The organism is Streptomyces sp. NBC_01384 (assembly GCF_045040035.1).
Lineage (GTDB): Bacteria > Actinomycetota > Actinomycetes > Streptomycetales > Streptomycetaceae > Streptomyces.
In genome coordinates this window covers 1,831,293-1,887,829 of sequence record NZ_CP109559.1, presented here as the reverse complement: position 1 = coordinate 1,887,829, position 56,537 = coordinate 1,831,293, and the positions used below count along the sequence as shown (strand labels likewise).

General features: G+C 71.3%; 51 protein-coding genes and 1 pseudogene (2 of these 52 cut by a window edge). 35 read left to right on the top strand and 17 right to left on the bottom strand.

The window, feature by feature from the left end; translation table 11 throughout:
- From OG747_RS08470 to OG747_RS08445, 6 genes are all read left to right on the top strand, one after another.
- Window positions 1–253, top strand: partial view of a hypothetical protein gene (locus OG747_RS08470; RefSeq protein ID WP_405885481.1) — the 3' portion only. Its footprint begins 26 nt before the window's first position; only the last 253 of its 279 coding nucleotides appear in the window; its start codon lies off the left edge, out of view; it ends in the stop codon at window positions 251–253.
- 20 nt (window positions 254–273) lie between these two features.
- On the top strand, window positions 274–447 hold the full coding sequence (locus tag OG747_RS08465) for a hypothetical protein (RefSeq protein WP_405878658.1): 174 nt from the start codon (window positions 274–276) through the stop codon (window positions 445–447).
- A 231-nt stretch (window positions 448–678) separates the two neighbouring features.
- On the top strand, window positions 679–975 hold the full coding sequence (gene tatA, locus OG747_RS08460) for a Sec-independent protein translocase subunit TatA (RefSeq protein ID WP_405878657.1): 297 nt from the start codon (window positions 679–681) through the stop codon (window positions 973–975).
- Window positions 976–1,021: 46 nt separating this feature from the next.
- On the top strand, window positions 1,022–1,966 hold the full coding sequence (gene tatC, locus OG747_RS08455; protein ID WP_405878656.1) for a twin-arginine translocase subunit TatC: 945 nt from the start codon (window positions 1,022–1,024) through the stop codon (window positions 1,964–1,966).
- A gap of 31 nt (window positions 1,967–1,997) precedes the next feature.
- The gene (locus OG747_RS08450; RefSeq protein ID WP_405878655.1) at window positions 1,998–2,888 is read left to right on the top strand and encodes a diacylglycerol kinase; all 891 of its coding nucleotides are present in this window, start codon (window positions 1,998–2,000) and stop codon (window positions 2,886–2,888) included.
- A 40-nt stretch (window positions 2,889–2,928) separates the two neighbouring features.
- Window positions 2,929–5,790: a DEAD/DEAH box helicase gene (locus OG747_RS08445; protein ID WP_405878654.1), complete on the top strand. Its 2,862-nt coding sequence runs from the start codon at window positions 2,929–2,931 to the stop codon at window positions 5,788–5,790.
- Between the two features lie 261 nt (window positions 5,791–6,051).
- Here the strand turns inward: OG747_RS08445 and atzF are convergent, their stop codons facing one another.
- The 4 genes from atzF to OG747_RS08425 are packed head-to-tail and all read right to left on the bottom strand — an operon-like array spanning window position 6,052 to window position 12,703.
- Complete coding sequence (gene atzF, locus OG747_RS08440; RefSeq protein WP_405878653.1) at window positions 6,052–7,710, bottom strand: allophanate hydrolase; 1,659 nt, start codon at window positions 7,708–7,710, stop codon at window positions 6,052–6,054.
- 42 nt (window positions 7,711–7,752) lie between these two features.
- On the bottom strand, window positions 7,753–11,268 hold the full coding sequence (locus OG747_RS08435) for a 5-oxoprolinase/urea amidolyase family protein (RefSeq protein WP_405878652.1): 3,516 nt from the start codon (window positions 11,266–11,268) through the stop codon (window positions 7,753–7,755).
- Window positions 11,265–11,882, bottom strand: a complete 618-nt coding sequence (locus OG747_RS08430; RefSeq protein ID WP_405878651.1) for an urea amidolyase associated protein UAAP2 — start codon at window positions 11,880–11,882, stop codon at window positions 11,265–11,267. Before OG747_RS08430 ends, OG747_RS08435 begins: the two co-directional genes overlap by 4 nt.
- Window positions 11,879–12,703, bottom strand: a complete 825-nt coding sequence (locus tag OG747_RS08425; RefSeq protein ID WP_405878650.1) for an urea amidolyase associated protein UAAP1 — start codon at window positions 12,701–12,703, stop codon at window positions 11,879–11,881. The genes OG747_RS08430 and OG747_RS08425 overlap by 4 nt, the downstream gene beginning before the upstream one ends.
- Window positions 12,704–13,016: 313 nt before the next feature.
- Between OG747_RS08425 and OG747_RS08420 the strand changes: the two genes are divergently transcribed.
- The 6 genes from OG747_RS08420 (at window position 13,017) to OG747_RS08395 (ending at window position 18,584) form a co-directional block, all read left to right on the top strand.
- On the top strand, window positions 13,017–13,643 hold the full coding sequence (locus tag OG747_RS08420; protein WP_405878649.1) for a TetR/AcrR family transcriptional regulator: 627 nt from the start codon (window positions 13,017–13,019) through the stop codon (window positions 13,641–13,643).
- Between the two features lie 294 nt (window positions 13,644–13,937).
- A complete protein-coding gene (locus tag OG747_RS08415) occupies window positions 13,938–15,524 on the top strand; it encodes an ATP-binding protein (protein ID WP_405878648.1) in 1,587 nt (528 codons plus the stop codon).
- The gene (locus OG747_RS08410) at window positions 15,521–15,928 is read left to right on the top strand and encodes a roadblock/LC7 domain-containing protein (RefSeq protein ID WP_405878647.1); all 408 of its coding nucleotides are present in this window, start codon (window positions 15,521–15,523) and stop codon (window positions 15,926–15,928) included. Before OG747_RS08415 ends, OG747_RS08410 begins: the two co-directional genes overlap by 4 nt.
- On the top strand, window positions 15,925–16,362 hold the full coding sequence (locus OG747_RS08405) for a DUF742 domain-containing protein (protein WP_405878646.1): 438 nt from the start codon (window positions 15,925–15,927) through the stop codon (window positions 16,360–16,362). The genes OG747_RS08410 and OG747_RS08405 overlap by 4 nt, the downstream gene beginning before the upstream one ends.
- On the top strand, window positions 16,343–16,963 hold the full coding sequence (locus tag OG747_RS08400; RefSeq protein ID WP_405878645.1) for a GTP-binding protein: 621 nt from the start codon (window positions 16,343–16,345) through the stop codon (window positions 16,961–16,963). Before OG747_RS08405 ends, OG747_RS08400 begins: the two co-directional genes overlap by 20 nt.
- 142 nt (window positions 16,964–17,105) lie before the next feature.
- On the top strand, window positions 17,106–18,584 hold the full coding sequence (locus OG747_RS08395; protein ID WP_405878644.1) for a cytochrome P450: 1,479 nt from the start codon (window positions 17,106–17,108) through the stop codon (window positions 18,582–18,584).
- On the opposite strand, the gene OG747_RS08390 is transcribed toward OG747_RS08395, so the two are convergent.
- Complete coding sequence (locus OG747_RS08390) at window positions 18,578–19,519, bottom strand: RluA family pseudouridine synthase (RefSeq protein ID WP_405878643.1); 942 nt, start codon at window positions 19,517–19,519, stop codon at window positions 18,578–18,580. The two genes, OG747_RS08395 and OG747_RS08390, sit on opposite strands and share 7 nt — an antisense overlap.
- A gap of 4 nt (window positions 19,520–19,523) precedes the next feature.
- Window positions 19,524–21,074: an amino acid permease gene (locus tag OG747_RS08385; protein ID WP_405878642.1), complete on the bottom strand. Its 1,551-nt coding sequence runs from the start codon at window positions 21,072–21,074 to the stop codon at window positions 19,524–19,526.
- A 239-nt stretch (window positions 21,075–21,313) separates the two neighbouring features.
- Between OG747_RS08385 and OG747_RS08380 the strand changes: the two genes are divergently transcribed.
- From OG747_RS08380 to OG747_RS08370, 3 genes are all read left to right on the top strand, one after another.
- A complete protein-coding gene (locus OG747_RS08380; protein WP_405878641.1) occupies window positions 21,314–21,979 on the top strand; it encodes a PadR family transcriptional regulator in 666 nt (221 codons plus the stop codon).
- 190 nt (window positions 21,980–22,169) lie between these two features.
- A complete protein-coding gene (locus OG747_RS08375; protein WP_405878640.1) occupies window positions 22,170–23,192 on the top strand; it encodes an ATP-binding cassette domain-containing protein in 1,023 nt (340 codons plus the stop codon).
- Window positions 23,189–23,965, top strand: a complete 777-nt coding sequence (locus tag OG747_RS08370; protein ID WP_405878639.1) for an ABC transporter permease — start codon at window positions 23,189–23,191, stop codon at window positions 23,963–23,965. The genes OG747_RS08375 and OG747_RS08370 overlap by 4 nt, the downstream gene beginning before the upstream one ends.
- Window positions 23,966–24,066: 101 nt before the next feature.
- Here OG747_RS08370 and OG747_RS08365 read toward each other — a convergent pair whose 3' ends face one another.
- A complete protein-coding gene (locus tag OG747_RS08365) occupies window positions 24,067–24,915 on the bottom strand; it encodes a siderophore-interacting protein (RefSeq protein WP_405878638.1) in 849 nt (282 codons plus the stop codon).
- A gap of 263 nt (window positions 24,916–25,178) precedes the next feature.
- A complete protein-coding gene (locus OG747_RS08360) occupies window positions 25,179–26,111 on the bottom strand; it encodes a 5'-3' exonuclease H3TH domain-containing protein (RefSeq protein ID WP_405885480.1) in 933 nt (310 codons plus the stop codon).
- Window positions 26,112–26,342: 231 nt separating this feature from the next.
- Between OG747_RS08360 and OG747_RS08355 the strand changes: the two genes are divergently transcribed.
- The 4 genes from OG747_RS08355 (at window position 26,343) to OG747_RS08340 (ending at window position 28,941) form a co-directional block, all read left to right on the top strand.
- A complete protein-coding gene (locus tag OG747_RS08355) occupies window positions 26,343–27,065 on the top strand; it encodes a hypothetical protein (protein ID WP_405878637.1) in 723 nt (240 codons plus the stop codon).
- Window positions 27,062–27,316 (top strand): hypothetical protein, encoded by a 255-nt coding sequence (locus OG747_RS08350; RefSeq protein ID WP_405878636.1) that lies wholly within the window; start codon window positions 27,062–27,064, stop codon window positions 27,314–27,316. Before OG747_RS08355 ends, OG747_RS08350 begins: the two co-directional genes overlap by 4 nt.
- 178 nt (window positions 27,317–27,494) lie before the next feature.
- Window positions 27,495–28,076, top strand: a complete 582-nt coding sequence (locus OG747_RS08345; RefSeq protein WP_405878635.1) for a helix-turn-helix domain-containing protein — start codon at window positions 27,495–27,497, stop codon at window positions 28,074–28,076.
- 73 nt (window positions 28,077–28,149) lie between these two features.
- The gene (locus OG747_RS08340; protein ID WP_405878634.1) at window positions 28,150–28,941 is read left to right on the top strand and encodes a helical backbone metal receptor; all 792 of its coding nucleotides are present in this window, start codon (window positions 28,150–28,152) and stop codon (window positions 28,939–28,941) included.
- A gap of 265 nt (window positions 28,942–29,206) precedes the next feature.
- Here the strand turns inward: OG747_RS08340 and OG747_RS08335 are convergent, their stop codons facing one another.
- The 4 genes and pseudogenes from OG747_RS08335 to OG747_RS08320 all read right to left on the bottom strand — a co-directional run bounded on the left by OG747_RS08335 (window position 29,207) and on the right by OG747_RS08320 (window position 33,139).
- Window positions 29,207–30,199 carry an aldo/keto reductase gene (locus OG747_RS08335; protein ID WP_405878633.1) on the bottom strand — a complete coding sequence of 331 codons (993 nt, stop codon included), beginning with the start codon at window positions 30,197–30,199 and terminating at the stop codon, window positions 29,207–29,209.
- A gap of 111 nt (window positions 30,200–30,310) precedes the next feature.
- Window positions 30,311–31,420, bottom strand: a complete 1,110-nt coding sequence (locus tag OG747_RS08330) for a PP2C family protein-serine/threonine phosphatase (RefSeq protein ID WP_405878632.1) — start codon at window positions 31,418–31,420, stop codon at window positions 30,311–30,313.
- A 194-nt stretch (window positions 31,421–31,614) separates the two neighbouring features.
- Window positions 31,615–31,740, bottom strand: a pseudogene (locus OG747_RS08325) (FMN reductase); the annotation flags it as partial.
- A 262-nt stretch (window positions 31,741–32,002) separates the two neighbouring features.
- Entirely contained in the window at window positions 32,003–33,139 is a 1,137-nt protein-coding gene (locus tag OG747_RS08320) for a TDT family transporter (RefSeq protein WP_405878631.1), read from the bottom strand.
- A 70-nt stretch (window positions 33,140–33,209) separates the two neighbouring features.
- Between OG747_RS08320 and OG747_RS08315 the strand changes: the two genes are divergently transcribed.
- On the top strand, window positions 33,210–34,202 hold the full coding sequence (locus tag OG747_RS08315) for a LysR family transcriptional regulator (RefSeq protein ID WP_405878630.1): 993 nt from the start codon (window positions 33,210–33,212) through the stop codon (window positions 34,200–34,202).
- A 216-nt stretch (window positions 34,203–34,418) separates the two neighbouring features.
- Here OG747_RS08315 and OG747_RS08310 read toward each other — a convergent pair whose 3' ends face one another.
- Together OG747_RS08310 and OG747_RS08305 are read right to left on the bottom strand one after the other, a co-directional pair.
- Window positions 34,419–35,099 carry a gamma-glutamyl-gamma-aminobutyrate hydrolase family protein gene (locus OG747_RS08310; RefSeq protein ID WP_405885479.1) on the bottom strand — a complete coding sequence of 227 codons (681 nt, stop codon included), beginning with the start codon at window positions 35,097–35,099 and terminating at the stop codon, window positions 34,419–34,421.
- A gap of 102 nt (window positions 35,100–35,201) precedes the next feature.
- Window positions 35,202–35,939 carry a FadR/GntR family transcriptional regulator gene (locus tag OG747_RS08305; RefSeq protein WP_405878629.1) on the bottom strand — a complete coding sequence of 246 codons (738 nt, stop codon included), beginning with the start codon at window positions 35,937–35,939 and terminating at the stop codon, window positions 35,202–35,204.
- A 77-nt stretch (window positions 35,940–36,016) separates the two neighbouring features.
- Here OG747_RS08305 and OG747_RS08300 point away from each other — a divergent pair, with 77 nt between their 5' ends.
- From OG747_RS08300 to OG747_RS08285, 4 genes are all read left to right on the top strand, one after another.
- The gene (locus OG747_RS08300) at window positions 36,017–37,387 is read left to right on the top strand and encodes a glutamine synthetase family protein (RefSeq protein ID WP_405878628.1); all 1,371 of its coding nucleotides are present in this window, start codon (window positions 36,017–36,019) and stop codon (window positions 37,385–37,387) included.
- 8 nt (window positions 37,388–37,395) lie between these two features.
- The gene (locus tag OG747_RS08295) at window positions 37,396–38,775 is read left to right on the top strand and encodes an aldehyde dehydrogenase family protein (protein WP_405878627.1); all 1,380 of its coding nucleotides are present in this window, start codon (window positions 37,396–37,398) and stop codon (window positions 38,773–38,775) included.
- Window positions 38,772–39,590 carry a 3-oxoacyl-ACP reductase gene (locus OG747_RS08290; protein ID WP_405878626.1) on the top strand — a complete coding sequence of 273 codons (819 nt, stop codon included), beginning with the start codon at window positions 38,772–38,774 and terminating at the stop codon, window positions 39,588–39,590. The genes OG747_RS08295 and OG747_RS08290 overlap by 4 nt, the downstream gene beginning before the upstream one ends.
- Before the next feature lie 242 nt (window positions 39,591–39,832).
- Window positions 39,833–40,681, top strand: coding sequence for a DUF2510 domain-containing protein (locus OG747_RS08285; protein WP_405878625.1), 849 nt, complete (start codon window positions 39,833–39,835; stop codon window positions 40,679–40,681).
- 13 nt (window positions 40,682–40,694) lie between these two features.
- Here the strand turns inward: OG747_RS08285 and OG747_RS08280 are convergent, their stop codons facing one another.
- Window positions 40,695–41,897: an amino acid deaminase/aldolase gene (locus OG747_RS08280; protein WP_405878624.1), complete on the bottom strand. Its 1,203-nt coding sequence runs from the start codon at window positions 41,895–41,897 to the stop codon at window positions 40,695–40,697.
- Between the two features lie 799 nt (window positions 41,898–42,696).
- Here OG747_RS08280 and OG747_RS08275 point away from each other — a divergent pair.
- Both OG747_RS08275 and mycP read left to right on the top strand, forming a co-directional pair.
- Window positions 42,697–44,109, top strand: coding sequence for a hypothetical protein (locus OG747_RS08275; RefSeq protein ID WP_405878623.1), 1,413 nt, complete (start codon window positions 42,697–42,699; stop codon window positions 44,107–44,109).
- Window positions 44,106–45,323, top strand: coding sequence for a type VII secretion-associated serine protease mycosin (mycP, locus tag OG747_RS08270; protein WP_405878622.1), 1,218 nt, complete (start codon window positions 44,106–44,108; stop codon window positions 45,321–45,323). The genes OG747_RS08275 and mycP overlap by 4 nt, the downstream gene beginning before the upstream one ends.
- Before the next feature lie 131 nt (window positions 45,324–45,454).
- On the opposite strand, the gene OG747_RS08265 is transcribed toward mycP, so the two are convergent.
- Window positions 45,455–46,402: a serine hydrolase gene (locus OG747_RS08265; RefSeq protein WP_405878621.1), complete on the bottom strand. Its 948-nt coding sequence runs from the start codon at window positions 46,400–46,402 to the stop codon at window positions 45,455–45,457.
- A gap of 149 nt (window positions 46,403–46,551) precedes the next feature.
- Here OG747_RS08265 and OG747_RS08260 point away from each other — a divergent pair, with 149 nt between their 5' ends.
- On the top strand, window positions 46,552–47,283 hold the full coding sequence (locus OG747_RS08260; protein ID WP_405878620.1) for an SseB family protein: 732 nt from the start codon (window positions 46,552–46,554) through the stop codon (window positions 47,281–47,283).
- Window positions 47,284–47,302: 19 nt separating this feature from the next.
- On the opposite strand, the gene OG747_RS08255 is transcribed toward OG747_RS08260, so the two are convergent.
- A complete protein-coding gene (locus OG747_RS08255) occupies window positions 47,303–47,659 on the bottom strand; it encodes a DUF1844 domain-containing protein (RefSeq protein ID WP_054236133.1) in 357 nt (118 codons plus the stop codon).
- A 382-nt stretch (window positions 47,660–48,041) separates the two neighbouring features.
- On the opposite strand from OG747_RS08255, the gene infC reads away from it, so the two are divergent.
- The 8 genes from infC to OG747_RS08215 form a co-directional block, all read left to right on the top strand.
- Window positions 48,042–48,791 carry a translation initiation factor IF-3 gene (gene infC / locus OG747_RS08250; RefSeq protein WP_405885478.1) on the top strand — a complete coding sequence of 250 codons (750 nt, stop codon included), beginning with the start codon at window positions 48,042–48,044 and terminating at the stop codon, window positions 48,789–48,791.
- Window positions 48,792–48,946: 155 nt separating this feature from the next.
- Window positions 48,947–49,141: a 50S ribosomal protein L35 gene (gene rpmI / locus OG747_RS08245; protein WP_007829094.1), complete on the top strand. Its 195-nt coding sequence runs from the start codon at window positions 48,947–48,949 to the stop codon at window positions 49,139–49,141.
- A 96-nt stretch (window positions 49,142–49,237) separates the two neighbouring features.
- A complete protein-coding gene (gene rplT, locus OG747_RS08240) occupies window positions 49,238–49,621 on the top strand; it encodes a 50S ribosomal protein L20 (protein ID WP_018549117.1) in 384 nt (127 codons plus the stop codon).
- A gap of 383 nt (window positions 49,622–50,004) precedes the next feature.
- Window positions 50,005–50,862 carry a TrmH family RNA methyltransferase gene (locus tag OG747_RS08235; protein ID WP_405878619.1) on the top strand — a complete coding sequence of 286 codons (858 nt, stop codon included), beginning with the start codon at window positions 50,005–50,007 and terminating at the stop codon, window positions 50,860–50,862.
- A gap of 53 nt (window positions 50,863–50,915) precedes the next feature.
- Complete coding sequence (locus tag OG747_RS08230; protein ID WP_405878618.1) at window positions 50,916–52,124, top strand: ATP-binding protein; 1,209 nt, start codon at window positions 50,916–50,918, stop codon at window positions 52,122–52,124.
- Window positions 52,125–52,312: 188 nt separating this feature from the next.
- Entirely contained in the window at window positions 52,313–53,437 is a 1,125-nt protein-coding gene (pheS, locus tag OG747_RS08225; RefSeq protein ID WP_405878617.1) for a phenylalanine--tRNA ligase subunit alpha, read from the top strand.
- Window positions 53,437–55,941: a phenylalanine--tRNA ligase subunit beta gene (pheT, locus tag OG747_RS08220; protein WP_405878616.1), complete on the top strand. Its 2,505-nt coding sequence runs from the start codon at window positions 53,437–53,439 to the stop codon at window positions 55,939–55,941. The genes pheS and pheT overlap by 1 nt, the downstream gene beginning before the upstream one ends.
- A 470-nt stretch (window positions 55,942–56,411) precedes the next feature.
- Window positions 56,412–56,537, top strand: partial view of a PP2C family protein-serine/threonine phosphatase gene (locus OG747_RS08215; protein WP_405878615.1) — the start only. The gene runs 831 nt beyond the window's last position; only the first 126 of its 957 coding nucleotides appear in the window; it begins with the start codon at window positions 56,412–56,414; the stop codon falls past the right edge of the window.

Genomic DNA, 56,537 nt, shown 5'->3' with positions numbered 1-56,537 from the left:
CGCGGCAGCGTTCACGGGGATGAAGAGAGTGGTCCCTGTGGTGTTCCGGGCCGGCTGCCCGGACTGCCGGGGCCGCTTCGAACTCTCCGCGAGCGCCCTGCGGCTCGCCATCGGCGCCACCAGCCGTACGACCTTCTACTCCTTCACCTGCCCGGACTGCGGGGGCACCGTCCGCAAGCCCGCGGGTGAACGCATCGTCGAGCTGCTGATCGGGGGCGGGGTCAGGACGCTGAGGCTGCACTCCACGGTTTGACTGGGGCTAGGCTCGGCGTCATGTACTGGCCGATGTTCGCGGTAGCTGTGGGTTTCGTGGGTCTCGCCGTCCTCGGTGTGCTCGCCGTCCGGATCTTCCTGGAGGCGCGGCGCCTGGGAGCGCAGGTCGCGGACTCGGCGCGCCGTATCAACAGGGCGGCCGAGGATCTGGAACGGGCGGTGGACACCCTGTGAGTTTCCTCTGTGATGCGCTTTGGGCCACTTCGCCCTGTCACCTTGCCAGTGGGGGCAGGTACGCTGCTGATCGCGGCCCGGAGAACGAGGCGCGGTCCGCAGAGCAGGAAATACGCACCGGGCTTGTCCCACGTTCATCTCGGGGCGTTACGATCGCTGCACGACGGTCAAACGCATGTCCGACCGTCCGAACATGCCCAGCCGCCCGCCTCGGTGAGAAGGTGAGAACTTATGTTCCGCAACGGACTTGAGCCGTGGCACCTGCTGCTCTTCGTTCTGGTGATCCTCCTCGTGTTCGGTTCCAAGAAGCTCCCGGACATGGCGCGCTCGCTCGGCAAATCTGCTCGCATCCTGAAGAGCGAGGCGAAGGCGATGAAGGACGACGGCAAGCAGTCCGCCGACACCGACACCGCCACCGCCCAGTCCACCGAGGAGCCCGCTCCGGCTCAGCGCACGATCCAGGCCGCCCCAGGCGACGTGACCAGCTCCCGCCCGGTCAACGAGCCGACGGACACCACCCAGCGCTGACGCAAGGCCGGACGCCCCGGCCTGCCGCACGAGATGAGGATGTGGGTTGCTCGAGTCTGCCCGCAAGAAGGAGAGGGATCCCGAGGGGCGGATGCCGCTCGCGGATCACTTGCGTGAGCTGCGTAACCGGCTCGCGAAGGGTGTTCTGGCGATCCTTGCCGTCACGATTGTCGCGGCCTTCTTCTACAGGGACATCATCAACTTCGTCACCCAGCCGATGCTCGACGAGATCGGCTGCCGCCAGTCCTTCGGGGAGCTGGCCAAGGCCAAGAACGCCCACTGCGCGCACATCACCGTCAGTGGCCTGCTGGCGCCGTTCACCCTGGCCCTGAAGGTCGCTTTGATGGCCGGTGTCGTGCTTGCGGCGCCGGTCTGGCTCTACCAGTTGTGGGCGTTCGTCGCGCCGGGCCTGCACCGCAACGAGAAGAAGTACGCCTACGCCTTCGTCGGCTTCGGCTTCCCGCTCTTTCTCGGCGGCGGCTACCTCGCGTTCCACGTGCTGCCCACCACGGCGAAGGTGATGATCGGCCTCACACCCAGCGGTGCTGAGAACCTGTTGCCTCTGGACGACCTGCTCGACCTGGTCACCCGCATGGTCGTCGTTTTCGGCCTCGCCTTCGAGATGCCGTTGCTGCTGGTCATGCTCAACCTCACCGGCATTCTGTCCGGACGGCGCATGCTGGGCTGGTGGCGCGGCATGGTCGTCGGTATCACCGCCTTCGCGGCCGTGGCCACGCCGAGTCCCGACCCGATGACGATGCTGGCGCTGGCGGCGCCGATCTGGGGGCTCTACTTCATCGGCGTGGCCATCGCGTTGCTCAACGACCGGCGCAAGCGGCGCCGCGAGACCGAGGGGCCGGCTGACGACGAGGCCTCCGACCTGGACCTCACGCCTGAGGACATCGGCGAGGTCGAGAGCGTGTCGGCGCACCGCGCGCTGCCCGAGCAGTCGGGCACGGACCGGGTCAACGGTTATGACGACGTGACCTGACGAAGCCCGGAGATCTCGTAGGGTCAGGGCCGTGACCAGCGAGATCACCCTCTTCGTCAACCCCACCGCGGGACGCGGCCGGGGCGCCCACGCGGCGCAGCCGGCCGCTTTCGCATTGCGGCAGGCGGGATTCTCCGTCCGTACGGTCCTCGGGGAGAACGCCGAGGACGCCCTCACGCGCGCGCGTGCGGCCGTCGAGGGCGGCACCGGCGCGCTGATAGCCGTCGGGGGCGACGGCATGGCGAACCTCGCCCTCCAGGCCGTCGCCGGCACCCGCACCCCGCTCGGCCTGGTCGCCGCCGGTACCGGGAACGACTTCGCCCGCACCCTCGGACTTCCGGTGCGTGACCCGGCGGCCGCGGGACGGCTGATCGCCGAGGCCCTCAAGGGGGCGCGGCTGCGCGACGTCGACCTGGGCCGGGTGAACGGCACCTGGTTCGGCGGCGTCCTCGCCTCCGGCTTCGACTCCCGGGTCAATGATCGCGGCAATCGTATGCGGTGGCCGGTCGGCCGTTTCAAGTACGACCTCGCCATGCTCGCCGAACTGGCCGCTCTCGAGCCCCTCCCGTACCGGATGACCCTGGACGACGGCGAGGTCCGGGAGATCGGCGCGACCCTCGTCGCGGTCGGCAACGGATCGTCGTACGGCGGCGGGATGAGGATCTGCGCGGGCGCCGACCTGGGGGACGGGCTGTTCGACGTCACGGTCGTCGGGGAGTGCAGCCGTACGACGCTGCTCAAGGTGTTCCCCAAGGTCTACCGGGGCACCCACCTCGACCACTCCGTGGTCACCGTGTACCGGGCCGCCAAGGTCGAGCTCGTCGCCGAGGGTGTCACCGGGTACGCGGACGGGGAGCCGCTCGGGCCGCTGCCGCTCACCGCGGAGTGCGTGCCCGCGGCGGTGCGCGTGGCAATTCCCTGAGCTGCGGGGATCCGGGGTTTGAGACAAACAGATCCGGATATTGATCGTCATGTTGTCAGTGGCTGCCGGTAGTCTCGAAAGCACGATGACAGAGGACCTCTCACCGGCCGAGCGGTATGCGGCAGCACGGAAGCGCGCTGTCGAGCAGGCCACCGCGCTCGCCTCCTTCCGCGAGATGTACGACTTCGGCCTCGACCCCTACCAGATCGAGGCCTGCCAGGCGCTCGAGGCGGGCAAGGGTGTGCTCGTGGCCGCGCCCACCGGCTCGGGCAAGACGGTCGTCGGCGAGTTCGCCGTCCACCTCGCCCTCCAGCAGGGCAAGAAGTGTTTCTACACCACGCCGATCAAGGCGCTCTCGAACCAGAAGTACGCCGATCTGTGCCGCCGCTACGGCGCGGACAAGGTCGGCCTGCTCACCGGCGACAACAGCGTCAACTCCGAGGCCCCGGTGGTCGTCATGACCACCGAGGTGCTGCGCAACATGCTCTACGCGGGCTCCCAGACCCTCCTCGGCCTCGGCCATGTGGTCATGGACGAGGTGCACTACCTCTCCGACCGCTTCCGCGGCGCCGTCTGGGAGGAAGTGATCATCCACCTCCCCGAGTCGGTGACGCTGGTGTCACTCTCGGCGACCGTGTCGAACGCGGAGGAGTTCGGCGACTGGCTGGACACCGTGCGCGGCGACACCGAGGTGATCGTCTCCGAGCACCGGCCCGTGCCGCTGTTCCAGCACGTGCTGGCCGGGCGCCGGATGTACGACCTCTTCGAGGAGGGCGAGGGCAACAAGAAGGCGGTCAACCCCGACCTCACGCGCCTGGCCCGCATGGAGGCCAGCCGCCCCTCGTTCCAGGACCGCAGACGCGGCCGCGCCCTGCGCGAGGCCGACCGGGAGCGCGAGCGCCGACAGCGCTCGCGGATCTGGACGCCGGGCCGGCCCGAGGTCATCGAACGCCTCGACGCCGAGGGCCTGCTGCCCGCCATCACGTTCATTTTCAGCCGTGCCGCCTGCGAGGCCGCCGTCCAGCAGTGCCTGTACGCGGGGCTGAGGCTGAACGACGACGAGGCGCGCGTGAAGGTCCGCGAGATCGTCGAGGAGCGCACGGCCTCCATCCCGTCCGAGGACCTGCACGTCCTGGGCTACTACGAGTGGCTGGAGGGCCTGGAGCGCGGCATCGCGGCCCACCACGCGGGCATGCTGCCGACGTTCAAGGAGGTCGTCGAGGAGCTCTTCGTACGCGGCCTGGTGAAGGCCGTGTTCGCCACCGAGACCCTGGCGCTCGGCATCAACATGCCCGCCCGCTCGGTGGTGTTGGAGAAGCTCGTCAAGTGGAACGGCGAGCAGCACGCCGACATCACACCCGGCGAGTACACCCAGCTCACCGGTCGTGCGGGGCGCCGCGGCATCGACGTCGAAGGCCATGCCGTCGTGCTGTGGCAGCGTGGCTTCAGCCCCGACCATCTGGCGGGACTCGCGGGCACACGCACCTACCCGCTGCGCTCCAGCTTCAAGCCGTCGTACAACATGGCGGTCAACCTGGTCGAGCAGTTCGGCCGGCACCGCTCGCGCGAGCTCCTGGAGACCTCCTTCGCGCAGTTCCAGGCCGACAAGTCGGTCGTCGGGATCTCCCGGCAGGTGCAGCGCAACGAGGAGGGGCTCGAGGGCTACAAGGAGTCCATGACCTGCCACCTCGGGGACTTCGAGGAGTACGCGCGGCTGCGCCGCGAACTCAAGGACCGCGAGACCGACCTCGCCAAGCAGGGTGCGGCGCAGCGGCGCGCCGAGGCGGCCGTCGCGCTGGAGAAGCTCAAGCCCGGCGACATCATCCATGTCCCGACCGGCAAGTTCGCGGGCCTGGCGCTGGTCCTCGACCCGGGGCTGCCCGCGGGCCGGTCCAACGGCCACCGCGGCTTCGAGCACCACGACGGCCCGCGCCCGCTGGTCCTCACCGCCGAGCGCCAGGTGAAGCGGCTGGCCTCGATGGACTTCCCGGTGCCGGTCGAGGCGCTGGAGCGGATGCGTATCCCGAAGTCCTTCAACCCGCGCTCCCCGCAGTCCCGTCGCGACCTCGCCTCCGCCCTGCGTACCAAGGCCGGGCACATCGTCCCCGACCGGCTGCGCAAGAGGCGGTCCGAGGCGGCCGACGACCGCGAGATCGCCCGGTTGCGCACCGCGATCCGCGCCCACCCCTGTCACGGGTGCAACGACCGTGAGGACCACGCCCGTTGGGCCGAGCGCTACCACCGGCTGCTGCGTGACACCCGGCAGCTGGAGAACCGCATCGAGGGCCGGACGAACACCATCGCCCGCACCTTCGACCGGATCGTCGCCCTCCTCACGGAGTTGGACTATCTGCGCGGTGACGAGGCCACCGAGCACGGCAGACGGCTCGCCCGGCTGTACGGCGAACTCGATCTGCTGGCCAGCGAATGCCTGCGCGCCGGAGTCTGGGAAGGACTCGACCCGGCCGAACTCGCCGCCTGTGTCTCGGCGTTGGTGTACGAGTCCCGGGTCGGCGACGACGCCATGGCGCCGAAGCTGCCGTCCGGAAAGGCCAAGGCCGCGCTCGGCGAGATGGTCCGCATCTGGGGCCGCCTCGACGCCCTGGAGGAGGACTTCCGGATCACCCAGACCGAGGGCGTCGGCCAGCGTGAGCCGGACCTCGGCTTCGCCTGGGCGGCCTACGAGTGGGCGTCCGGCAAGGGCCTCGACGAGGTGCTGCGCGAGGCGGAGATGCCGGCCGGTGACTTCGTCCGCTGGTGCAAGCAGGTCATCGACGTCCTGGGCCAGATCTCGGCCGCCGCGCCCGTCTCCGGAGGCGGGGGCTCGACGGTCGCGAAGAACGCGCGCAAGGCGGTCGAGGGCTTGCTGCGCGGGGTGGTCGCCTACTCGTCGGTGGGCTGAGCCGAGCCCGGTCGTTCGTGGTGCGCCGCCTCCCTGCCGGGGGGCGGCGCACCGCCGCCCGCGTATCCGCGGCTCGGCGCGGTGCCGGAGGTGAACCCGGGACCGTGCTCGGGTTCGATCTCGCCGGGGTCGTGGTGCGCTCCGCCGCGCGCGGTGGCGCGGTGGCGTGGTGGGGGAGCGGGCCGCCGTGTTTCATCCCGGGCGCCCACCAGGTGGTGGCCGGCCTGGACGGCGTCACGGAACCCGTGAACCCGGTCGGGCTCAGGCGTGTGCCTGGAGGTAGCCGCGCCAGCCGCCGTACTCCGTGATGTCCTCGGTGCCTTCGAGGGCGCCGGGCTCGCACAGGAAGCCGGGTACGTGGGTGCCGTCGGCCAGTGCGATCCGGCCCAGTGCCATCGGCCGGGGCAGCTCGGCGAGCAGGCGTCCGAGGCCTTCGGCGGGCAGCCGCCACACCTCCGTCTCGACGGCGGCACCGCCCGCGTCCGTGTGGACGAGGCCCGGCTTGGGCGGAGTGGTGGAGAGTGCGTGCAGCCGGTAGGTGGGTGCCGTCGTGGTCGTACGTTCCCACTCGGCGCCCAGGGACAGGAGCTGGTGGTTCAGCGGCTGGCCGGACAGGTGGGCGCCGACCACGGCGATGCTCAGCCACGGCCGGAGCAGCGCGGCGATGCGGGCGAGGCGTTCGTCGGTGAACGCCGGGCCGATGAGCATGACGCCGAAGGGGAGACCGGCGGGGGTGAGGCCGGCGGGGACGGCGACGGCCGCCAGGTCGAAGAGGTTCGTGGAGTTGGTGAAGCGGCCCAGGCGGGCATTGGCGCCCAGCGGGTCGGCGGCGACCTCCGCGAGCGTGGGGTGGCCGGGCGCGGTCGGCAGCAACAGGGCGTCCGTGTCGCCGAGTTCGGCGAGCGCCCGGGTGCGCAGGGCGGCCAGGCGGTCCTGGTCGGCGAAGAGCTGGTGGGCCGGGATGTCCCGGGCGCGGGTGATGATCCCGGCGACGGTCGGGTCGAGACCCGCACCTCCTTCGGCGATCAACTTGTCGACGAAACTCCCCACCGCCGTGTAGCGCTCGGCGACGAACGCACCCTCGTAGAGCATGGCCGCCGCCTCGGTGAACGGGGCGAGGTCGAGGGTGCGTACCTCGGCCCCGGCCGTGACGAGTTGGGCCACGGCGGCCTCGTACGCCTCCGCCCAGCCCTCGTCCAGTTCGCCGAGCTGTGCCGTCGGGGGGACGGCGACGCGCCACGGGCCGGGGGCGCGCTGGGGGAGTGCGGGGAGTTCGCGTCCGGACGGGGACGCCATGTACGCGAGGGCCTGCTCGGCCTCCGGGAGCGTACGGGCGAAGACGGTCACGCAGTCGAGCGAGGCGCAGGCGGGGACGACACCGGTGGTCGGGACCAGGCCGCGGGTGGGCTTCAGGCCGACGATGCCGTTGAAGGCGGCGGGGACGCGGCCGGAGCCGGCCGTGTCGGTGCCGAGGGCGAGGTCGACGAGGCCGAGGGCTACGGCCACGGCCGATCCCGAACTGGAGCCGCCGCTGATTCTGGCCGGGTCCAGGGCGTTCCGTACGGCGCCGTGCGGGGAGCGGGTGCCGACCAGGCCCGTGGCGAACTGGTCCAGGTTCGTGGTGCCGAGGAGCAGTGCGCCGGCCGCGCGGAGGCGGGCGACCGCGGGGGCGTCGTCCTTGGGGGTGTAGGCGTAGGCCGGGCAGCCGGCGGTGGTCCGGAGGCCCCCCACGTCGATGTTGCCCTTCGCGGCGAGGAGCTTGCCGGCGAGGGGGAGGTGTTCGCCTGCGGCGACTCGTGCGTCGATGGCCTGGGCTTCCTTCTCGGCCTCTGCCTGGGGGCGCAGGTCGATCCAGATCTCGGGGCGGTCGACTGCCTCGATGCGGGCGTAGGCCATGCGGACTCGGGTCAGGACGGACATGGGTTGCTCCTGGTTCTTCGGGCACGGACCACACGCTTGCTTTCAGGTGGCGGGTGCGAGGACCACCAGTGCCGTGCCCGCTTCCACCTGGGCGCCCGGCTTGGTGAGGATCTCTGCCACCACTCCGTCCATCGGAGCGGGTACGCGGGACTCCATCTTCATCGCCTCCAACGCCAGCAGGGGCTGGCCGGTCGTCACCCGGTCGCCCGGTTCGACGTTCAGCTGCCACACGGAAGCCGCGAACTCGGCCTCGATCAGACGGCCGCCCGCGGGGACCGTCACCTCGGCGGCGGGAGCCGCGGGCGCGGAGGCGGCGTCCGCGCGAGCGAACTCGCCCGCCGCTTCCCAGGCATCCCGCTCGGCGGAGAACGCGGCGCGCTGCCGGGCCCGGAACTCCGCGATGGACTCGGAGTCGGCGGCGAGGAAGGCCTTGTACTCGGCGAGCGAGAAGACGCCCTCCTCGATCCGGGGGACGAAACGGCCCGAGACGATGTCGGCGCGCAGGTCGAGGAGCTCGTCGGGCTCGACGGCGTACCACTTGATGCGGTCGAAGAAGCGCAGCAGCCAGGGCGAGCCCGGTTCGAACGCGCCGCGCTGTTGCCACCCGGACCACACCTGGGTCGTACGGCCGACGAACTGGTAGCCGCCGGGGCCCTCCATGCCGTAGATGCAGAGGTAGGCGCCGCCGATGCCGACCGAGTTCTCGGCGGTCCAGGTGCGTGCCGGGTTGTACTTGGTGGTCACCAGGCGGTGGCGCGGGTCCAGCGGTGTCGCCACCGGTGCGCCCAGGTAGACGTCGCCCAGGCCCAGGACGAGGTACTCCGCATCGAACACCGTGCGGTACACGTCGTCCACCGAGTCCAGGCCGTTCACGCGGCGGATGAACTCGATGTTCCACGGGCACCAGGGCGCGTCGTCGCGGACGCCCGCCATGTAGCGGGCGATCGCCTCGCGGGTCGCCGGGTCGTCCCAGGAGAGGGGGAGGTGGACCGTGCGGGAGGGGACCACCAGTTGGTCGCTGGGCGGGAGGGTTCGGGTTATCTCCCGCACCATGGTGAGGAGTTCGCGCTGCGGGAGCCTGCGCGGGTCCGTCTGGATCTGCAGCGAACGGATGCCGGGGGTCAGGTCCGTGACGCCGTCGAGGCCCGCCTCGGCCACGGCCTCCATCAGCGCGTGGACGCGCATGCGCAGGGCCAGGTCCAGTTGCATGGGACCGAACTCGACCAGCAGGTTGTCGTCGCCGCTGCGGCGGTACGTCACGTCGCCGTCCCGTGCGAGTACCCCGCCGTCGACGATCGCGGGCCGCTCGGAGCCGTCGTCGGCGAGCGGGGCGAAGCGCACGGTGTCACCGGGGCGGAACTGGCCGAGTTTCCAGCGCTCCGTGCTGACGACCGTCGCCGGGCAGACGAAACCGCCGAGCGAGGGACCGTCCGGACCGAGCAGCACCGGCATGTCGCCGGTGTAGTCGACGGCGCCGACCGAGTACGGCGTGTCGTGGATGTTGGACGGGTGCAGGCCCGCCTCGCCGCCGTCGGTGCGCGCCCAGCGGGGCTTCGGGCCGACCAGCCGTACACCCGTGCGCGCCGAGTTGAAGTGCACCTTCCAGTCGGCGGCGTAGAAGTCGTGGATGTCGTCCTCGGTGAAGAACTCCGGCGCGGCGTGCGGGCCTTCGAGCGCGCCGACCTGCCATGTGGACGCGAACGCGGGGCGGTCGCCGAAGGGCACCGGCGCCCCGTGATCCGTGGCCGAGCCGCCGCGCAGTACGTCGCCCGTGCGCAGCGTCCGGCCGCCGTGGCCGCCGAACCGGCCCAGCGTGAAGGTGGACGCGCTGCCGAGGAACGCCGGTACGTCCAGGCCCCCGCCCGCGAACAGTACGTAGGTGCGCAAGCCGTGTGCGGTGGGCGCGCCGACCTCCAGTACGGCCCCCGCGGGCACCGTCACCGGCTCCCACTGAGCGACCGCCGTGCCGTCCACGGTGACCGGTGCCGGAGCGCCCGTGACGCAGACCGTCGTGGCGTGTGTGAAGCGCAGGGTCGGCCCCTGGAGGGTGCACTCCAGACCCGGTGCCCCCTCGTGGTTGCCGAGGGCGTGGTTGCCGAGCCGGAAGGACAGGTCGTCCATCGGGCCGCACGGCGGCACACCCACCTGCCAGTAGCCGGTGCGGCCCGGCCAGTCCTGGACCGTGGTGAGCGTCCCGCCGGACACGACCTCGATGCGCCGGGTGGGATCGGTGACGCCGGCCAGCGTCGCCGTCGAGTGCGTCGCCCGCCGGAAGGACGGTTCGGCGAGCGCGGCCCGCACCAGCCCGAGGTTCGTCTCGATGCCGTCCACGCGGGTCCTGGCCAGTGCCTCGTCGAGGCGCTCCAGTGCGTGCGCCCGGTCCGGGCCGTACGCGATGACCTTCGCGAGCATCGGGTCGTACGACGTGGTCACCTCGGTGCCCGTCTCCACCCAGCCGTCCACGCGGACGCCGCCGGGGAACTCGACCCGTGTCAGCAGTCCCGCGCTGGGCCGGTGGTCGCGCGAGGGGTCCTCGGCGTAGACGCGGGCCTCGACGGCGTGACCGCGCGGCGCCCCCGGGTCCCGTACGACCTCCGACTCCCCACGGGCGAGCCGCAGCATCCAGGCGACGAGGTCGACGCCGTAGATCTCCTCGGTGACCGGATGCTCCACCTGGAGGCGGGTGTTGACCTCCAGGAAGTACGCCTCCTCGCGCGCGGCGTCGTACACGAACTCGACCGTGCCGGCCGAGCGGTATCCGACGCTGGCGCACAAGTCGCGTGCACAGGCGGCGAGTCGAGCGCGGACGGCGGACGGCAGGCCCGGTGCCGGGGCCTCCTCCAGCACCTTCTGGTTGCGGCGCTGGAGCGAGCAGTCGCGGTCGCCGAAGGTGACGACACGGCCGCGGCCGTCGCCGAAGACCTGCACCTCGACATGACGGGCGTGCTCCACCAGCCGCTCCAGGAAGACTCCGGCCAAGGAGAAGGAAGCTGCGGCGACGCGCTGCACCCGTTCCCAGGCCTCGGTCAGTTCATCGGCGGAGCGACATGCCGACATACCGATGCCGCCGCCACCGCCGGTGGCCTTGAGCATCACGGGATAGCCGATGAGGTCGGCCGCCTCCAAAGCCTCCGCAAGACCGGGGAGCAGCCCCGTCCCCGGCGCCAACGGCACCCCCGCGGCCTGGGCCGCCGCCCGCGCCGTGTGCTTCGCCCCGAACAGCTCCAGTTGCTCCGGCGTCGGCCCCACGAACACGATCCCGGCGTCCTCGCAGCGCCGCGCGAAGGCCGCGTCCTCGGACAGGAAGCCGTACCCGGGGTGGATCGCCCCGGCCCCGGTGTCCTTGGCCGCCTTCAGGACCAGGTCGGCGTCGAGGTACGACTCCTTGGCGGGCGCGGGCCCCAGCCGTACCGCCTCGTCGGCGAGCCGGACGTGGGGGGCGCAGCGGTCGGCGTCGGAGTACACGGCGACCGTACGCAGGCCCAGTTCGCGGGCGGTGCGGATGATCCGCACCGCGATCTCGCCCCGGTTGGCGATCAGCAGGGTGTCGAAACTCATGCGCCCGCCCCACTGATCGTCATCTCGACCGCCGTCGGCTCGAAGCCGTTGCAGGGGTTGTTGATCTGCGGGCAGTTGGAGACCAGTACGAGGACGTCGCACTCGGCGCGCAGCGTCAGCTTGAGCCCCGGGGCCGAGATGCCGTCGACGATGCCGAGGGTGCCGTCCTTCTCGACCGGCACGTTCATGTACCAGTTGATGTTCGAGACGAGATCGCGCTTGCCGAGGCCGTGTTTGGCGCCCTCCGCGAGGAAGTTGTCCACGCAGGCGTGCTGCGACCAGGTGTGATGGCCGTAGCGCAGGGTGTTCGACTCCTTGGAGCAGGCGCCGCCGACCGTGTCGTGCCGGCCGACCTCGTCCTCGACCACGGTCATCAGGGGGGTGTGCTCGTTGGACATCAGCACGCTGCCGGTGGTGAGGAAGAGGTTGCCCTGCGCGTGGATGGTGTCGGGCGCGCTGTAGCGGACGGTCGTGTCGTGGGCGTCGTACACCAGGAAGTCGACGGCCTGGTTGCCGTGCAGGTCGGTGACGGTGAGCGTCTGACCGGCACGGACGACGGCCGACCAGGCGGCGCGGGCCGGGACGGTGGTCTTCTTCGCGGTTGCCTCGGTCATGCGATCCCCCTCGCGGCAAGGAATTCGGCGGTGTTCAGAAAGGCGCGGCGGCCCTCGGGTGTGGCCTCCCACAGCGGGTCGCCGGGCTCGGTCGGCGCCGCGCGCCAGGCGAGGACCTCCAGCGGAGTGCTGACGTACTCCGTGCGGGGGTCGGCGGGGTGCGGCACGTTCGCGATGAGCACGGTGACGTCCTGCTCGGCGCGGAGCGTCACGCTGCCGCCCGGGCCCGTCGAACCGGTGAAGTCCAGCGAGCCGTCGTCGCGGACCTCCACGCCCTGGAAGAAGGAGAGCGAGGGCGGCAGATCGCGTGCCTCCAGGCCGTTCTTGGCGGCGGCCAGCTTGAACAGTTCGCGCCCGGCGGGGGAGTCGGACTGCGGGGTCCCGTCGCCGTAGCGGTGTGTGTTCCGTACGAGTGTGGAGGTGCCGCACAGCGCGTCGTGCCGCCCGGAGGTGTCGGCGACCAGCGAGGCGAGGACGCGGCCCTGGTCGGAGAGGAGCAGCTGCTCCTCGCCCAGGTAGGCGTTCCACTGGACCTTGACCGTGTCCGCCACGTTCAGGCGCTCCCAGGGGCGGTCGGCGGCGTACAGGAGGAGATGCGCGCAGGCGTCGCCCCTGAGGTCGGTCAGCCTGAGCTCCGTGCCGCGGGCCAGCACCTTGTGCGTGTAGTTGCCGCCTTCCACCGTCTCCGCCCACACCAGGTGGCCCGCCTCGCAGGGGGGCGTCGGCCAGGCTCCGGCCGGGACGACGGGCATGGCCTCGGTGCGGGAGCCCGCCTGGGCGCGGGCGTGGTCGCGTGCTCCGTATGTGGTCGCTGTGGCCATCGCGAGTCCTCCGGCTCCTGGGTTATTTCTGTCGCTCGACAGAAATTAGGGGTGGGGCGGGTCCGGGCCGTGTCTCGTGTGTTGCTGTGCGGTTACTGAACCCTCACCGGGCGCTGCGCGGGTTCGACGGTGCGGGGCGCTCCGCGGGTTCGGTGGTGCGGGCTGCGTGTGGCTGAGCGCGCAGTTCCCCGCGCCCCTGGTGGGGGTGTGCTGTGGGTTTGGAGCTGCGGGTTCGACGGTGCGGGTTGTGTTGTGGCCGGGCGCGCAGTTCCCCCGGCCTGGGTGAGGTGCTCTGTGTGCGAGGATCGAACGTATGGGTACCGGTGGTGGGCGACGGGTCGGGCGGCCGCGGGCCGCGCAGCGGCCGGACAGTGGGCTGTCGCCGCGCGATGAACTGCTCGACGCCGCCGCCGAGTTGTTCACGACGCGGGGGTACGCCGCGACGACCACCCGTGCCGTCGCCGAGCGGGCCGGCATGCGCCAGGCCTCCATGTACCACTACGTCTCCGGCAAGGAGGAGCTGCTCGCCGAGCTCCTGGAGTCCACGGTCACGCCCTCACTGGCCTTTGCCCGGGAGCTCCTCGCGGACGACGCGACCCCGCCTGAGGGCCGGTTGTGGGAGTTGTGCCGCACCGACGTGGAGCTGCTCTGCGGCGGCCCGCACAACCTCGGCGGCCTGTATCTGCTGCCCGAGGTACGCGCCGAGCGCTTCGCCGGCTTCCATGCCGTACGGGCCGAATTGAAGGACGCCTACCGGCAGTTGCTGGCCGCGACGGCCGCGGGTGGCGCGCTCGTCAAGAGTGAACTCGACCTGCGGACCGATCTGCTGTTCGGTCTCATCGAAGGTGTGATTCTCGTGCACCGGTCCGACCCCGAGCGGGCGGTGTCGGCTTTCGCCGAAGCCACCGCCGACGCGGCGCTGCGGATCGCCGGAATCTGACGTACCGCCCTGTGGGGGCGCGGTTTTCGCATGCCCGTACGTCGTTACACGCCGTGTGCGAATGAAGCCTGGGCGTGTAAATGGGGACGACGGTACTCCTGCCGCAAGGGCGATTTCAGGTGGTTGCCGAATATGACATGGCGATGATCCGGTCGGACTAAGCTCGCCCGCAGCACACCGAGTTGAGGTGTATTCGTGCGCTTGTTCCCAAAAGTTCCGAAGATTCGGTTTGACCACGCCGTTTCCCCCACGAACTCCCCCCGACCCCCAGCCGATTTGTCTCAGAGGGCATACATGGTGAGTGTTCAATCGCCTCCCGGTGGCCGTGAACTTCCCTACGCGCGCGTGCTGTTGCTGCCGGCCATACTGATGGCCGCGGTGACCGGGGCCGCCGTCGCCTTGGTGACGGCTCCGGCCCGGGCCGCTGTCGGCTGGTGCGGCGGCATCGCGACGCTGCTGATCATCGCGGTCGCGGCCGAGGCCGCACGCCGTGGCCGTGTCACCCGTGGCCTGCGCGCCGAGCTCGGCCGCCGGACCGCGCACCTCGAACAGCGCCTCGCCGCCCACGACCAGGAGGTCGTGCGCTTCCGCACGGAGGTCCTGCCCGTCGCGCTCGGACGCATGCGCGGCGGTATTTCGCCCGAGGACGCCGCGAACAAGTACGGCGAAGCCGACACCGACCACCGCGACCTCTCCGAGTCGCAGCGGGACCTGCTGTACGACGTACTCAGGATCGTGGACGACGAGGACCTGCTGCGCGACTCCGGCCAGCGCTCCTTCGTCAACATCGCCCGACGCGTCCAGGCCATCGTCCACCAGCAGAACAAGGAACTCCGCGAGATGGAGGAGGACCACGGACGCAACCCCGACGTCTTCGACGACCTCCTGCGCATCGACCACGGCACCGCGCTGATCGGCCGCCTCGCCGACTCCATCGCGGTGCTCGGCGGTGGCCGCCCGGGCCGCAACTGGCCCGAGCCCGTACCGCTGTTCAGCGTGATGCGCGGCGCGATGTCCCGGATCCTCGAGTACCGCCGCATCGAGCTGCACTCGATCGCCGAAGTCAACGTCAACGGCATCCACGTCGAACCGGTCATCCACGCCGTCGCCGAACTCCTCGACAACGCGACGCGCTATTCACCGCCGACCAGCAAGGTGCACCTCACCGCCATCACCGTGCAGACCGGTGTCGCCATCGAGATCGAGGACTCCGGCGTCGCCTTCAACGACGAGGCCCGCCAGAAGATGGAGAAGCTGCTCGAGCAGGCCCGTGCCGGCATCGACCTGCAGATCCTCGGCGAGGCCCCCCGGCTCGGCATGGCCGTCGTCGGCCGGCTCTCGAAGATGTACGACATGAAGATCGCGCTCAGGCAGTCCGCGTACGGCGGTGTCCGCGCCGTCGTCGTGGTGCCGAGCGACATGCTCACCAAGGACCCCGCCCCCGGTCTCGCGCACGGCGTCGGCATCAACTCCGTGCCGACCATGGACACCGACGGAGTCGAGGGACCCAAGCGAAAGCCGAAGAAGCGCCGCCCGACCACCGGACCCCGTCTCCCCGAGCAGTTCGACGGGTCCCTGGACGACGACGTCCCCCTGGTCACCGAGTGGACCGCGGGCGGCCTGCCGCAGCGGCGCAGCCGGGTCAAGGTCCCGCTCAGTCAGCGCATCGCCGAGGCCCGCGCCGCCGAGGCCGCGGCCGAGGAAGCGGCGGCCGCGATGCCCTCCTGGGCCGCCGAGCCCGCCCCGAAGGAGGAGCAGCCACCACCGGGGATGTGGGTCGAGGCGTTCATGGCAGGCCTCAAGGGCAAGCCGGACCCGAAGGCGTTCACCAGGACCAACCAGCCGGCCCCGGAGGCCGACGACGAGGGGGACCTCACGTGATCCAGCAGCGAGGCAACTTCGACTGGATGCTCAAAGATCTCGCCGACGGCGTACCGGGCATCCAGCAGATCGTGGTGCTCTCCGCCGACGGACTGCGCATCGCCCGCTACGGCGGCGACCCGGACGCCGCCGACCGTGTCGCCGCGGCCTGCGCGGGACTGCAGAGCCTGGCCGGAGCCGTCGCCGGCGAGATCCCCCGCAGCGACGGCACGATGCGCATGGTCATCATCGAGATCGGCGGCGGCTACTTCTATCTGATGTCCGCGGGCGCCAACGCCTATCTCGCGGTGCTCGCCAACCAGACCGCGGAGCCCGGCCTGATGAGCAACCGCATGCGCGACCTCGTCGCACGCATCGGGGACCATCTGACCAGTCCGCCGCGGCGCAACGGGCAGACCGTATGACTCCTCCGCAACGCCGACGGCGCTACCCCAAGGAAGAGTTCACCGAGCCCCCCACCGAACCCCCCACAGAGCGGCCTCCCCAAGAGGGCGAGGAAGAGGACCCCAAGAGTCCGGGGCGCCTGTACCTGCTCACCGGCGGCGCGGAGGGCGGCGAGCGGGCCGATCTGGACCTGGTCACGTTGATCGTGGCGCGCGCCGCCGCGCCGCCGCCCACCACCCAGCCGGAGCTGTCGGTGCTGCTCCGGCTCTGCAAGGCCCCTCTGTCGGTGGCCGAGCTCTCGGCCTACCTCAATCTGCCGTTCAGCGTGGTGACCGTCCTGCTCACCGAGCTGCTGACGGCCGAACTGGTACAGGCGCGCGCCCCGATCGTCCGCTCGGCGCTCCCCGACCGTTCCCTCCTCGAAGCGGTGATGCATGGACTTCAAAAGCTCTGACACGATCACGGGCCCTCGCGCCGAGGACCATCTGCCGCACACGGCGACGGCCGCCGTGAAGATCGTGATCGTGGGCGGCTTCGGAGTCGGCAAGACGACCATGGTCGGTGCCGTCAGCGAGATCAAGCCGCTGACGACCGAGGAGACCATGACGCAGGCCGGCATCGGCATCGACGACAACTACGGCTCGGAGACCAAGACCGCGACCACCGTCGCCATGGACTTCGGCCGCATCAGCATCACGGAGAGGCTGGTGCTCTACCTCTTCGGTACCCCCGGCCAGGAGCGTTTCTGGTTCCTGTGGAACGGCCTCTTCGAGGGCGCGCTCGGCGCGGTCGTCCTGATCGACACCCGCCGGCTGGAAGTCAGCTTCGACGTGATCGGCCGCCTGGAGGAGCGCGGTGTGCCGTTCGTCGTCGCCGTGAACACCTTCCCGGACGCCCCCACCTATCCGATCGAGGACCTGCGCGCCGCGCTCGACCTCTCCGAGGAGATCCCGATCATCGCCTGCGACGCGCGCCGCCGCGCCTCCAGCCGGGACGTCCTGATGACGCTCATGCACTTCCTGCACTCGCTGGCGATGAACCCGGCACGCACCTGAGGCCCGCAGCGAACCCCGCGCCGCCCCAGGACACACCGGAGATCCCCAACACCCCCGACACCGGACACCTTCAACACCGGACACCTTCAACACCGGACATCCCCCAAGACACCGGATCCACTTCAGTTTCGGAGCGATCACCGTGACGCCTGAATCCCACTCCCCGGCCGGTACGGACGACCGTACGCTCGACCCGCCGCCCGGATGCCCCGCCCACGGCCTCGGTCCTGACGGACTGCACCGGCTCTACGGCCTCGCGGCGGACGACCTGGGAGACCTCTACGAGAAACTCCGCGACGAGCACGGTGCGGTCGCCCCCGTGCTGCTCCACAACGACGTGCCGATCTGGGTGGTGCTCGGCCACGCCGAGAACCTGCACATGGTGAGCACCCCCACGCACTTCTCCCGGGACAGCCGGCTGTGGACCGCCGTCCAGGACGGCACGGCCGGCCCCGACCACCCGCTCGCGCCGCACATCGCCTGGCAGCCCATCTGCTCCCACGCCGAGGGCGACGAGCACCTGCGCCTGCGGGGCGCGGTGATGGGCGCCATGTCGACCATCAACCACCGCACCATCCGGCGGCACATCAACCGCGCGACCCAGATCCTCGTCAACCGGTTCTGCGAGAAGGGCCGGGCCGACCTGGTCAGCCAGTTCACCGAGCATCTGCCCATGGCCGTGCTCTGCCAGATCCTCGGCATTCCCGACGAGTACGACGACCGGCTGGTGCAGGCGACCCGCGACCTGCTCCAGGGCACCGAGACCGCGATCGCCAGCAACGAGTACGTCATGAACATCCTCATCCGGCACACCGCCCGGCGCCGCGCCCAGCCGGCGGAGGACTTCACCAGTGTCCTGATCAACCACCCGGCCCGGCTCACCGACGACGAGGTCGCCCAGCATCTGCGCCTGGTGCTGCTCGCCGCGTACGAGGCCACGGCCAACCTCCTGGCCAACGTGCTGCGCGTGGTACTCATCGACCCGCGCTTCCGCGCCCAGTTGAACGGTGGCCAGATGACGGTCCCCGAGGCGGTCGAGCAGTCGCTGTGGGACGAGCCGCCGTTCAGCGCCGTCCTCGGCTACTTCGCCAAGCAGGACACCGAGTTGGGCGGTCGGCGCATCCGCCGGGGCGACGGACTGATCCTCGGCATCGCGCCGGGCAACATCGACCCCCGGGTGCGCCCCGACCTCAAGGCCAACATGATGGGCAACCGCTCCCACCTCGCCTTCGGCGGCGGGCCCCACGAGTGTCCGGGCCAGGACATCGGCCGTGCCATCGCCGACGTCGGCGTGGAGGCGCTGCTGATCCGGCTGCCCGACGTCGAACTCGACGGCGACGAGGACGAGTTGCGCTGGCGCTCGTCAATGGCCTCGCGGCACCTGGTGGAGCTTCCGGTGTACTTCGAGCCGAAGCCGCAGCAGGACGTCGAGGCGATGCCCGCCATCAACCCGATCCCGCGGCAGCAACAGCCGAACCGGCAGGTCACCACGGACCGGCCGACGGCGCCCGCCCACCGGCCCGCACCACCCCAGCCGGCGCCGACGGCGCCGACGGCGGCGGAACCCGCCCACCGCCCGGGCGCCTGGCAGCGCTTCCTGCGCTGGTGGCGGGGCTACTGAGCCCAGTCGTCGTACGCGGACCAGGCCCGCAGCACCCGCCCGCTCACGAACCGGTGCGCCCGCCCCGTGACCGGATCGGTGAACTCCAGCACCCGCGCCAGCAGTTGGAGCGGACGCCGGAAGTCACCGGCCGGCACGGGGCCGGTCACCACCGGGTAGAGCGGATCGCCGAGGAGCGGCACGCCCAACGCGTTCATGTGCACCCGGAGCTGATGGGTCTGCCCGGTGGACGGCAGCAGCCGGTAGCGCCCCAAACCCTCGTGATGGTCGGCGAGTTCGACCCGGGTGACGGCGTTCGACTCGCCCGGCACCTCCCGCGCGGCCAGCACCCCGCGCTCCTTCACGATCCGGCTGCGGACCGTACGCGGCAGCGCGAGCCCCGTGTCGTACGGGGCCACCGCCTCGTACTCCTTGCGGACCAGCTTGTCGCGGAACAGCGACTGGTAGGCACCGCGCTCCTCGGGCCGTACCGTGAACAGTACGAGCCCGGCGGTGAGGCGGTCGAGGCGGTGCGCGGCGCCGAGCGCCGGGAGGTCCAGCTCCCGCCGCAGCCGGGCCAGCGCGGTCTCGGCGACATGGCCCCCGCGCGGGGTGGTGGCGAGGAAGTGCGGCTTGTCGGCGACGACGACGTGCTCGTCGCAGTACACCACGTCGAGCGTGAACGGCACCCGTTCCTCCGCGGGCAGCTCCCGGTGGAACCACACGAACATCCCCGGTACGTACGCCGCGTCGGGCGCCACCGGCCGCCCGTCCACCCCGACGATCAGCCCCTCCCCGAACATCCCGTCGATCACCCCGGCTCCCGCCGCGAGCCGCTCCACCAGATGCTCCCGCACGGTGGCCCACCCCCCGCCCTGCGGCAGCCTGACCCGCACGGGGTCGACACCGTCGCGCTGCGGCAGCGGGGAGGGCGGGATCCGGGGCTTACGTCTCACCTGATCAAGCGTACGAGGCCGGAGCCACCTCCGGAGCCTCCGTCACCGGCGTGCGCGCCTTGTACGCCCGGTACGCGGCGCCCGCGACCACGGTCACGCCGAGGAACAACACGGTGAACCACTGGAAGTACCAGTGCCCGCCCGCCGGGTCGTACACCGCCGCGCGCGGCCAGGCCAGGTTGACGGTCATGAACAGGCCGTAGAGGAGGGCGATCGCGTTCACGGGGACGCCCCAGCGGCCCAGCGAGAAGAGCGGGGCGCCCGTCTCGTCGGTGCCGTCGGCGGTGAACTCCCCGCGCAGCCGGCGCACCAGCAGTGGCCCGGTCACCATCGCGTACGCCAGGTACAGCATCACGATGCAGGTGGTGCCGATCGCCAGGAAGGCTTCCGGGGAGGCGAAGTTGAGGAGCAGGAGGGTGGCGGCGAGGATGCCGACGACCAGGGCGGGGGCGTTCGGCATGCCGGTGCGCGGGTTGACCTTGGCGAGGCGGCGGGAGAAGGGGAGCTGGTTGTCGCGGGCCATCGAGAAGAGCATGCGGCAGGCGGCGGTCTGGATCGCCAGGGTCGCCACCGCGATGGCCACCACCACGTCGGCGAGCAGCGCGCGGCCGACGCCGTCACCGAGGCTGCTGGTCAGGACGTAGCTCAGGCCGTCGACGCCCAGGCGGCCGTCGGTGAGGCTGGGCGCGGCAAGCAGTCCGCCGAGCACGATCAGTCCGCCGAGCAGGCCCGCCGCGCCGAGCGCGGTGAGGATCGTCCGGGGCGCGGTGCGGCGCGGGTTGTGGGTCTCCTCGCTCATCTCGCCCGCGCTGTCGAAGCCGATCATGACGTACGCCGCCATGAACGAGCCCACCATCAGCGCCCCGAACAGGCCCGTGCTGCCCTGGCCCGTGTGGAAGGTGACGCCGGGGGAGCGCTCGGAGTGGGTGAGCAGGAGCACGATGATCAGGACGGCGCCGATGATCTCGGCGGTGACACCGATCCGGTTGATCACGGACATCACGCGGTTGTCGATGACGTTCACCAGCGTGGTCAGGACGAGCAGGACGACGCCGAGGACCGCCGCGTTGGCCGCGCCGTCGGCGCTGGTGGGCGTCGGATCGCTGCCGACCAGCTGGAAGCCGGACCAGATCGCCGGCAGCACCATCTGCAGTGCGAGTGCCGCCGCCGCGACCACCACGATCTGCCCGATCACCATGATCCAGCCGGCGAACCAGCCGAAGGAGAGGTTCGACAGTCGCGAGGACCACTGGTAGATCGCGCCCGAGATCGGATAGCGCGCGGCCAGCTCCGCGAAGCAGGCGGCGACCGTCAACTGGCCCACCAGCACGGCCGGCCAGGTCCAGAAGAAGACGGGGCCGCCGAACGCGTACCCGAAGGCGAAGAACTGGAAGACGGTCGTCAGGACGGAGATGAAGGAGAAACCGGCGGCGAACGAGGCGTACCGGCCGAGGCTGCGGTGCAGCTCCTGGCGGTAGCCGAACTCGGCCAGGGAGCCGTCGTCGGGGGACTGCGGCGGATCGGGGCGTACGTCGGAGGGAGCGGTGGTCGTCACGGTGACACCTGCCTTCGGCGCGGAAGGGTGGGCGGGACGGGGGTGAGTCGAATTCCTGTCGGGTGACAGAAATTAGGGAGACCCTGTTTCGCTCGCATGACGCGGCCGTATCCGCGGCGGGCCTAAGTCCTCACGTCCTTGCCGGGGGCACGAAATCGCGATACATCGTGTCCATTGACGCTCGCCTCGGATACGCGATATGTTCGGCAGCGGATATTCGGAAGCGAGGTGAGATCATCATGACCATGAAACGTCGGAAGCTGAGCAATCCGCTGGCGCTCGCGGTCATGGTGCTGCTCACCGAGCGCTCCATGCACCCGTACGAGATCGCCCAGACCCTGCGCCGCCGAGGCAAGGACACCAGTCTGAAGATCAACTACGGCTCGCTCTACACCGTCGTCCAGAACCTGGAGAAGCACGGCTTCGTCGAGGTCACCGAGGTGCAGCGACAGGGCAACCGCCCCGAGCGCACGCTGTACGGCATCACGGACTCCGGGCGCGACGAGGCCACGGAGTGGCTGTCGGACCTGCTCGCCGTACCGGTGGAGGAGTATCCGCTCTTCGAGTCCGCGCTCTCGCTGATGGGCGTGCTCCACCCCGACGAGGTGACACGCCTGCTGGCGGGGCGGCTCAACACGCTGGAGGTGCGGGCCGCGAGCCTGCGCGGCGGCCTGGAGAAGCTCTACGAGACGCTGCCCCGCCTCTTCCTGATCGAGTCCGAGTACAAGGTGCACATGATCGAGGCGGAGGCGGCCTGGGTCCGAGGCTTCCTGGAGGAGCTGAGGGACGGCACGTTTCCCGGCGTCCAGCAGTGGCGGACCTTCAGCGAGACGGGGGAGGTCCCCGAGGAGTACGTGAAGTTGGAAAGCGACTTCGAAGAGAAGCGAGAGAAGCAAGAGAAGTAGCCGAAGAACGAAAAAAGACCCCGGCAGAGCTGTTGGAGTAGCCCCGCCAGGGTCTCGAACCCCGAACCGAACCCACCGTGAGGCAGTTCCGGGCGATCGAGGTGCGGCACACCCAGGATAGCCCGGCGCTCTTCACGCGGATCGGCTCGGCCCTGCCCGAGATCACCGCTCACACAGGAGAGCAGTCGTCATGAGTAGTACCCGTGCGCCCGCGGTCGAGGCGCGTCAGCTGATCAAGACCTACCCGGGAGACGTCACCGCGCTCGGCGGCATGGACGTCACCGTCGAGACCGGCACCGTCTTCGGCCTGCTCGGCCCGAACGGCGCCGGCAAGTCCACCACCGTCAAGATCCTCACCACCCTGGCCCGCCCCGACTCGGGCACCGCCACCGTCGCGGGCCACGACGTGCTGCGCCATCCGGACCGGGTGCGCCGCGCGATCGGTGTGGTCGCCCAGAACTCCGGCGCCGACCCGGTGGCGACCGGCCGCGAGAACCTGCAACTCCAGGGCAGGCTCTACGGCTTGAAGGGTGCCGAGCTGAACCGCCGGGTGGACGAGTTGCTCGACCGCTTCAAGCTCGCCGACGCGGCGCGGCGCCCGGTCAAGGGCTACTCGGGCGGCATGCGGCGCCGCCTCGATGTGGCCCTCGGTCTTGTCCACCGCCCCGAGGTGCTCTTCCTCGACGAGCCCACCACTGGTCTCGACCCCGAGGCGCGCACCGCGATGTGGGACGAGATCGCCCGCCTCGCCGGTGACGAGGGTCTGACCATCCTGCTCACCACGCACTACCTGGAGGAGGCCGACCGGCTCGCCGAGCGGATCGCCATCGTCGACCGCGGCCATGTCGTGGTCGAGGGCACCCCGGACGCCCTGAAGGGCGAACTCCGCGGTGACGCCGTCCATGTGGAGCTGCGGGAAGCCGTCGGAGACGCCGGACGTACGCTGCTCAACGGCGCCCTCACCGGGCTGCCGGGCGTGCGCGAGGCGCTCTTCGACGGCCGCCGTGTCAGCGTCCGCGCCGACGACGGGGCCGCCGCGATGCCCGCCCTGCTCGGCGTGCTGGAGCGGGCCGGGGTCGGTGTCGCCGCCGCGACCGTCGCCCGCCCCTCGCTCGACGACGTCTATCTCCGCTACGCGGGCCGCCGCTACTCGGAGGCGCAGGCGGAATCGGAAGGCACCGAGAACCTCGTCCTCGCCGGAGGTGCCCGATGAGCACCGCCGTCTCCCAGACCTGGTACATGACGCAGCGTCAACTCATGGTGTTCGCACGTCAGCCCGCGTACGCGATCATCACCCTGATCCAGCCGGTGATCTGGCTGTTCCTGTTCGGCAACCTCTTCAAGAAGGTCGTCGAACTCGGCGGCTTCGGCACCACCTCGTACCTGGACTACCTCGTCCCCGGCGTGGTCGTGATGAGCGCGCTCAGCTCCAACATGTGGGCGGGCATGAGCACGCTGGACGAGATCCAGCGCGGCACGCTCAACCGGTTCCTGACCACGCCCGTCAGCCGGGCGGCCCTGATGAACGGCAATGTCGTCAACAACGGCCTGGTCACCGCCTTGCAGTCGGTCATCATCGTGCTGCTCGGCCTGCTGGGCGGCGCGGACTACCCGGGCGGCATCGGCGGCATCGCCATCCTGATCGTCGCCTCGGTACTGCTCGGCACGATCTTCGGGGCACTGTCCAACGCGCTGGGCATGCTGGTCCAGGAGCGGGAGTCGATCATCGGCATCAACACGTTCCTGCTGCTGCCGCTGACCTTCCTGTCCTCGGCCTTCATGGCCCCGTCCCAGATGCCCGGCTGGATGCGGCACATCGCCGACTTCAACCCGCTCAACTGGGCGATGGTGGCGGGACGTTCGGCGATGTCCGAGCACCCCGACTGGAGTGCCGTGCTGGGCCGGGGCGGGGCGCTGCTGACCCTCGCCGTGGTGGCGGTGTGGCTGTCGATCCGTACGTTCAGGTCGTACCAGCGGTCGGTGTGACCGGGTCCGTCAGGTGGCCCGGTCCGTCGGGTGACCCGGCCTGTCAGGTGGCCCGGTCCGTCAACTGACCTGGTCCATCAGCCGACCTGGTCCATCGGGAATCAGGAGGCGGCCGCCACGGTCGCCTCCTGCTCCGCCTCCACCTGCGCGTTCCACTCCCGCTTGGTCGCCTGCCAGCCGTCCTCGTTGTGCCCGCGGCGCCAGTAGCCGGAGATCGACAGGTCGTCGCGCGGGATCTCCAGCTCCACCCGCAGCAGCCGGCGCAGCTCCTTCACGAAGCCCGCCTCGCCGTGCACGAACGCGTGCACCCGGCCCGCCGGGAAGTCGAGGGCGCGGACGGCCTCCACCAGGGCCTCGCCGACCGGCCGGTCCCCGCGGTGCAGCCAGACGACCTCCACGTCGGAGTCGATCTTCTGCTCCTCCTCGGGCCCGGAGATCTCCACGAAGGCGCGGGTCACGGCACCGTCCGGCAGCGCCTCCAGGGCGGCGCTGATCGCGGGCAGCGCGCTCTCGTCACCGGCGAGCAGATGCCAGTCGGCGCTCGCGTCGGGCGCGTAAGCGCCCCCCGGCCCCATGAACCGGACGATCTCGCCGGGCTGGACGCGCGCCGCCCACGGCCCGGCGAGGCCCTCGTCGCCGTGCACCACGAAGTCGAGCGTCAGCTCACGCTGTTCGGGGTCCCAGGCGCGCACGGTGTACGTCCGGGTCACCGGCCACTGCTCGCGCGGGAGCTCCTCGCGGATCCGCTCCATGTCGAACGGCTCGGGGTAGGAGGCGCCTTCCGGGGCGAACAGCAGCTTCACATAGTGGTCGGTGCGGGTGCCCGCGGTGAACTCGGCGAGGCCCTCGCCGCCCAGCACGACACGCTGCATGTGCGGTGTCAGCCGCTCGGTCCGCACGACCCGCGCGGAGTGGGGCTTCCTGGACGTGCGTGCCGGACGCTCTGCCATGACGGCCTCCTCGTTCGCTCGCTTAGGCTTACCTAAGTTAGCACCTCTGCCTCAATTGGCACCCCTCACACTTGAACTCTCCAAGTTCCCTGTATCGAGGTGCGAGCCGCCCGGCACCCAGGGCCGAGCCCCGCTCCAGTAGCAAGGCTTCCCCAAATCGAGAATGTCACTCTTCTCAGTGAGAATGCCGCTTCCGAACCGTCTGCCGAGTCTCGGCTGAGCTGTCTGCCGAGCTGTCTCCCGGGTTTCGGGTGCGTCCCTCCTCAGGTGGTGAGCGTCGAGAGCAGTCGCTGCAGCGATCCCCCCAGACCCCAGCGCGCGGCGAGTTCGTCCAGCGCCGCCGGGTCGCGCGGCGCGTGCGGCAGCGCCGTGTCGACGTCCGGCAGTGGCACGTCACCGGCGACCCGGACGACCTTGGGCGCCACGGCGACGTACGGCCGTGACTCGTCGAGCCGCTTGCGCTGCGAGGGAGTCAGCTTCGCCTTCGGATCGTCGACCGCCGCCATGATCCCGGCCAGGTCGCCGAACTGGTCGAGCAGCTTGGCCGCCGTCTTCTCACCGATCCCCGGCACGCCCGGCAGACCGTCGCTCGGGTCGCCGCGCAGCAGCGCCAGATCCGCGTACCCCGGGCCGTCGACCCCGTACTTCTCGCGCAGCCACGCCTCGTCGGTGAGCTGGAGCGTGCCGACGCCCTTGAGGGGGTACAGGACGCGGACTCCCCGCTTGTCGTCGACCAGTTGGTAGAGGTCGCGGTCGCCGGTGACGATGTCGACCGGGCCGGTGGCGCGCCCGGTGAAGGTGCCGATCACGTCGTCCGCCTCGTACCCCTCGACCCCCACGCGCGCGATGCCCAGCGCGTCGAGGACGTCCTCGATGATGGGCACCTGGGGGGAGAGCGTGTCCGGCACCTCCTCCTCGTCCGGCCGGCCGGCCTTGGTCTCCACGGCGACGCGGTGCGCCTTGTACGAGGGAATCAGGTCGACCCGCCACTGCGGACGCCAGTCCGCGTCCATGCAGGCCACCAGATCGTCCGGCCGGTGGTCCTTGACCAGGCGGTCGATGAATTCCAGCAGCCCGCGCACGGCGTTCACGGGCGTGCCGTCCGGGGCCTTCACCGAGTCGGGGACCCCGAAGTAGGCCCGGAAGTACAGGGAGGCGGTGTCGAGCAACATCAGGCGTCTGGTCACGCCTCGCATCATGCCGTACGGCACTGACAGTGACCTGGACCACTTCTGGTGTCCGCTCCGTGTAAGCGGGGCAGGCGCGGCACCGGGGCGGACCCGGTTGCGGGGTGGGCTCCGGCTCCGGGCGCGGGGGAGGCGTCCGTGCGGTTCCCCTGTGGCGAAGTCCACTCCTCTCGGCGGTCCCGGAGGCCGCGTGTCGTCCGTACGCTCGGCTCCCTCCTCCGCTCGTTCCTGTGAGACTCCGTGCGCCCCCTGTCCCGGCTCGGCGCCCTCGCTGTCCTCCTCGTGGTGGTGGCCGCGGCTGTGCTGCTGTCGGACGCGAGCGCCGAGCCCGCGTCCCTCGCCACCGAGCGGTTCGCCGCACTCGCCTCGGACGTCCGGGCCGCCGACGGGTACGTGTACGACCTGCGGGACGACTCCGGCCGCACCATGGACACCGCGCAGATCACCCAGGTCCCGGACGGCACCTATCTCGCCGTCTACCACACCTTCCTCGGCGACGGTCGCTACCACGCCGCCCTCGCCACCTCCACGGATCTGCGCGTCTGGACCTGCCGCCACGACTTCGGCGCGGGCACGAGCCAGCCCGCGCCGCCGCCGACGACCGCGGCGGATACGTCCTTGCGTACGAAAAGGATCCGGACAACCACATCGCCGTACGCGGGTACCCCCGACTCCAGGCCCTGCTGGCCGGAAAAGCCGCCCACGCGTACGACGCGCGGCGCACCCTTTCGCGCTGCGCCGAGGGCACACCGGACATCACGTCCGTTCACGACGGCACGGTCGAACTCACCGGCCACTATCAGGCGCGCTGCGACACCGACCGCGAACTCCGCGCCACGCTCAAGAACTTCACGACCTGGCATGCCACACCTGACCGGCGGCTGGACCACGCCCTGGAGGCCTGGGGCACCCGCGGCAATCTCGGCGACCGTTCGCTCCTCGAACTCGGCGGCACGCGAATGATTCTGACGGAGGGTCAGGGGTGGCGCGGGGACTTCGGGAGCTGGCGGACGTACGCCTATGATCCGATGACCGGCCGGGCTGATCGGCTGACTATCCGCACCCACGGCGGCAGCCGTTCCTTCGCCAATCCCTCGGCGACTTCGCTCACCGACCCGGACGGGCACCCGGCCCTGCTGGTCAGCCTTTTCGTCCCGCGGGAGGGCGCGGCGCCGGGGGAGTCGGGGCAACTCGTCTATTGGCGCGAATTGTGAGGCTCACCCTCCTTGGATGTGTCAGCGATGTGACGGGTGTATGAAACGGTTTGCCGAACATGCGTAGGGTGCAAACAACTCATCAGAACTTGTGCGCCGAAGCAGCGGACCGATAGCAGTAGACCGAAGCAGTAGACCGAAGCGGTAGACCGACGATGCGTGGGAGGGAGCCGGAGCGATGGGCGACCACAAAGAACAGCCCCTTCGGGTGGGTGCGGCCGTCCGGCGGCGGCGCCGGGCACTGGAGCTCACGCTCGCCGTCGTGGCCGAGCGCAGCGGCCTGTCGGTTCCCTTCCTCAGCCAGGTGGAGAACGAGCGGGCCCGGCCCAGCCAGAGCTCCCTGGAAAGAGTCGCCGACGCCCTGGGCACCACCGCCGGCGAGCTGCTCGCGGCGGCCGACCCGGCGTGCAGCGTCGACGTCGTGCGCGCCGACTCCGGTGCCGAGTTCACTCCTGAAGCCCATATGCGCCCCCTCGTGCGCGGTCACCACCAGTTGCACGCCACGGAGTTCACCGGTGACCACGAAGAGGGCCGTGAACTCCAGCACCGCAACGACAAGTTGATGTACGTCGCCGACGGCGCCGTCGAAGTCGAGGCGGAGGGTCGCGCCCACCGGCTGGGCCGTGGCGACACGCTGTATCTCACCGGCGGAGTGCGCCACCGGTGGCGGGCGACCGTGCCGGACACCCGGGTGGTCGTGGTCGAGGTCGCCGACCACATCGAGGCGGTGGAGGACCGCAACACCTTCGGCAAGCGCTGAAACATCCGCCCTTCCTGGCGGATTCCGCCCGTCGGCGGGGGAGGCGGGCCGGGTGCGCTGCGATACTGGCAGCATGTCCGGGACATCCCATTATGAGCGATATGCCGTGGTGAACGCGGCTGCCGTACCGCGTGTCGTGTCGCTCGTGCCCTCGCTGACCGAGGCCGTGGCCGTCAGCGTTCCCGGCGCTCTCGTCGGCGCGACCGACTGGTGCAGCCACCCGGCGGACCTCGACGTCGTACGCATCGGCGGCACCAAGAACCCCCAGGTCGACCGGATCGTGCGGCTCGCCCCCGACCTGGTGATCGCCAACGAGGAGGAGAACCGCGAGCCGGACCTGACGGCCCTGCGGGAGGCGGGCATCGAGGTCCTGGTCACCGAGGTACGGGACGTGCCGGGGGCCTTGCGCGAGCTGGAGCGGGTGCTTGACGCGTGCGGGGCCCGGACCCGGCCGCGCTGGCTCGACGAGGCGGAGACGGCATGGGTGCGTCTGCCGACGCCCGACCGCCGTACGACCGCGATCGTGCCGGTCTGGCGCCGCCCCTGGATGGTCCTCGGCCGGGACACCTTCGCCGGGGACGTACTGGCGCGTCTGGGCGTCGACAACGCGTACGCCCACCACGAGGACCGCTACCCCCGTATCCCGCTCCCCGACCTCAGGTCGGCGGGCGCCGATCTCGTCGTCCTGCCCGACGAGCCGTACCGCTTCACGGCCGACGACGGCCCCGAGGCGTTCGAGGGCGTGCCCTGCGCGCTCGTCGACGGCCGCCTGCTGACCTGGTACGGCCCGTCGTTGGCGCAGGCGCCGCGGTTGCTCAGCGAGGTGCTGCGAGCAGGGCCTGCGGAAGCTCAATGTCGACCATGAGTGGAGGCCAGATGCCAGAACCTCAGCTTGGGAAGCTCAGGTGATGCAACACGGCGCCCCCGCTGACCTGCGAAGTTGGCGCGCTGACGCATGGCTGGCCACCGACTCGGCAACTCGCCCTGAACGGCGGGGATCTGGGGAACTTCGACACCAGTTACCAGGCGAACCTGAGAGGAGAAGTACGTGACCGTACCTCAGTGTGTGCATGCCCCAGACGAAGGGCTCCCGCCTCACGCGAGCCGGCACCCCTCCGAACAGATGTGGACTACCGGTTGATGCGGCTCATGTCGGCGTACCGGTCGCCGACCGGCGCCGCCACCTCGGACAGTTGCTCCCACTGCTTGGCCGAGAGCACCAGCTCGTCCGCCACCACATTCTGCTCCAGGTTGGCGACCCGGCGCGTGCCGGGAATGGGCGCGATGTCGTCGCCTTGCGCGAGCAGCCACGCGAGCGCAACCTGAGCGGGCGTCGCGCCGAGCTGCTTGGCGACGTCGTCCACGTGCTCCACGATCCGGATGTTCGCCTCCAGGTTGTCCCCCTCGAAGCGCGGGTTGGACCGGCGCCAGTCGTCGGCGTCGAGCTGGTCGAGCGAGCGGATCGTGCCGGTGAGGAAGCCGCGGCCGAGCGGCGAGTAGGGCACGAAGCCGATGCCGAGCTCGCGTACGGTGGGGAGCACTTCGGCCTCGGTGTCGCGCGTCCACAGCGAGTACTCGGTCTGGATGGCGGTCACCGGGTGCACGGCGTGCGCACGCCGGATGGTGGCGGGCGCCGCCTCCGACAGCCCGTAGTGGCGGATCTTGCCTTCCTCGATCAGCTCGGAAAGCGTCCCGACCGTGTCCTCGATCGGCGTCCCCGGGTCTATCCGGTGCTGGTAGTAGAGGTCGATGTAGTCGGTGTTCAGGCGTCGCAGCGAGCCCTCGACCGACCGCCGCACATTCTCGGGGGTGCCGTTCAGCCCGAGGACCGGCAGCCCGTTCTCCTCGGGCACGAGGTGGTTGATCTGACCGAACTTGGTGGCGATGACCACCTCGTCGCGGTGGCCGGCGAACGCCTTGGCCAGCAGTTCCTCGTTCGTGTACGGACCGTAGATCTCGGCGGTGTCGAAATAGGTGACGCCCAGCTCCATGGCGCGGTGGATCGTGGCGATCGACCCGGAGTCGTCGGTGCCGGCGCCGGTGTAGCCCCCGGACATGCCCATGCAGCCGAGGCCCAGACGCGAGACCTCGAGCCCCTCGCCTCCCAGGGTGATCTTCTTCATGCGGATAGCCTTTCCTGATAGAGACTGATCTTGTAGTCGATGGCGGCGAGCCGTGCGCCTGCCGTCACGTGACATATCCGCCGCCGAGCGGGCGAACGTGGCGGGCCGGGTTCACAGGCGCACGATGACCAGGGCGGTGTCGTCGGTGGCGTCACCGGGTGGGATGAGGTCGGCGAGTACGGCGTCGGCGAGGGTTTCGGGGTCGTCTGCCTGGTGGCGGGCCAGGGAGTCGGCGAGCCGGGCGAGGCCCGTGTCGATGTCTTCGCCGCGCCGTTCGATCAGACCGTCGGTGTAAAGCACGAGGACGGCGCCCTCGCGGAAGGCCGCGACAGCCTGGATCCGGGGGCCGTGTTGAGGGCGGGCGGCCAGTGGCGGGTCGGTGGCCTGGTCCAGGAACTCGACGGTCCCGTCCCTCTGTAGGAGCGCTGGTGGGGGGTGGCCGGCGCTGCTGTAGGTGATGGTGTGGTTCTCCCAGTCGATGAATGCCGTGGCCACGGTGGTGTTCTCGGCGCCGTCGATGGTGCGGGCGTACAGCCCGAGGACTTCCAGAGCGCGGGCGGGGCCCTCGGGGACGAGAGAGGCGGCGGTGAGGGCGCTGCGCAGTTGTCCCATGACGCCGGCCGCGGACAGGCCGTGGCCGACGACGTCGCCGACGGCGACGGCGATGCGATCGCCGGGCAGGTCGACCAGGTCGTACCAGTCGCCGGCCACGTTCAGCGCTTCGGCGGCGGGCCGGTAGCGAACGGCCGTCGAGTGCCGGCCGACCGGGCGAGGAGCGGGCAACATGGCTTCTTGCAAGGCCAGCGCGACTTCACGGGTGCGGATGAGTTCGGTGACGTCCTCCACCCGGTGCAGCAGCAGCGTCACCCGCCCATCAGGTCCGAATACGGGAATGTTGGTCATGTTGAAATACCGCTCGTGCCATACCCCGGGCTGGTCGGGGTCCTCCATGTCGTAGCGCTGCAGCGCTACGACGCTGCGCTCACCGGTGTCCAGCGCCCGGCGCAGTGACGCCAGAACTCTGAGCAGGAGAGGCTCGGCGGGGTCCTTTTCGGGGCGGTCCTCGGGCAGGAACCGACCGACCAATTGCTCGCGGGGGAGGCCCCGGAGGCGCAGGAACTCCGCGTTGGCGTCCGCGAAGATCAGCTGCGGAGTCACCAGCGCCACCGCTCCGGGAAGGGCCTGGAACACCGCCGCGTAGTCGACCGCCGGTTCTGCCATGATTTTCCCGCTTACCATGCCGCTGTCTGCCTTTTCACGATACGAGCAGGGAGTCACAGCTCGCACCATGACGTTGCAGTGTTCCCACGCCGTCGGTGCGCCTTGCGTACGGATCACGCCGGGTGGAAGGCCGTCCCTTGCCCGCCACCCGGCACCGGAACGCCTCCGCTCGGAGCGTGCCGGGGATACGGGGCTCAGGATGCGGGGGCCTCGATGGTGGCGGCGAGGGCGCTGAGCACCTGCCTGAGCTGCGCGACGGCTTCGGTGTCATCGGCCGGGTGGGTCTCGGCGAATCGGGTCACCGATCCGGGTATCGCGAGTGTTGAATATTCCCTCACCAGCCTCGGCTCCTCCCTGCTCTCCGCCATCGAGCCCCTGGCTGCCTGGTCCGCCGAACAGCGCACCGAGATCCGACGCCACCAGGACGCGTACGACATGAGCGCCGAGGTGCTCTAGCGGTGAGCCGGGATGGTGCCTGTTTTGGGGCGGAAGCCGGCGGCAGGGTGCCGGGCGGTCGAGCGGACACTGGCTGAGGTTCCACCGACGCCTGCCGGGAACTGCCCGTCCATGGTGGAGTTACGCCTATTTAGGTGTTGCGAGCAGCTCGCCGCTGACCAGGCCGCGCGCGGTGCGTACGGCGGCCACGCACCAGGCGGCCACCAGAAGCCCGTACAGAGCGATCGCGAGCCAGTCGAACGCGACGAGCCCGGTGTGCCGGGCCAGCCCCTCGGCGCCGGTGACACAGGTGCCGACCGGGAAGGTGAACGCCCACCAGGTCATCGCGAACCTCATGCCCCGACGGCGGGCCCGCACCACCAGTGCGGCGGCGAGCCCCAGCCACAGCAGCGCGAACCCGAGTACCGGGACGCCGTAGAGGACCGCGAGCGTCGCGAAGCCCTGGTCGTACGGGGCGGGCACGACGCCCGGTGCGAAGTCCGCGAACTTGCCCACGGCGGTCGTGGACTGGCCGAGCGGACCGAGTACGAGGAACAGCGTCGGGGTGAGCACGAGCGGCAGCGGACCCGCGGTGAGGAGCCGGGCGAAGATCACCGGCAGCATCACGAAGATGGCCAGCAGACTGAGCCCGAACATCGCGAAACAGCCGAGGAGCAGGGTCTCCCGGGGTTGCCCCGCAGGGAGATGGGGGACGAGGAGAGGCCCGAGGGCGGCGGACACCATGGGCGCGACGAGGGGGAGCAGCCAGACGGGGGAGGCCTGGTCGGGCCGGATGCGGTGGCGTACGACCATGAGATACGGGACGGCCAGGGCGGCGCCGAGCCCGACCACCGTACCGGCGCTGAACAGCACGGCGTCGAGGAGGACCGCCGTGTGCGTCCCGATCCAGTCCTGGCCGACGAGGAGGGTGGCGCCGCCCACGGCCAGCAGGGCCATGGACAGGCAGCCGTAGAAGGGGGCCACGGCCGGGTCGAGGAGGTGGGCACGGGCCTGGTCGCGGTGGTGCGTCCAGTGCAGGGCGCGGGCGCCGAGCAGGGTCACGAGCAGGACGGCCGAGAGCGCCCAGACGGCGGCGCAGACCGTCCGCAGGCCCGGGAGGCCGCCAGGGAGCCCGGCGCCCGCGGTGGCCACGATCGCGGTACCCATGACGGAGGCGTACCAGTTCGGGCCGAGGTGACGGACGGCGGCGGCGCGGGGGTGCCGGGTTCCGGCGGCGGAGGGGGAGGCGGGAGTCGGCAGGAGGGGCTGGGCTGCGGTGACCATGGGTCCACGGTGGCGCCGGTGCGGGGTCCCCACCAGGGAGTGTGGGTCTATGGGGGCATAAGCTGGGTTTATGGGTGTGAGTGGTGAGGGTTCGATCCGGAGTCGGTCGGGGGAGCCGGCGGTGAGTGTCGGCGGTGCCGGCGGTAGGGAGGCCGGGGAGTCGGTCGCGGTCGGGATCGCGCACCGGGTGCCCGATCTCGGGGCGCTGGAGCTGCTGCTCGCGGTGGCGCGGCTCGGGAGTCTCGGACGGGCGGCCCGGGAACTGGGGATCACCCAGCCCGCGGCCAGCAGCCGGATCCGCTCCATGGAACGGCAGCTGGGCGTGGCGCTCGTCGACCGCTCGCCGCGGGGCTCGCGGCTCACGGACGCCGGGGCGCTGGTCACGGACTGGGCGCGGCGGGTCGTGGAGGCGGCCGAGGCGTTCGACGCGGGGGCTCAGGCGTTGCGGGGCCGGCGGGACTCGCGGCTGCGGGTGGCGGCGAGCATGACGATCGCCGAGTATCTGCTGCCGGGCTGGCTGATCGCGCTGCGCGCGCAGCGACCGGACACGGCGGTGTCGCTCCTCGCCGGGAACTCGACCGCCGTCGCCGAACGCCTCCTCGCCGGTGAGGCGGACCTCGGCTTCGTGGAGGGCCTGTCCGTCCCGCCCGCCCTGGACTCGGCGGTCATCGCGCACGACCGCCTGATCGTGGTGACGGCGCCGGGGCATCCGTGGGCCCGTCGCCGCGCGCCCCTCGCCGGGGCGGAGCTGGCCGCGACCCCGTTGATCCTCCGGGAGGAGGGTTCGGGTACGCGGCAGGTTCTCGACGCGGCGTTGGGGGGCCTGGCCCGGCCTCTGATCGAGCTCTCCTCGACCACGGCGGTCAAGGCCGCGGCGGTGAGCGGTGCGGGGCCTGCCGTCCTGAGTGAGCTGGCGCTCGGCGAGGAACTGTCGACCCACCGTCTGGTCGACATCCCCCTGTCCGACGTCCAACTCCGCCGGGCCCTTCGGGCGGTCTGGCCCACGGGACATCGGCCCACGGGGCCGGCCCGGGACCTGCTGTCGCTGACGCGGGGCGTGTAGAGCACCGGTTTCGGCCTGAAGGGCCTCGTCCTCAAACGCCGGACGGGCTGGATGGTGCGGGGGCTGCGCCCCGCAAGGGACGCGGGGCTGTGACATCGTGCGGCTCCGCCGCGTGGGCCGGGTTCTTCGTCCAGCACTCCCGGCGGCCACCTCCCCCGGGGCTGCCGACCGTGCGCGCCTTCCAGCACGCCCAGGGCGTCGCCGCCCTCGACTGGCTCAGGAAGCGGCTCGCACCAGCGCCCGCATGACCCGCAGGTCCTCGCCCATCTCGGGATGCCACTGCACCCCCAACACCCAGCCGGGGCCGGGGAGTTCGATCGCCTCCACCGTCCCGTCGGCCGCGTGCGCCGATGCCGTCAGCCCCTGTCCCAGGCGTGCGACCGCCTGGTGGTGATACGTCGGCACGGCGCACGCCTCCGGCGCGAGATCCCCGTACAGACTCCCCGCCACCGGTGTCACCTCGTGCCGTCCGACGACCCCGGTGTCCTTCACGTGCCCGTCGATGTGCTGCACGAGCGTGCCGCCGAGGGCGACGTTGAGGAGTTGCATGCCGCGGCAGATGCCGAGCAGCGGGGTGCCGGTGGCCAACGCGGCCCGGATCAGGGCGAGTTCCCAGGCGTCGCGTTCGGGAGCGGGTGGTCCGGTGCGCGGGGAGCGCTCGGCGTCGTAGTGGACCGGGTCGACATCGGGGCCGCCCGCGATGACGAGTCCGTCGAGGCGGGCGACGGCCGACGCGGCGTGGGACGGATCGTCCGGCGGCAGCATCGCGGCGAGACCTCCCGCCGCCTGCACGAGCCGCGGATAGCCGGCCGGCAACAGCGCGGCCTCCAGCTCCCACACGCCCCAGCGCGCCCCGGCCTCCAGATACGTACTCACGCCGATCAGCGGTCTGTCCACACTGCCCGCGCTTCCCACACTTCCCACACCGCGCTCCCTATCGGGTCCAATGGAATGTACTCATACCTTTGCAAGCTTCTTTGAAAGGTACTCGTCGGCGGCTCACGCCAGGAAGCCCCGCAACAGGGCCGCCGTCCCCGCGCAGTGCTCCCGCATGATCTCCCGCGCCCCGTCCGCGTCCCCGTCGAGCACCGCCTCGACCAGCGCGGTGTGCTGGCGCTGGGAGTGCTCGAGGTTGCGGACCAGGAGGGGGATGCAGTCGAGCAGGTCGTTGACGGAGGCGCGGACGGCCGCGTACTGGGCCGTGAGCGACGGCGAACCGCTCAGTTCGGCGAGGGTGAGGTGGAGCAGCGTGTCCAGGCGCCGGTAGTCCGCCAGCGGGGCCTCGTGCGTGCGGGTGAGCGCATCGCGCAGCCGTTCGGCCTGCTGCGGGGAGAGCCCGTGCGTCGCGCACAGTCCCGCCGCACCCACCTCCAGCACCTCGCGGAAGCGCAGTACGTCCTCGATGTCGACCTTGGCGAACCGGCGCCGTAGCTCGTCCTCGCCGGGGGCGTCGGCCCTCGGCACCACGAACGTGCCGCCGTACCGTCCGCGCCGCGACTCGACCAGACCCTGGTCCTGGAGCACCTTCAGCACCTCGCGCAGCGTCACCCGGCTGATCCCCAGCCGCTCCGCCAGCTCCCGCTCCGCGGGCAGCCGCCCGCCGCCCGGCACCAGCCCCAGCCGGACCACCTGAAGGATCTGCTCCAGCGCCTCCTCGAAACCGTTGCCCGCCCGCACCGGCCGCAGCACCGGCGTCAGTCGGTCGTCCACGCCGCCGTCGGCTTCCGCCTGCGTCATCTGGTCGCGCCCCCTTCCCAAGCAATGGTTCTCGGCAATACCTTATGGCTCTCGGCTGACCCAAGGAGGCTTTTCCGGTGGCAGACCGCACACCCCCGCTCGCCGTCGAGGAGCTGCACGCCCTCGTCGCGGCCGGCGAGATCGACACGGTCCTCCTGGCCTTCCCCGACATGCAGGGGCGGCTCCAGGGCAAGCGGTTCGCCGCGCGCTTCTTCCTCGACGAGGTCCTGGAGCACGGCACGGAGGGCTGCAACTACCTCCTCGCCGTCGACACCGAGATGAACACGGTCGACGGCTACGCCATGTCCTCGTGGGACCGGGGCTACGGCGACTTCGCCATGCACCCCGATCTCAGCACCCTACGGCGCGTCCCCTGGAACGAGGGCACCGCCCTGCTCATCGCCGACCTCGCCTGGAACGACGGCTCGCCGGTCGTGGCCGCGCCCCGCCAGATCCTGCGCCGCCAGCTCGACCGCCTCGCCGAGCTCGGCTACACCGCCCAGGTCGGCACCGAGCTCGAATTCATCGTCTTCAAGGACACCTACGAGCAGGCCTGGGACGCGGGCTACAAGGGGCTCACCCCGGCCAATCAGTACAACATCGACTACTCGGTGCTCGGGACCGGGCGCATCGAGCCCCTCCTGCGCCGCATCCGCAACGAGATGCAGGCCGCGGGGCTGACCGTCGAGTCCGCCAAGGGCGAGTGCAACCCCGGCCAGCACGAGATCGTCTTCAAGTACGACGAGGCCCTCGTCACCTGCGACCAGCACGCCATCTACAAGACCGGCGCCAAGGAGATCGCCTCCCAGGAAGGCGTCTCGCTCACCTTCATGGCGAAGTACAACGAGCGCGAGGGCAACTCCTGCCACATCCACCTCTCGCTCACGGACGCGGACGGTGCGAATGTGATGGCCGGCTCGGGGCGGGACCCGGGCGGCATGTCCGACGTCATGCGCCACTTCCTCGCCGGGCAGCTCGCCGCCCTCCGCGACTTCTCGCTCCTCTACGCGCCCCACATCAACTCGTACAAGCGCTTCCAGCCCGGTTCCTTCGCGCCGACCGCCGTCGCCTGGGGGTACGACAACCGCACCTGCTCCCTCCGCGTCGTCGGCCACGGCCGCTCGATGCGCTTCGAGAACCGGCTGCCGGGCGGTGACGTCAATCCGCACCTGGCCGTCGCCGGACTCGTCGCGGCGGGCCTGTACGGCATCGAACAGAAGCTGGAGCTGCCGGAGCCCTGCGCGGGCAACGCGTACACCGCCGAGTACGAGCATGTGCCCACCACTCTGCGTGAGGCCGCCGAACTCTGGGAGAACAGCCCCATCGCCAAGGCCGCCTTCGGTGACGAGGTGGTCGCGCACTACCGCAACATGGCACGCGTCGAGCTGGACGCCTTCGACGCCGCGGTGACCGACTGGGAGCTGCGCCGCTCCTTCGAACGCATGTGAGGCCTCTCTTGTCGCAACTGCACGAACTGGACGTCCTCGATCCGGCCACCGAGGAGGTCGTCGCCACCGTCCCGGCCGCCACCGCGCAGGACGTGGACGCCGCCGTCGTACGGGCGACGAGGGCGCAGGCCGCATGGGCCGCACTGGCCCCCGGTGACCGTGCCCGGCTGCTGCGCCGCTTCGCCGTCGCCGTCGACGACCACCTCGAAGAGCTCGCCCGCCTCGAGGTCCGCGAGGCCGGTCACACCCTCGGCAACGCCCGCTGGGAGGCGGGCAACGTCCGTGATCTGCTCGACTACGCGGCCGGGGGAGTGGAGCGGCTCACCGGCCGCCAGATCCCGGTGCCGGGCGGCCTGGACGTGACCATCCTCGAACCGCTCGGCGTCGTGGCGGTCATCGCGCCCTGGAACTTCCCGATGCCGATCGCCGCCTGGGGCACCGCCCCCGCGCTCGCGGCCGGCAACGCGGTCATCCTCAAGCCCGCCGAGACGACACCGCTGACGGCTCTGCGGCTGGCCGAACTCGCCCTGGAGGCCGGCCTCCCCGAGCACCTCTTCCAGGTACTGCCGGGCGCGGGACCCGTCGCGGGCAACGCCCTCGTCGAGCACCCGGGAGTGGCCAAAATCGTCTTCACGGGGTCAACGACCGTGGGCAAACAGGTGTTGGTGAAGGGCTCGGCCCTCCTCAAGCGCGTCACCCTCGAACTCGGCGGCAAGAGCCCCAACATCGTCTTCGCCGACGCCGACATCGAGGCCGCCGCTGCCGCCGCCCCCATGTCCTTCCTCGACAACTCCGGCCAGGACTGCTGCGCCCGCACCCGCATCCTCGTCCAGCGCTCCGCCTACGACCGCTTCCTCGGCCTCCTCGCCCCGGCGATCGAGTCCGTCGTCGTCGGCGACCCCTCCGACGAGCAGACGCAGATGGGCCCGCTGATCTCCAGGGCACAGCTGGACCGCGTACGGTCGTACGTCCCCGCCGACACCCCCGGCATCCGCGGCAAGGCCCCCGAAGGCCCCGGCTTCTGGTTCCCGCCCACCGTCCTCACCGATGTCGAGCCCCACGCGCGCGTGGCCGTCGAGGAGGTCTTCGGTCCCGTCGCCGTGGTCCTGCCCTTCGACGACGAGGCCGACGCGATCCGCCTCGCCAACGCCACCGAGTACGGCCTCTCCGGGTCCATCTGGACGCGTGACATCGGCCGGGCGCTGCGCGTCTCGGGGGCCGTCCGGGCCGGGAACCTGTCCGTCAACTCCCACTCCAGCGTCCGCTACTGGACCCCCTTCGGCGGCTTCAAGCAGTCGGGGATCGGCCGCGAACTCGGCCCGGACGCGCTCACCGCCTTCACCGAAACCAAGAACGTCTTCATCAGCACGGAGGGCCCCGCACAGTGACCGAAGCCACCGCAGGTACCGAAGCCACCGAAGGCACCGAAGGGAACATCTGCCGCCGTCTCGTCGGCCGTACCGCCGTCATCACCGGCGCCGGCAGCGGCATCGGTCTCGCCACCGCGCGCCGGCTCGCCTCCGAGGGTGCCCACGTCGTCTGCGGCGACGTCGACGACGCCCGCGGCAAGGCCGCCGCCGACGAGGTCGGCGGGATCTTCGTCAAGGTCGACGTCACCGACCCCGAGCAGGTCGAGGCGCTCTTCAAGACGGCGTACGACACCTACGGCTCCGTGGACATCGCCTTCAACAACGCGGGCATCTCGCCGCCCGACGACGACTCCATCCTGGACACCGGCCTGGAGGCCTGGAAGCGCGTCCAGGAGGTCAACCTCACCTCCGTCTATCTGTGCTGCAAGGCCGCGATCCCGTACATGCGGCGCCAGGGCAAGGGCTCCATCATCAACACCGCGTCCTTCGTGGCCCGGATGGGCGCCGCGACCTCGCAGATCTCCTACACAGCCTCCAAGGGGGGCGTGCTCGCCATGTCCCGGGAGCTGGGCGTGCAGTTCGCCCGCGAGGGCATCCGGGTCAACGCCCTGTGCCCCGGGCCGGTCAACACCCCGCTCCTTCAGGAACTGTTCGCCAAGGACCCCGAGCGGGCCGCACGCCGTCTCGTGCACATCCCGGTCGGCCGGTTCGCGGAGGCCGAGGAGATCGCCGCGGCGGTCGCCTTCCTCGCCAGCGACGACTCCTCCTTCGTGAACGCCTCCGACTTCCTGGTGGACGGCGGAATCTCGGGCGCGTACGTCACGCCCCTGTAGATCGCCCCGGTATATGCATGCCCCATGCGATATCGACCCTTTTAGTCACTTTCGCATGGACCCTTCTCGCATGGACCCTTATGGACCCTGGTCGCGGTCGCCGTCCTGGCGGCCGCGCCACCCGCCTCGTCCGACCCGCGCCCCAACTGTCCGCAATTTTCGTACGGAGGCCGGCGGTTCGATCGTGCCCGATCGGCCGGACACCGTGTTCCCGCGTTCGGGGCGCGCCCTAGAGTGCCGGGATGAGCATGACGTCGCCGCCCGGCTGGTACCGCGACCCGTCGTACCCGCTCGTCGAGCGCTGGTGGGACGGCACCGCGTGGACGGACCACCGGCGGGGGCCCGAGGCTCCTCAAGCGCACCTGGCACCGCCCGAGCCCTTCAGCGGCGGCCCCGGCCGTGCGAAGGCCGTGGCGCTCGTCGCCGCCGGAGTCGTCCTGGTCACCTCGATCGTCACCGGCGCCTTCGTGCTGGGCCGGGAGGGCGGCGCAGGCAGGGCCGCGGCGGCACGGACCACACCGTCCGACGCGCCCGCGCGGACCGCCGGCCCCTACCCCTCCGACCCGTCCGTCGTCGTGGACGAACTCAACGGCATCACGTTCCCGCTGCCCGACGGCTGGGTCCGGCCCCCGTACGTCGCCGAGGACGACGTCGTGATGACCACCCCCGGCACGTACGACTGCCCGGGCGACCCCGGCGTCTGCCGCCACGGCCGGGTCGTCTCGCGTACGGTCACGGCGAACGACGAGAAGTCCCCGAAGGCGCTCGCCGCCCGCGACATCGAGGACGCCGCGAACAGCGCGTACGACCGCGACCTCCTCGACAACCGCCCCTTCAAGGGCGTCACGTCCCACCGGCAGCTGCGCGCGGGCCCGGTCGCCGTCGCGGGCGGCATCGGGTATCTCGTGCGCTGGCGGGTGAAGACCGCGGTCGGACCCGGCGGTTACGTCGAGTCGCTGGCGTTCCCGTCCGGCGTGGGGCCACAGGCCCTGGTCATCGTCCGCTTCGCGTTCGACGCGGGCGCCGACGGGCCGCCGCTCGCCGACATGGACCGGATCACCGAGGGGATCCGGCCGGTCGGCGCACGGTGAACACGGCTCCCGGCTACAGGAAGGTGCGGCCCTCTCCGCGGTACGTCGGGACGGTCGCCGTCACCGTGTCGCCCTCGACGAGGTGCAGCGCGTCGAACCGCTCGCACAGCTCTCCGGCCTTCGCGTGCCGGAACCACACCTTGTCGCCGATGAGCAGATCGTCCGCGGGAGAGCCGAGCAGCGGCGTCTGCACCTCGCCGGGCCCCTCCTGGGGGTCGTACCGCAGCCCCTCCGGGAGGTACGGGACGGGCAGCCGGTCGACGCCCGGAGCGCCCGAGGCCGGGTAGCCGCCGCCGAGCACCGTGACGACCCCGACGCCGGGCCTGCGGACGACGGGGTGGGCGAACAGCGCGGCCGGACGCCCGCTGAACGACGTGTAGTTGTCGAACAGCCGAGGCACGTACAGCCCGGACCCCGCCGCGATCTCGGTGACCGCGTCCTCGGCGGCCGTGTGCTGCACACTGCCCGTGCCGCCGCCGTTGACGAACTCGAGGTCCGGCTCCACGGCCCGTACGGCGCGGACCACCTCGGCGCGCCGCTGCACGAGCTCCTTGCGGGCGGTGGCCTGCATGAGCCGGACCGCACGCGACCGGAAGGGCCGTCCCGCGACGGCGTCGCCGACGCCCGCGATGTGCCCCTCGTACGCCATGATCCCGACCAGCTTGAACCCGGGCCGGCGGACCACGGCGCGGGCCATCTCGGCGACCTGGGCGGGCGAGTGCAGCGGCGAGCGCAGGGCGCCGACCCGGACCCGTCCGCCGAGCAGCTTGAGGGAGGTGTCCAACTCCAGGCAGACGCGCACGACTTCGGTACCGCCCCGGCGGGCCTCGTCGATCAGACGGAGCTGGGCGGGGTCGTCGACCATGACGGTGACGGCGGCGGCCAGCTTGGGGTCGGAGGTCAGCTCGGCGTAGCCCCGGGTGTCCACGGAGGGGTAGGCGAGCAGGATGTCCTCGAAGCCGGAGCGGGCCAGCCAGATCGACTCGGCGAGGGTGAAGGACATGATCCCCGCGAAGCCGTCCCGGTCCAGGACGCGTTCGAGCAGAGCGCGGCAGCGCACGGACTTGCTCGCGACCCGGATCGGCTTTCCGCCGGCCCTGCGGACGAGATCGTCCGCATTCACGTCGAAGGCCTCCAGGTCCACGATCGCGAGAGGGGCGTCGAGGTGAGCGGTGGCCCGGTCGTAGCGGGCCCGGTCTGCGGCGCGGGCAGTCATGACCGAAGCCTGCCAGACTCCATTACCGCAGGGTAGGGGGATGTTCCGGGCAGATGCCGCGGGCCCCCGGACTGGTTCCCTCCCGGCCCACGTCAACCCGTAGAGTGACGCGCACGCAGGGAGGAACGACCTTGTCCGGGCGGGTCGTGCCCGGGATGACGGACCGTCGGTACGGGTATGCGTGCCCGTGGGGGTGAGTCGCCGAGGTGGTTCTTTCCGTACACGTGAGCGGCCCGGTGGACTCCGGGCCGGGTCGGTTGCCCGGGTACGAGGAAACGGGGGGTGCATGAGCACGGAAGCGCGCCGCGCCTCCATCCCGCCACGCCCGGCCACCCCACCCCGCCCGGCACAGCCACCCACACCGGGAGAGTCCCCCGAGGGGGCAGGATCTCCCGAGGGGACGGCGCCTTCCGCGAGGACGGCCACCCCACCGTCCCGTCCGGCGACCCCGCAGCGGCCCGAAACGCCTCCCGCGGGGGGCGCCACGGTGCCACCGCGCCCGGCGACACCGCCGCGGCCCGCGCAGTCCCCCGCACGAGGAGACGCGGTACCGCCCCGCCCGAAGCACCTGCCTTCGGGCGCCACGTGGCGGCCCCGCCCGGCAGAGCCGCCTGTGGGCGGCGAACCCTGGTCGCTGCCCTGGCCCGAGGACGTGCCCTCGACCGCCGCCCCGCAACCCCCGGCGCCCCACCGGACGGAGCCCTCCACGGCGTCCCGTCCGGCAGAACCGTCTGCCACGGGGGACGTCCCCACTCCGCGCTCGCCCCGGCCGGCACAGCAGCCTTCGGCGGGCGACGCCATGACGCCGCCGTCCGGCTCCTCCTCCGCCGCGCCGCGGCACTTGGGTGGCGAGTCCCGTACGCCGGCCACCGGAACACCACGCTCGGGCGGTGACTCCCAGGGTCCGGCGCCGTCCGGTGCCCCGGCGGAGGCGGGCCGGCGTCCGGGCGGTGACGCCCAGCGGTCGAGCGGGGTGCCGAGTCCCCGTGCGCCGCAGGGGTCCGGCGCCCCCGGCGATGCCGCGCAGCGCCCGGGCGCCGCGCCCCGCGCGCCGCGGCCCTTCCGGCTCTCGCGCGACCCGAAGCTGTCGTCCGGGTCCTCGGCCGGTACGACGTCCTCGTCGGCGCCGGGTGCCACCGGCGCCCCGGAGTCGACACACTGCGAGGCCCCGCACCCGCGCTTCCCCGGACGGCGTCCCACCCCCGCCTCGCCGCCCCCGCCCGCGGCCTCCGCGCGTTTCCCCGACACCCCGCCGGCCGCCCGGCACCCCGGCGTGCCGCACCCCACCCCGCCGCGGCGGACCCCCGTACCCGAGGACGGGATCACGGAGACGACCAGGCGGCTGCTCCCCACCCCCGTGCAGCCGCCCGCCGAACCGTCCGGCACGGGACGCCCCTTCGTGACGTTCGCGGAACCCGAGGTGTACGACGACACCACGCGGCTGCGTTCCGTCGCCGCGCGCACCCGGCCCCGGCTGGTGGCGGCCGCGGCCTGTGTCGTGCTGGGCCTCGGGCTCATCGGCGGTGCGGTGGCCGGGAGTTGGCTGACCGGGGACGGCTCGGACGACGGCGCGCGCAGTGCCTTCGCGGCGGCCGGAAGCCTGTGGCACAGCGTGCCCGTGGACCAGCTCTTCCCGCTCACCGTGCAGGGGCAGGGCGCGGGCCCCGGCGGCGCCGACCGCACCTGGACCCGTGTCGCCGTCGCCCCGGACAGCGGCTGCGCAGACGCCTTCGACCCGCTCCTGCGCAAGGCCCTCGCCCCGGTCGGCTGCCTGCGGTTGCTGCGCGCCACCTACACGGACGCGACCCACAGTCAGGTCACCACCGTGGGCCTGCTGTTCACCACTGCGGACGCGACGGCCATGACCTCCCTGAAGACCCGCTTCCAGCAGGAGGGCCTCAGCCGGCGCACCGACCTGATGCCCCGTCCGTACGCCGCCAAGGGCACCGTCGCCGCCGGGTTCGGCGACGCCCAGCGCGCGTCCTGGACGGTGTCGGTCCTCACCGACGCCCCGGTCGTCGTCTATGCGGTCTCCGGCTTCGCCGACGGCCGTATCGTCACCGCCCCGCAGGCCGCCGCGGACGCGGTGAAGCCCGGCGTGACCACGGCCCCGGCCCAGGCGGGCCTCGGCAACGACGCACAGGGCCTCGCCGACCGCATCGAACGCAGCCTGCGCAAAACCGTCGGCTCGGCCACGGAGAAGCCGTCATGACCCGCAAGGTCCCCCGCAGGGGCACCCACATGCGCACCCGCAGGGCCGGAGTCCTCAGCGTCCTGCTGGCCGCCTCCCTCGCCCTGCTCCCGTCCACCGCCGCGCACGCCGACGGCATACGTGCCCAGCAATGGGCCCTCGACGCGATGCACACCCAGCAGGCCTGGCGCACCACGAAGGGCCAGGGCATCACCGTCGCGGTCCTCGACACGGGCGTCGACGACCAGCACCCGGACCTGGCCGGCAATGTCCTCCAGGGAAAGGACATGGTCGGCTTCGGGGCACAGCGCGGTGACCGCGCCTGGGCCCGGCACGGCACCGCCATGGCGGGGATCATCGCGGGCCACGGACACGGCAGCGGCAACGGCGACGGCGTCCTGGGCATCGCCCCCGAGGCGAAGATCCTCCCTGTCCGCGTCATCCTCGAAGACGGCGACTCGGCCCGTACGAGGGCCCGCAACACCCGCGGCAACGCCCTCGCCGAGGGCATCCGCTGGGCCGCCGACCACGGCGCGGACGTCATCAACCTCTCCCTCGGCGACGACTCCAAGTCCGCCCACCCCGAGCCCGCCGAGGACGCCGCCGTCCAGTACGCCCTGAAGAAGGGCGCGGTCGTCGTCGCCTCGGCCGGCAACGGCGGCGACAAGGGCGACCACATCTCGTACCCCGCGGCCTACCCGGGCGTGATCGCGGCCACGGCCGTAGACCGCTACGGCACCCGCGCCTCGTTCTCCACCCGCCGCTGGTACGCCACCGTCAGCGCCCCCGGCGTCGACGTCGTCATCGCCGACCCGGACGACAAGTATTACGAGGGCTGGGGCACCAGCGCCGCCTCCGCCTTCGTCTCCGGCGCGGTCGCGCTCATCAAGGCGGCCCACCGGGGCCTGTCCCCGGCGCAGATCAAGAAGCTCCTGGAGGACACCGCCCGCGACGCCCCCAGCGGCGGCCGCGACGACTCCCGCGGCTTCGGCTTCATCGACCCCGCCGCCGCCATCCGGGCCGCCGGCCGCCTCAAGCCGGACGACACCCACGCGGCGGCGTACGGCCAGAAGTACTTCGGATCGGGCCCCGACGCCCCCAAGGACGACAGCCGGCCGTCCGGCTGGGCGGGCCCGGTGGCGGGCGGCGCGGGAGTGGTCCTACTGGCCGCGTCAGTGATCCTGTGGCGAGGCCGCAGGTTTTCCGGGCAGGACGTATCCAGCGAGGCCTTGTAAGAGGGGCCAGGTCGGACGCGCCCCGACAGGGGCGCGGGGCTGTGGCACATGCGGCTCCGCCGCGTGGGCGCGACCAGCCACAACTCATCCGCAGCCGGACGCACGACCCGCACCTTTACGGACCCCCGAACTCACGCCGCGCTGAACGCGGCCACCGCGGCCTTCGCCGCCGCCTCCACCACCGAAATCCCCTTCGCCTTGGTCGAGTTGCCGTCGGACAGCGTCGCCACCAGATACTCGTCCCCGTCGACAGTGACCCGCCCGATGCTGTTGATGTCCCACAGCCCGGTCGAACTGCGCGCCAGCCACCCGTTCTTCAAAGCCCACGAGGTGCCGTCGGCCACCGCCGACACCCCCCATTGCTGATCGGCGGCGATCTCGCCCATCAGCCCCTGGAGATACACCCGCGAGGCCTCGGTGAGCTCCGAGTCGTCCCCGAACACCTGCTGGAGCAGGGTCAGCTGGTCGGCCGCCGTGGTCTGCGTCAGCCCCCACAGCGCGCCGTCCCCGCCGGAGGTGCCGGTCAGTCCCAACCGCTTGTTCGCGGCGTCGAGGCCGTCCGCCTGCCCGATGACGTCCCACAGCGTGGACGCGGACGCGTTGTCGCTGTTCGTGATCATCGCGGTGGCGTACGTCTTCTCGGTCGCCGTCAGATGCCGGTCCGCGTCCTGCGCCTGGAGCAGCAGTGTCGCGAGGATGTCGACCTTGACGATGCTCGCCGTGTCGAAGGCCCCCTCGCCGTACGCGGCGCTCTCGCCGGAGCCGAGGTCGAGCACCGCGACCGACACCTCGGCGCCGTCCTCCGGGGTCACGGCCTTCATGGCCTTGGTGAGCAGCGCGTCCCGGTCCACCGAGGGCTCCGCAACAGGTTCCACCGATGTCTCCTCGCTGGGGGACGACGACGCGGCCGACGCCGAGGAGGAGGATACGAGGCCCCCGCGGTCGTGCGCCTGTGCCTTCACATACAGGGCACCTGCCGCCGTGCCGCCCACGAGGACGGCGGAAGCCACCACGGTGTAGACGAGGGTCCTGCGTCCGGAGCGGCGGGTGCGACGCCGACGAGATCTGTGAGGGGCCATCCCGCGATGCTCGGGGCCATGCCTGTGCCCGGCGTTAGACGGATGTTAGAGGCGTGTCAGCGAAAGCTGAGATTCCCGTGAAAGCAGTCACCGCCAGGTTTCCGGGGCCGCACAAGCCCAGCAGCATCCCCCCGATAGGGTCGGGGACTGTGGCGAACAAGAACATTCCCGACTCCGGCTTCCCCGACGACGACGGCTCCGCCGATCCCCGGCTGAGCGCGGCGCTCGCGGCCTGGGCCGAGGACCGCACCGCCGTAGGGCCGGTCCTGGAGGCGCTCAAGGGCGCCCGGCTCCTCGTGCCCGTCGTGGCGGTCCTGGGTGAAGTAGAGGAGGACGAGAAGGGGCTGCGGCGCGAGAAGACCAGCGACATGGCGGTGCCGACCCTGAAGGCCGGCCACCGTACGGCCCTGCCCGCCTTCACCTCCACCGAGTCGCTGGCCCGCTGGGACCCGGGGGCCCGCCCCGTCGCCGTACCCCTGCACCAGGCCCTGCAGGCCGTCGCGCACGAGAAGGCCGACACGCTCGTCCTCGACCTGGCCGGTCCCGTGCCCTACGAGCTGACCGGCTCCGCGCTGCTCGCCCTCGCCGAGGGACGGACGACCGCGGACCCGCTCGCCGATCCCGCCGTGGTCGAGGCGGTACGCGCCGCCGTGGCCGCCGAGCCCACCGTCCTGCGCGCCCACCTCGGCCCCGGTCAGGCGGACGGCACCCTCGCGCTCGTACTGGACCCGGCCGCGGCCCCGGCCGAAGCCGCCCGCGCGCTCGCCGAGCGGCTCGCCGCCGACGAAACACTGAGGGCCCGCCTGGTGCGCGGCCTCGACCTGGCACTGCTGCCGGCCGGGACGACGCCACCGGGCGAGCCCCTGTACGTACGTCAGTAGAGAACGGGGGGAACGGCCACTAGCCGTAGATCGGGCCCGTGTACTTCTCGCCCGGGCCCTGGCCCGGCTCGTCCGGGACGATCGACGCCTCGCGGAACGCCAGCTGCAGCGACTTCAGACCGTCGCGCAGCGGGGACGCGTGGAAGGAGCTGATCTCGGTCGCGCTCGCGTCGAGCAGCCCGGCCAGCGCGTGGATCAGCTTGCGCGCCTCGTCGAGGTCCTTGTACTTGTCGCCCTCCTCCGTCAGACCGAGCTTCACGGCGGCGGCGCTCATCAGGTTGACGGCGACCGTCACGAGGACCTCGACCGCGGGGACCTCGGCGATGTCGCGGGTCATGCTGTCGAAGTCGGGGTTCTGGGGAGGGGTGTCACTCATGTCCCACACGATAGGCCCCGGCACGCCGGCCCCCGTGCGCGGGAGCCGGGAGGCCGCCGGTTAGCGCGGGTCCGGGTGAGCTGCTAGCCTGGTGTAACGACCGGCCGGACGTGCCAAGAAACATGTAGCACGCTCGGCCCACAAGTGGAGGCTCCGATCTCCCACCTGACCGTCCTCCGGGATGGCGGGTCACCCGGTCAGGCGGCCACCACCGTTCCGTACGGACGGTGGAGTCGCCCGAATGCGCGCCCCGCGGTTCACCGCGGCGGTGTTCCGGTATTCCTTGGAGCCCCGCCTGTGTACCGTCCGGGGCATTTTTCATGCCCCGCGGTGGTTGGTCCACATGTCATCAGAGACATACGCGGCTGTCCGCCAGACCGCCGTGTGGTGCTACCGAGGAGGATCCATCAGCACCGAGCCCCGCATCAACGACCGGATTCGCGTTCCCGAGGTGCGACTTGTCGGTCCCAGCGGCGAGCAGGTCGGGATTGTCCCGCTTGCCAAGGCGCTGGAGCTTGCGCAGGAGTACGACCTCGACCTGGTCGAGGTGGCGGCGAGCGCGCGTCCGCCGGTCTGCAAGCTCATGGACTACGGGAAGTTCAAGTACGAGTCGGCCATGAAGGCCCGTGAGGCGCGCAAGAACCAGGCGCACACGGTCATCAAGGAAATGAAGCTCCGGCCGAAGATCGACCCGCACGACTATGACACCAAAAAGGGTCACGTCGTCCGGTTCCTCAAGCAGGGCGACAAGGTCAAGATCACGATCATGTTCCGCGGTCGCGAGCAGTCCCGGCCGGAGCTCGGCTACCGACTGCTGCAGCGTCTCGCTTCGGACGTCGAGGACCTCGGGTTCATCGAGTCGAACCCGAAGCAGGACGGCCGAAACATGATCATGGTTCTCGGTCCGCACAAGAAGAAGACCGAGGCGATGGCCGAGGCCCGAGAGGCCCAGGCAGCTCGCAAGGCAGAAGCGAAGGCCAACCCCGGTCGCTCGCAGAACGCCGCCGATGGTGAGATCGCCGACGGTGAGATCGCCGACAGCGAGACCACTGAGGCCGAGACCACTGAGGCCGAGACCGCCGAGGTCGAGACCGTCGAGGTCGAGACCGCCGAGGCTCCGGCCGAGGCCTGATCCCAGGGCGAAGGCTCCGGGGAGTCCGGGACGAGAGTCCACGGTGTCCACGGGACGTGAGTCCAGGGATGTCAATCGATACATACATGACGTTCCACTGTGCCCGGTTTAACGACCGGGCATCGGAACGCCACTGACGAGGAGAGAACGGCGCTATGCCGAAGAACAAGTCGCACAGCGGTGCCAGCAAGCGCTTCAAGGTCACCGGCTCCGGCAAGGTGCTCCGTGAGCGCGCCGGCAAGCGCCACCTGCTCGAGCACAAGTCGTCCCGTCTGACGCGTCGTCTCACCGGCAACGCCGAGATGGCCCCGGGCGACGCCAAGAAGATCAAGAAGCTTCTCGGCAAGTGATGTCGGGCGCGCACGGCGCGCCTGATCTCTGACCGGGACCCAATCGATTTCGGGCCGTGTGACGACAACCACGGCCCCGCTACAAGGAGTTAACAAGTGGCACGCGTCAAGCGGGCAGTCAACGCCCACAAGAAGCGCCGGGCGATCCTCGAGGCGGCCTCCGGCTACCGCGGTCAGCGTTCGCGCCTGTACCGCAAGGCCAAGGAGCAGGTCACCCACTCGCTGGTCTACAACTACAACGACCGCAAGAAGCGCAAGGGCGACTTCCGTCAGCTGTGGATCCAGCGCATCAACGCCGCTGCCCGCGCCAACGGCATCACGTACAACCGCTTCATCCAGGGTCTGAAGGCCGCGAACGTCGAGGTCGACCGCAAGATCCTGGCCGAGCTGGCCGTGAACGACGCCGGTGCGTTCGCCGCGCTCGTCGAGGTCGCGCAGAAGGCGCTGCCGGCGGACGTCAACGCCCCGAAGGCCGCGTGACGCTCGCGCTGGCCTGAGCCGGACATACGCTGTGGACCCGCTTGCCTCGCGGCCGGCGGGTCCCTGTGTGTTCGGCGTGTGTTCGGCATCCGCCGGACGCCGCCGTCGCGGCTGGGCGCCGCCGGGCGGGAAAGACGCTTACGGCGCCGTACGGTACGCGTGACATCTTTTGGCGCCCCCCGTCGGGGGAGGCGAAGCCCGCTCGCGGCGACGGAGGCTTCCGGCCGGGGGCGTATCGGGGTGCCCCACGGCGGAAGCCGTGGTGAGGAGGGCCCAGCCCCCACCACCCCGAGCCGAACAAGTCCGCCGCAGTCCGTAGCCCGCAGAAGCAGATGACGACGGCGGGTTCGAATCCACCCTCCGCGACCCCCTGAGGTGACCCCATGTCCGCCGCCCCCGAGCTGATCTCCCCGCGCTCGCCCCGTGTCCTGGCCGCGCGGCGGCTGGCCAGGCGGAACTTCCGGGGCAAGGAGCGGCTGTTCCTCGCCGAGGGCCCGCAGGCCGTGCGTGAGGCGGCGGCGCACCGCGTCGACGCAGCCGCCACGCTCGTCGAGCTGTTCGCGACCGTCGAGGGCGCGGAGCGCTACGCCGACATCGTCGGGGACGCCCGGGACGCCGGAGCCCGCGTACACCTCGCCGCCGAGGAGGTGATCGCCGACATCTCGACGACCGTCACCCCGCAGGGACTCGTCGGGATCTGCCGGTTCCTCGACACCCCGTTCGAGGAGATCCTCAAGGCCCGGCCCAAGCTCGTCGCCGTACTCGCGCACGTCCGCGACCCCGGGAACGCCGGCACCGTGCTGCGGTGCGCGGACGCCGCCGGCGCCGAGGCCGTCGTCCTCACCGACGCGTCCGTCGACCTGTACAACCCCAAGGCCGTACGGGCCTCGGTCGGTTCCCTCTTTCACCTGCCGGTGGCCGTCGGTGTGCCCGTGGAGACAGCCGTGCGGGGCCTCAAGGACACCGGCGTACGGATCCTCGCCGCCGACGGCGCGGGCGAGGACGACCTCGACGACGAGCTCGACAAGGGGACCATGGGCGGGCCCACCGCCTGGGTGTTCGGCAACGAGGCCTGGGGGCTCCCGGAGGAGACGCGTGCGCTGGCCGATGCCGTCGTGCGCGTACCGATTCACGGAAAGGCCGAGAGTCTGAACCTGGCGACGGCCGCCGCCGTATGTCTCTACGCGTCCGCCCGTGCACAGCGCGCCTCCGGAGGGTGCCGCTCCGTCACCGACAGCTAGTAGGGTGACGGGCTCGGGGGCCCACTGCGCCAGACGAGAGGTGGGGTACGGGGATGGGTGTCGGCACGAGCGGTGCGAAGAGCGCACTGCGCGCACGGGACGTGCGCGACACACCCGCGCCCCGGCGCGCTGATCAACACGACGACGATCAACCAGGGGCCGATCCCGGAGCCGAAGCGGGAGCCGAACTCGGTATCGGCCCCGATGATCTGCCCGACGGCCTGGTCGTCGCCGACGAGCACGGCCGGGTGATCTGCTTCAACGCCGCCGCCGCCCGCATCACCGCCGTCCCCGCCGCCGCAGCGCTCGGACGGCAACTGGACTCGGCCCTCCCTTTGGAGGACCTCGAAGGCCGCCGCTGGTGGCAGCTGACCGACCCGTACGGCGGCCTCGCGATCCGCGTCGGACAGCCCGAGCGGAATCTGCTGCTGCCCGGGGGACGGGAGGTGCTCGTCTCCGCGCGGTACGTGCGCACCGCGCCCACCGGGCCCGTCCGCCGTGTCGTCGTCTCGCTGCGCGACACCGAGGCGCGCCGCCGCACCGAGCGCAGCCACGCCGAGCTGATCGCCACGGTCGCCCACGAACTGCGCTCCCCGCTCACCTCGGTCAAGGGCTTCACGGCCACTCTGCTCGCCAAATGGGAACGCTTCACCGACGACCAGAAGAAGCTCATGCTGGAGACCGTCGACGCCGACGCCGACCGGGTCACCCGGCTCATCGCCGAGCTCCTCGACATCTCCCGCATCGACTCCGGCCGCCTCGAAGTGCGCCGTCAGCCCGTCGACATCGGCGCGGCCGTCGGCCGCCACATCCAGGCGTACGTGGCCTCGGGCCAGCCCGCCGACCGCTTCCTGCTGCGCATCGAACAACCCCTGCCCCCGCTCTGGGCCGACCCGGACAAGATCGACCAGGTGCTCAGCAACCTGCTCGAAAATGCGGTGCGGCACGGCGAGGGAACCGTCACGATCGACGTCACGCCCTCGGCGTCCCCGCGTGAGCGGGAAGACGGTGAGGGCGTTGTGAACGCTGCCACGTCGGTCACCGTGAGCGACGAGGGCACCGGCATCCCGGAGGAGTCCATGAACCGCGTCTTCACCCGCTTCTGGCGGGGCAGCAAGCGCGGCGGCACGGGCCTCGGGCTGTACATCGTCAAGGGCATCGTCGAAGCCCACGGCGGCACCATCACGGTCGGCCGCGCCCACGGCGGCGGCGCCGAATTCCGATTTACGTTGCCCGTGGGCACCCCGGCGTACCTGCTGTAACGCCGAAGAGGTCCCACGGGCGCATGCGCACACCCTGTGGGCTTCTCCCGGACGCCCAGTCCGAGAGAAGCCCGCGCCCCCGTTAGACTCGGCCTTTGGCACCTTTGCGTCCTCATCCTCATCTGTGGACGATTCGTCTCCGAGTCGGGACGGGGACCATCCGCCAGCAACCGGAAGCACGGGAAGAGATGTCGGCACCGAATAAGTCGTACGACCCTGTAGAGGTCGAGGCCTTGAAACCGGAAGAGATCGAGCGCATGCGGGACGAGGCGCTCGCCGCCTTCGCCGCCGCCGGTGACCTCGACGCGCTCCAGGAGGCCAAGGTCGCCCACACCGGCGGCACCTCGCCGCTGGCCCTCGCCAACCGCGAGATCGGCGCCCTGCCCCCGCACGCCAAGGCCGCCGCCGGCAAGCTGGTCGGCCAGGCCCGGGGCGCGGTGAACAAGGCCCTCACCGCCCGCCAGGTCGAGCTGGAGGCCGATCGCGACGCCCGGGTGCTGGTCGAGGAGGCGGTGGACGTCACGCTGCCGTACGACCGCGTACCGGCCGGCGCCCGCCACCCGCTGACCACCATGATGGAGCGCGTCGCCGACGTCTTCGTGTCCATGGGATACGAGATCGCCGAGGGCCCCGAGGTCGAGGCGGAGTGGTTCAACTTCGACGCCCTGAACTTCACGCCCGACCACCCGGCCCGGCAGATGCAGGACACCTTCTTCGTCGAGGGCCCGAAGGGCGACCACGGCGAGTCCGGTGTCGTGCTGCGCACCCACACCTCGCCCGTGCAGGCCCGCGCCATGCTCGACCGCGAGCCCCCGGTCTACGTAGTCTGCCCCGGCCGGGTGTTCCGCACGGACGAGCTGGACGCCACGCACACCCCGGTCTTCCACCAGATCGAGCTCCTCGCCGTCGACGAGGGCCTGACCATGGCCGACCTCAAGGGCACCCTCGACCACATGGTCCAGTCGCTCTTCGGCGCCGACATGAAGACCCGGCTGCGTCCGAACTACTTCCCCTTCACCGAGCCGTCCGCCGAGATGGACATGCTCTGCTACGTCTGCAAGGGCGAGTCCGTCGGCAACCCCGACCGCCCCTGCCGGACCTGCTCCAGCGAGGGCTGGATCGAGCTGGGCGGCTGCGGCATGGTCAACCCGCGGGTGCTGGTCGCCTGCGGCGTGGACCCGGAGAAGTACAGCGGATTCGCCTTCGGGTTCGGCATCGAGCGGATGCTGATGTTCCGCCACAACGTCGAAGACATGCGAGACATGGTCGAGGGTGACGTCCGGTTCACCCGGCCGTTCGGGATGGAGATCTGATGCGGGTCCCGCTTTCTTGGCTGCGGGAGTACGTCGACCTGCCGGCGACGGAGACCGGCCGCGACGTCCAGGCCAAGCTCATTTCCGCCGGTCTCGAGGTCGAGACCGTCGAGCAGCTCGGCGCCGGCCTCAAGGGCCCCCTCGTCGTCGGCCAGGTGCTGACCATCGAGGAGCTGACGGAGTTCAAGAAGCCCATCCGCTTCTGCACCGTCGACGTCGGCACCGCCAACGGCACCGGTGAGCCCCAGGAGATCGTCTGCGGCGCCCGCAACTTCGCCGTCGGCGACAAGGTCGTCGTGGTCCTGCCCGGCGCCGTCCTGCCCGGCAACTTCGCGATCGCCGCGCGCAAGACGTACGGCAAGACCTCGCACGGCATGATCTGCTCCGGCGACGAGCTGGGCATGGGCGACGACGGTTCGCACGGCATCATCGTGCTGCCGCCCGAGCACGAGGTCGGCACCGACGCCATCGAGCTGCTCCAGCTCGTCGACGAGGTCCTGGACATCGCCGTCACGCCCGACCGCGGCTACGCCCTGTCGATGCGCGGCGTGGCCCGCGAGGCCGCCATCGCGTACGGCCTGCCGCTGCGCGACCCCGCGCTGCTCGACGTGCCCGGCCCGAACGCGTTCGGCTACCCGGTGCAGGTCTTGGACCCGATGGGCTGCGACCGCTTCACCGCGCGTACGGTGACCGGTCTCGACCCCGAGGCGCACTCCCCGATCTGGCTGCGGCGACGCCTGCAGAAGGCGGGCATGCGCCCGATCTCGCTCGCCGTCGACATCACCAACTACGTGATGCTGGAGCTCGGCCAGCCGCTGCACGCGTACGACCGCACCCGTGTCCAGGGCGCGATCGGCGTGCGCCGGGCCGAGCAGGGCGAGAAGCTCACCACCCTCGACGGCGTCACGCGCACGCTGGACGCCGAGGACCTGGTGATCACCGACGAGCGCGGCCCCATCGGCCTCGCGGGCGTCATGGGCGGCGCCCACACGGAGATCGACGACACCGAGGGCACCACCACCGAGGTCGTCGTCGAGGCCGCGCACTTCGACGCGCTCTCCATCGCCCGCACCGCCCGCCGCCACAAGCTGGCCTCCGAGGCGTCCAAGCGCTTCGAGCGCGGTGTCGACCCGCAGGCCGCGTCCGCCGCCGCCCAGCGCACGGTCGACCTGCTGGTCCTCCTCGCCGGAGGCACCGCCGACGCCGGGGTCACCGAGGTCATCGCGCCCTCCGCGCCGCACACCATCACCATCCCGGCGAACCACCCGGACAAGGTGGCCGGTGTCGACTACGGCCGCGAGACCGTCGTACGCCGCCTCCAGCAGGTCGGCTGCGACGTCTACGGGCAGGACGAGCTGATCGTCACCGTGCCGTCCTGGCGGCCCGACCTGACCGACCCGAACGACCTGGCCGAAGAGGTCATCCGTCTGGAGGGCTTCGAGAACCTGCCCTCCACGCTGCCCAAGCTCCCGGCGGGCCTGGGCCTGACCGACCGGCAGCGGCTGCAGCGCCGGATCGGCCGCGCGCTGGCCGGCGCCGGATACGTCGAGGCGCTGAACTACCCGTTCATCGGCGAGCACGTCTTCGACCAGCTCGGCCTTGCCGCCGACGACCCGAAGCGCAAGGTCGTCAAGCTGGTCAACCCGCTCTCCGACGAGGAGCCCGCGCTCCGTACGACGCTGCTGCCGGGCCTGCTCCACGCCCTGCGCCGCAACGACGGCCGCGGCAGCCACGACCTGGCGCTCTTCGAGACCGGCCTGGTCTTCCAGCCGCAGGACGAACTGCGCGTCGCGGGCCGCCTGTCCGTCGACCGCCGTCCCACCGACGAGGAGATCGCCTCCCTCACGGCCGCGCTGCCCGTCCAGCCCCGGCACGCCGCCGTCGTCCTCGCGGGCGCCCGTGAGCAGGCCGGCTGGTGGGGCAAGGGCCGCCCGGCCGACTGGGCCGACGCGATCGAGGCCGCGCGCTCGCTGGCCCGCGAGGCGGGGACCGAGCTCCTCGTCCGCTCCGGCCAGTACGGGCCGTGGCACCCGGGCCGTTGCGCCGAGCTCGCCGTCGTCGTCGACAGCGCGGAGCAGGTCATCGGGTACGCCGGTGAGCTGCACCCCGGCGTCCTGAAGACCCTGGGTCTGCCCGCGCGCACCTGCGCGATGGAACTCGACCTGGAGGCGCTGGAGCAGGCGAGCGGGGGCCTCCCCAAGGGCCCGAAGGTCTCGACCTTCCCGGTCGCCACTCAGGACGTGGCCCTGGTCGTCGACAAGACCGTCCCGCACGTGGACGTCGAGGCGGCGCTGCGCGAGGGCGCGGGTGAACTCCTGGAGTCCATCCGCCTGTTCGACGTCTACGAGAGCGGCGAGCAGCTCGGCGAGGGCAAGAAGTCCCTGGCGTACGCGCTGCGGTTCCGTGCCGCCGACCGCACGCTGACCGTCGACGAGGCCTCCGCGGCGCGTGACGCGGCGGTGGCGCTCGCCGCTGGGCGCACGGGGGCGATGTTGCGGAGCTAGCTCCGTTGGAAGTGCCGGGGAACTGCGGGTTGTCCTTCGGCCGCGCGTATGTCGTGGCTGGGCGCGCAGTTCCCCGCGCCCCTTTGGGGCCCGCTTCCCCCGGCCGACCTGCATAAATGCGGGTGTCCGGAGCTGTGTCACTCATTCGGGTGGCAAGTTGGGGCGATCTGGCCCGATCGGGGCATGCGGTCGACAGAATCGGACCGGCCTCTCGAAGGTCATCTGCGCTGTCAGGGCCTATTGGGGGGCCAATCGGCATGATCCGTATCAAGGCTGGGGTTCCCCGTGAGGGGACGCCCCGGACGAATGCGCGGGGGCCGGCCAGGGCGGGTCTCCTGGCGCGACGCCGGGGGAGCGGTCCCCGGGCGGGGCTCGACCGGACGGTGCGCCGGGCCGAGCGGTGGCCCCTGCGGCGGGCACTGAGCCTGGGACTGCCCACCGCTTGGGGTGCGATCGCCATCACGTTCAAAATGACCTGCCCGCTCGCCCAGCGGGACGGGCTCGAGGCGCGGATCGTCACCAGCGCGGTCTTCTTCGCCGTCGGCACGGGGCTGATCCTCCATGTCAGACGGACGCTGCTGCGGGAGCTGAGGCAG

Excerpts from the sequence above, each read along its gene's own strand:
- OG747_RS08465 (WP_405878658.1), top strand. The coding sequence starts at position 274 with ATGTACTGGCCGATGTTCGCGGTAGCTGTGGGTTTCGTGGGTCTCGCC.
- tatA (WP_405878657.1), top strand. The coding sequence starts at position 679 with ATGTTCCGCAACGGACTTGAGCCGTGGCACCTGCTGCTCTTCGTTCTG.
- atzF (WP_405878653.1), bottom strand. The coding sequence starts at position 7,710 with ATGTCCGTCCTGACCCGAGTCCGCATGGCCTACGCCCGCATCGAGGCA.
- OG747_RS08435 (WP_405878652.1), bottom strand. The coding sequence starts at position 11,268 with ATGAGTTTCGACACCCTGCTGATCGCCAACCGGGGCGAGATCGCGGTG.
- OG747_RS08430 (WP_405878651.1), bottom strand. The coding sequence starts at position 11,882 with ATGACCGAGGCAACCGCGAAGAAGACCACCGTCCCGGCCCGCGCCGCC.
- OG747_RS08425 (WP_405878650.1), bottom strand. The coding sequence starts at position 12,703 with ATGGCCACAGCGACCACATACGGAGCACGCGACCACGCCCGCGCCCAG.
- OG747_RS08420 (WP_405878649.1), top strand. The coding sequence starts at position 13,017 with ATGGGTACCGGTGGTGGGCGACGGGTCGGGCGGCCGCGGGCCGCGCAG.
- OG747_RS08415 (WP_405878648.1), top strand. The coding sequence starts at position 13,938 with ATGGTGAGTGTTCAATCGCCTCCCGGTGGCCGTGAACTTCCCTACGCG.
- OG747_RS08405 (WP_405878646.1), top strand. The coding sequence starts at position 15,925 with ATGACTCCTCCGCAACGCCGACGGCGCTACCCCAAGGAAGAGTTCACC.
- OG747_RS08400 (WP_405878645.1), top strand. The coding sequence starts at position 16,343 with ATGGACTTCAAAAGCTCTGACACGATCACGGGCCCTCGCGCCGAGGAC.
- OG747_RS08380 (WP_405878641.1), top strand. The coding sequence starts at position 21,314 with ATGACCATGAAACGTCGGAAGCTGAGCAATCCGCTGGCGCTCGCGGTC.
- OG747_RS08375 (WP_405878640.1), top strand. The coding sequence starts at position 22,170 with ATGAGTAGTACCCGTGCGCCCGCGGTCGAGGCGCGTCAGCTGATCAAG.
- OG747_RS08370 (WP_405878639.1), top strand. The coding sequence starts at position 23,189 with ATGAGCACCGCCGTCTCCCAGACCTGGTACATGACGCAGCGTCAACTC.
- OG747_RS08365 (WP_405878638.1), bottom strand. The coding sequence starts at position 24,915 with ATGGCAGAGCGTCCGGCACGCACGTCCAGGAAGCCCCACTCCGCGCGG.
- OG747_RS08360 (WP_405885480.1), bottom strand. The coding sequence starts at position 26,111 with ATGCGAGGCGTGACCAGACGCCTGATGTTGCTCGACACCGCCTCCCTG.
- OG747_RS08350 (WP_405878636.1), top strand. The coding sequence starts at position 27,062 with ATGATTCTGACGGAGGGTCAGGGGTGGCGCGGGGACTTCGGGAGCTGG.
- OG747_RS08345 (WP_405878635.1), top strand. The coding sequence starts at position 27,495 with ATGGGCGACCACAAAGAACAGCCCCTTCGGGTGGGTGCGGCCGTCCGG.
- OG747_RS08340 (WP_405878634.1), top strand. The coding sequence starts at position 28,150 with ATGTCCGGGACATCCCATTATGAGCGATATGCCGTGGTGAACGCGGCT.
- OG747_RS08335 (WP_405878633.1), bottom strand. The coding sequence starts at position 30,199 with ATGAAGAAGATCACCCTGGGAGGCGAGGGGCTCGAGGTCTCGCGTCTG.
- OG747_RS08330 (WP_405878632.1), bottom strand. The coding sequence starts at position 31,420 with ATGGCAGAACCGGCGGTCGACTACGCGGCGGTGTTCCAGGCCCTTCCC.
- OG747_RS08320 (WP_405878631.1), bottom strand. The coding sequence starts at position 33,139 with ATGGTCACCGCAGCCCAGCCCCTCCTGCCGACTCCCGCCTCCCCCTCC.
- OG747_RS08315 (WP_405878630.1), top strand. The coding sequence starts at position 33,210 with ATGGGTGTGAGTGGTGAGGGTTCGATCCGGAGTCGGTCGGGGGAGCCG.
- OG747_RS08305 (WP_405878629.1), bottom strand. The coding sequence starts at position 35,939 with ATGACGCAGGCGGAAGCCGACGGCGGCGTGGACGACCGACTGACGCCG.
- OG747_RS08285 (WP_405878625.1), top strand. The coding sequence starts at position 39,833 with ATGAGCATGACGTCGCCGCCCGGCTGGTACCGCGACCCGTCGTACCCG.
- OG747_RS08280 (WP_405878624.1), bottom strand. The coding sequence starts at position 41,897 with ATGACTGCCCGCGCCGCAGACCGGGCCCGCTACGACCGGGCCACCGCT.
- OG747_RS08275 (WP_405878623.1), top strand. The coding sequence starts at position 42,697 with ATGACGCCGCCGTCCGGCTCCTCCTCCGCCGCGCCGCGGCACTTGGGT.
- mycP (WP_405878622.1), top strand. The coding sequence starts at position 44,106 with ATGACCCGCAAGGTCCCCCGCAGGGGCACCCACATGCGCACCCGCAGG.
- OG747_RS08265 (WP_405878621.1), bottom strand. The coding sequence starts at position 46,402 with ATGGCCCCTCACAGATCTCGTCGGCGTCGCACCCGCCGCTCCGGACGC.
- OG747_RS08255 (WP_054236133.1), bottom strand. The coding sequence starts at position 47,659 with ATGAGTGACACCCCTCCCCAGAACCCCGACTTCGACAGCATGACCCGC.
- rpmI (WP_007829094.1), top strand. The coding sequence starts at position 48,947 with ATGCCGAAGAACAAGTCGCACAGCGGTGCCAGCAAGCGCTTCAAGGTC.
- OG747_RS08235 (WP_405878619.1), top strand. The coding sequence starts at position 50,005 with ATGTCCGCCGCCCCCGAGCTGATCTCCCCGCGCTCGCCCCGTGTCCTG.
- OG747_RS08230 (WP_405878618.1), top strand. The coding sequence starts at position 50,916 with ATGGGTGTCGGCACGAGCGGTGCGAAGAGCGCACTGCGCGCACGGGAC.
- pheS (WP_405878617.1), top strand. The coding sequence starts at position 52,313 with ATGTCGGCACCGAATAAGTCGTACGACCCTGTAGAGGTCGAGGCCTTG.
- pheT (WP_405878616.1), top strand. The coding sequence starts at position 53,437 with ATGCGGGTCCCGCTTTCTTGGCTGCGGGAGTACGTCGACCTGCCGGCG.